The organism is Polynucleobacter sp. JS-Polo-80-F4 (genome assembly GCF_018881965.1).
Lineage (GTDB): Bacteria > Pseudomonadota > Gammaproteobacteria > Burkholderiales > Burkholderiaceae > Polynucleobacter.
Window position 1 is genome coordinate 421532 of record NZ_JACVPI010000001.1, and the last position, 57671, is coordinate 479202.

A 57671-nucleotide genomic window follows, 5' to 3' on the forward strand; every position below is an offset into this window, starting at 1 on the left:
CCCAAACTTTGACTCACACACACGCCAAAATTGAAGTAATAAGTCGGCATCCCCTAGTGCGCGATGTCTGGCACTAACCTGTAAGCCATGTGTACTGATAATGGTATCAAGATTGTGGCGCGGCTGATCCGGGAATAGCAAGCGAGATAGCTTTACGGTGCATAAAACTTTAGGCTTAAAGTCAATACCAACCCTCTTAAAGGAGGCCTTGATAAAACCATAATCAAAGCGAGCGTTGTGAGCGACAAATATTTTTCCCTCAAGCTCTTTCTTTAAATCCTCAGCAAGCTCAGAAAAGCAAGGCTGGCCCTTCACTATTGCTGGCGATATACCGGTCAGTCTTTGGATGTTTTGTGGGATATAGGTTTGTGGATCAATCAACCTCTCCCAAACCTGAAGCTCATTACCGGCTAGGGTTTTAATTCCAATTTCCGTAATGCGATCACGATCGAAATGAGACCCTGTGGTTTCAATATCAACAAAAGCTAAATCGGGATAAGGGCCTATCTGACTCTTCACGCTAGAAACATTAACTCCATTTAGTTTGCTGATGACCCTCTGTTTAAATAATCAGCAAAACTGAAAATAGAGTTTGGGCCACGAGGTGCATCTTCAACTTTTTTGAACGTTGTTTTAATCACTCTCTGAGTTTCCCCTTTTTTCTTTTTTTCTTGCTTGATAGCGGCCTGCTTTTCCATGGGAATGTAAGACCTTCTCTCGGGGGCAGTCTGCACGTCACTAAAACGTGGAATGTAATCCTTGATTGCAGATGCTAGGGTTACATTGGAGATGCAGCTCATCATGTAAGTTTCAAGTGATTGATAAAGCTCTTTAGCAATGTCCGATACCTCCACTTTTCTCTTCTTAATTTGGTTCATTGCTAAAACAATATCTTTGATCGTGATAATTCCAGGATCTTTTGAAAGCTGATATCCGCCCGCCCGACCTTTCACTGCAACAACAAGACCCGATTCTCTTAGTGGACGCAATAACAGCTCGATACGACTGATCGAAATGCGCTGTCTTTTAGCTATCTCTGGAGCAGGGACAAGCTGCCCATTAATTGAATGGCTGGCAATATCAACGAGCGTATTAAGAGCTACTCTGACTGCTTTAGTAACTTCCATGGGTGCTTTCGGCATAAAAGTTGGATTGGAGCTAGTATGAAACTGATCCCAAAAATGTGCTGCAGCGCATTAATTAACCCTATCTTACTTATGGTTGAACCAATTAGACTCCAGCACCCCCTAACCCATCGGCTACTACGCTTTCTGGCCTGTATGCTGGCTGGCGGAATCATTTCTCAAGCCATTGCTTGCATCGCAGCCTATTTATTCATTAATGATTCTCAAGCGGCAGGTATGGTGGCGCACATAGTAGTGCAGCAACTTTCATACTATTTTTTAGGATGCGCGTTTGCAATCTTGAGTATTGCCAATATCCTCATTAAAAGGGATGCGTCCTCACTTAAAAAAATCCGCCTTCCTTTATTAATACTGATGATCGCAGTCGCAGTAGTGAGCTTTCTTTTAATACCCCGCATGGATTACTTACGAGAAACAGCGCTAATAGATGGCATGCCGGTCATGCTCTCACCATTTGCCAACTACTTTCAGGTGTTGAATATCTTAGTCATACTGCTGCTACTAACGCAGATCATTTCTAGCGCCCTTGTTGCATGGCGCCTGATTGACTCAGAATCATCCTAAGTGGGCTCGAACGGCAGCAATCAAGGGTATCTGCTGCTCCGGCCTTAGAAACTGTCCAAGCTCTACACGAAGCTTAGATTGACTTATGTGAAAGACTTTAGATCCTTCCAATGGCAATTCAATCTTGGCCCACTGCGTATTAAATTCATACACAGTCTCCTTATACCCAATAAATTTTTTGACTAAAAGAGATTTATCTTGAATCTCAATCGTTTCACAATCTAACGCATGTCTACAGTAGATGAAAAATCCGAGCGTTACCGCACTGAGCTCTAAAGCTGTAAAAATGGGAATGACCCATACCCCGGCCAAAAAGAATCCTGTAGCAACTATCACCGAAAGGCAAACCAGGACAATGTAGAACTTGAGCAGCTGCTTAGGGGTGAGCGCGCAGTTTCTGCGCATTTGCCAGCGCTTCATTTTGATGCAGTTCTGTAAATAGCTAGCGAGAGCTTATTGGCTTTTACTACGCTCTTGGGATTTTGCTAACTGGTCAGCGCTTCTCTGCTGAAAATCAACCATGGAGTGGTATCCCATTTGATAGCAAGGGCAATGCTTACCCAGGATCCAGCGAGCAAGCTTGATACGAAGTTTTTGGATCATGTTTATCTCTTATAAGTGAACCTCAAATGTAAACCGAAATGACATTTATTGCTGGGCCCAGAACAAAAGAGGGGGTTTTGAGATGCGGGTGTCATCAGCAGAAATTACTCAAATCCATTACATTGATTACATGACTAATTCAGACTCCTCCCCTAGAAAAATACCGTTATTCCCACTGGGAACCGTACTATTTCCGGACGGCGTAATCGCCCTCAAGATCTTTGAGGCACGCTACCTCGATATGATTAAGACGTGCTTACGTGAAAAGACAGAATTTGGCGTAGTGAGCATCATGAAGGATCAGAATTCCGAAGAAGATTCACCCCCAACCTTTTCTCAAATCGGAACTCTAGCCCAAATTGAAGATTTTGATCCGGTTCAGCCCGCTTTGTATATGACCAAATCATTTGGAACGCAGCGCTTTAAGCTTCTTCATAGCCAACAAGAACCCAATGGCTTATGGATTGGTGAAGTTGAGCTTCTAGCGAATGATCCCGTTACTCCCATCCCCGAAGAACACCAAAAGATAGTGCAATTATTGAATGAAATTATTTCAGTCATTCAAAGCGAGGATCTATTAGGTGAGTCCCCATTTAAGAAGCCTTTCAAGATAGATGACTGCGGCTGGGTTTCTAATCGCCTTGCAGAACTCTTGCCCATCTCTTTGGCCCAGAAAAACCATTTGCTCGCTCAAACTAATCCCAGAATCAGACTTGATCTGGTTACAGAAATTATCGAAGATGATGGCTTAAGCAATCTGATGCTGCATTAAATCCATGCTTGATGAGCTTATTCGTAAAACGATTCGAGAGATGGTGGGTGGCAGCGGGCCTCCGATTGCCTTTCTAGCGCCAGCAGGCGATCGCGGTCTCTTCGGCCCGGAATCTATTGCCTGGAAAGTACATGCTGACTTTATCTCAATGATGATTGGCGGTATCAGCTCACTAATCTTGCAAGCCCTGCATCCACAAGCTTTAGCGGGAGTATGGGATCACTCTAGCTTTAGAGAGGATCTTAAAGGCAGACTCGGTAGAACGGCATTCTTCATTGCTGCTACTACTTATGGTTCAACTGAGATGGCAAATAACATCATTGAAAAGGTTAACCAGATTCATGCAAAGATTCGTGGCTTTGATGAGTCAGGAAAACCATATTCAGCTACAGACCCTCATTTACTGGCTTGGGTTCATCTCACAGAAACACATAGCTTTATGCAGGCTTTCGAAGATTATCGAAAAGAGACATTAACTCAGCAGGATAAGGATCAATACTTTGCAGAAATGAAATTGCTTGGCGCAAGAATGGGCGCCCATCATTTGCCTAGCACCTACGCTAAAACAGATGACGCGATCCAAAGCTATCTTCCTGAGCTTTATTTTGGAGAACGTGCGAAAAGTATCCTTGATTTACTAGAACACTTTCCGAGTAAGCTCGCCGCAAAGCCCTTTATTAAACTGATTACTCGCGCCGGCTATCTGAATCTTCCAGATTGGGTTTACCCCTTTATCAATAGGCCAACACCCAGCCTGTTTGAGCGCTTAGCAGTGAAGAAAAGTGTCGATTTAATTGCAATACCGATTCGCGAGGCCCTTAAAGATGGGGTGGCCGCCCACTCACTCCGTAGAGTTTATGGATGATTTATTTGGAAAGACACCATGATTACTAGTTACCTTATATCCGGCATGGTTGGCATCATGCTTTTCTTTACCGTAGTAGTAGCTCCGACTGTTTTTAAGGTGCTCCCTGTCGAATGGTCCAGTAAGTATGTTCGGAACTTTTTTCCGAAATACTATGCCTGCCTGGGTTTGATTACTACTGCATGCATTTTCACAGTGCCTGATGGAGTCGGCAAGATCTTGCTAGCGATCTGCGCGATGCTCTTTGCCTTTACTTTGTCCTACTTGACTGGAAAAATTAATGAGGCTAAAGATCAAGGCCAAAGTCGTCGTTTTCATCTACTGCACGGCGCAAGCGTTGTTATTAATTTATTTCAGCTGATTACTTTTATTTACCTATTAATCAAACTCTCATGAATGGATAGGCGGCTAAGGCGTGGGTTTAATCTTGTTTGGATCTGACTCTTCAGTCTTATCTTGCTTGATGGGTAAATTCAAACTAGGGGCGGCCATTTTTTCGCCATCCCAAACTTGACCACACCAACACTCACCTGCATCATTAATGATGCATACACCTGAGCCGCAGCAACGTTTGTCTGGGGTCTTCATAAATTAGCCTAATCAAGAAATTGAAATTAAGACTATTCTAGGGTTTTTATGAAACTAGCGCTTGATCCTGCAATTGGTAAATGATGCAAAGCACTTTATTTGAAGCCCCCTTTAACAATCCTGCTGTGAGCATTTTGTCAAAGGATGGGAGCGCTCACTATTACCCCAAGGTCTTTGCCGAACAAGACTGCCTAAGATGGATGAGCCAACTTCAATCCTCCCTCAGCTGGAAACCAGAACAACTCATGATGTTTGGAAAATTGGTGACTACTAGACGTAAGGTTGCTTGGGTTGGCGATCCTCAATGTAGCTACACGTATTCTGGGGTGCAAAAGTTTCCACAAGCATGGACATCTGACCTCATTCTCATAAAAAAACATCTAGAAGAAATATCACAAGCCGAGTTCAATTCTTGCCTACTAAATCTTTACTATGATGGAGATGATGGCATGGGCTGGCATAGTGACGACGAAAAGGAGCTTGACCCCCGATCGCCAATTGCATCCCTCAGTCTTGGAGCGAAGCGCAAGTTTGCCTTTCGCAATAAAAAAGATAAAGAGACCATGTCTCTTTTTTTAGAGAGCGGTAGCGCCCTCATAATGCATGCACCTACTCAAGAATACTGGCAGCATGCGTTGCTGAAAACTAAAACTGCGTCGGATATCCGTATGAATTTAACGTTCAGAAAAATCAATACTCGCGATGAATGAGCCTAAACCAAAAGTTACTGTGGCCATCATTGGCGCAGGTATAGCAGGGCTGAGTTGCGCCTCCAGCTTGCAAAAGCTTGGCTTTGAAGTTCGGGTATATGAAAAGAGTCGTGGACCAAGCGGTCGTATGAGCACTCGTCATGGTGAAGGCTGGTCTGCAGATCATGGGGCTCAATATTTCACAGCAAGAGATCGGGCGTTTATTGAAGAACTCAATACATGGATTAAGGCAGGTGTAGCAGCTGCTTGGCATCCGCGTCTATCTGTATATGACAGCGGTCAATGGCAAGAGAGCGGCTCCAAGGAGAAACGCTATGTAGGTGTACCCGCCATGAATTCCCCCGGTCAATATTTAGCCAAAAACTTATCGATTGAGTGCAATCAGACCATTGATAAGATTTACCGAAAAGATGGGAAATGGCATCTTCGCAGCCTAGAGAATGGTGAAATGATCCAATCATTTGATTACTTAGTACTGGCAATCCCTGCACCTCAGAGCTACGCTCTTACTAAATTAGTAGATCACTCTATTGAAACAATTTGCTCCGACATAAAGATGCAAGGCTGTTGGACGGTGATGGCGCGACTCTCAAATAAAGCTGATATGCATTTTGATGCCGCCTTCATTAACAATGAAATCATTAGCTGGATCTCTCGTAATAATTCCAAGCCTGGACGTACAGGTCAAGAAACCTGGACAATTCATGCCAACCCCCAATGGAGCCAGCAATGGATTGAGTTAGATAAAGATGAGGCTGGCCAGCTTATTCTGGATTCTGCAAAACAGCTTGGACTCAATTGTCATAATGCTGAAATTTCTATCCATCGCTGGCGTTATGCAAGTGGAGCAATCAACACGGAACTAGGATTCATTCTGAATGATGAGAGCAAGCTCTGTCTGTGCGGAGATTGGCTCCATAGTGGCAGAGTTGAGGGGGCATGGTTAAGTGGCTATAAATTGGCAAGCGCAATCGATATTTCAGTTGCAGCATAAATCCCAGGAAGCTCTATCAACATTAAGAAGTTAGACCGTATGCAACACATAAAATCAACTGGACTGGACTCATGAATTTCATCAACATCTTGATCACTGCAGTATTGAGTATTGCATTGAGCCTTTTTTCTCTTACGGCAAATGCCAATTTAGCAAGCGACTTAAATGATGGGCAGCATGTGCTCCTCATGCGACATGCAGATGCTCCTGGCTACGGCGATCCTAAGGGCTATCAACTAGATAAATGCCCTACCCAAAGAAATCTCGGTGACTATGGCAAGAAACAAGCTGTCGCCATAGGCGATTGGCTAAAAAATCAGGGCATTACTTCCGCAAACGTGATTAGCAGTCAGTGGTGTCGTTGCACAGATACGGCCAAGCTACTGAATATAGGGCCAGTTCAGATCTCACCAGCCCTTGGATCATTCTTCGATGACATGAGTCTTGAAAAGCAGCAAACAAAAGAGTTGGAGAAGCTCATTCAATCCAATCTCAATAGCAATAACAAGGCGCCGCTGATTCTAGTAACTCATCACGTCAACATACAAGCCTACACAGGCAAAGTAGTCAACGTAGGGGATATGGTTTTAGTAAAGGTCAATAAGAATGGGCAGCGCTTATCTCACCAGATATATCCCAGCCCATAAACCTAGTACGGGGATCGCTTAGAACCGTTGTTATCACCGCCCTCTTGTAGATGCCCAGTTTTCACAAAGATCGTGCAGCCCTCTTTACTAAACGGTTGATGCAAGCTCATATGAGGGCTTCTAATCCAAGAGCCCGCCGGATAGCGCCCGTGCTCATCTTCAAATACGCCATCCACCACAAATATTTCCTCACCACCATAATGCTTATGGGGATTGAAATACGTTTGAGGCGCCCAACGAACTAAGGTTGAGCCACTACCCTGCTGCATGAGTGGCATCACATGAAGGCCCGGAACCATGCCTTGGTACCAAGGAGCGGTTTTGGTATCAATGACCTCTCGCACCACTTGATCCGAGCCAAGATGTCGCAGTTTCACAAAAAGGGTACAGCCAGTCTTGCTAAATGGCGCATGGGAAGATCCCGGAGGATTCATGAGATAGGTGCCGGCAGGATAATCAGCAACCTCATCACTAAATACCCCATCTAAAACGAAGATCTCTTCACCGAATTCATGTGTATGAGTTTTAAATTGGGTTCCAGGTTGATAGCGCACGATAGAGGTCGCCTTTGCCACCTCATCACCGATACGATCAAGCATGCGTCGCTCAACCCCTGGCTCTGGACTGGCGACCCAAGGCAAGTCATGGTGGTTGAGGACAACCCGCTGGCTGTAATCAGCATTGATGTTCATTTATTACATTTCAGAATGAAAAAGATGCCTAAGCATATCAAGCTAATGGGATGAATGCTTAAAAAGAGAAAAGTGGACGGACACCCATTCACACGAACTGCGCTACAGTCTGTTTAATACACTAGACTTCTTTAACGGTTTAAAAGGGTTTTATGAGCTTACTTCCCAATCCATTTAATGCGCTCGTCATCGGGGCATCGGGCACCATTGGATCGCATTTTGTGAAACTTCTAGAGAGTCATCCGTCTTGCTCCAAGGTCATTGGCATTCATCGTAATTCTCCCAATGCAATTGACTACCATCATCCCGAGACTATTGAAGCTTCTGCAAATAGTCTGGCTGAGTTAGGCTCGTTTCAACTCATCATCAATACTATTGGCGTATTGCACTCAGAACAATGGATGCCTGAAAAGAAATTAGATGATTTAAATCAGGATCAGCTCAGCAAAATGTTTGACACCAACACAATTGGCCCCGCCTTAACCATAAAGCACTTCTCTAAACTTTTAGATCCAAAGCACAGTGTGATGGCAACGCTGTCTGCCAAGGTAGGCAGCATTGAGGACAATCGTCTAGGTGGTTGGTATAGCTATAGAGCCTCTAAAGCCGCGCTCAATATGATCATCAAAACAGCATCCATCGAATTTGCAAGAACAAAACCTAATGTTGCGTTGATTGCACTCCATCCCGGCACTGTAAATTCTGGATTATCACAACCTTTTCGTGGTCAGCAAATCGGCAGAGATCCTCAAGAGGCAGTAAACGATATGTTTAATGTGCTTGCCAACTTAGAGAGGGAAGATTCGGGCAGCTTTTTAACTTACTCAGGTGAAAAGCTACCCTGGTAGAAGCAAAGCGGAATAGCCTTATCTAGCCCTCGTTATTCAAGCTGAATATTCAGGCGCTTGTTTAGAGCCTTAAAGCGCGCAATCTCCGCTTTCATAAATGCAGCCATAGCTTCAGGCCCTTTATTGGCAACCTCAAGTGATTGAGCTGACATTTTTTCCTTAACTTCTGGCGTGCTCATCGCCTCGGATACGGCCTTCGCGAACTTGTTAGCAATTGGTTTTGGCACTGCCGATGAAAGGGCGACACCATAAAAAACCTCGAAGTTAGCTGCAGGCAATCGCAACTCATCCAAACCTGGAACATCCGGAAGAAAGCGGGAGCGAGTTGGAGATGTAACGGCAAGGGCCCGTAATTTACCAGCCTTGATTTGAGGTCCTGCTGCTGCAATTGTTTCTAATCCAAAATCTGCATCACCACGAATTAAAGACAAGATAGCATCACTACTGCCTTTATATGGAATAGGCTCAACATCAATTTGTGCGGCACCAGCAAAAATCTCAGTAGCCAAATGGGGTGTTGTTCCTGGCCCATAACTTGTGTATCTCAGAGATTTAGGTTTCGCCTTAGCCTGCGCAATCAAATCGGTCAGCTTCATGTAGGGCTTATCTGCTGAAGTAACGACCACTAGAGGCGTTGTTACTGATAAATTAATTGGGTAAACATCCTTTTCAACATCGTAAGGAAGATTGGATCGCAGTGCGGGCAACACCACAAAGCTGCTGCTTGCTGATACAAGTACCGTATAGCCATCTGCAGGTGCACGCAACGCAGCCATCACACCAATCACAGTTGATCCGCCTGGTTTATTTTCAACAATAGCTGGCTGACCCAGCTTAGATGGCAAAGCTTCTGAAAGAACGCGGCCTAAGATGTCAGTTGCTCCGCCCGGAGGAAATGGAACAATCAAATTGAGTGGCTTACTTGGCCACGATTGCGCTTGAGCTATTGCACCCATAGCTAGCAGCATTACGCCTACACAGCCATATCTTAGATTTTTCATTAAAGTCATTTTCAATCTCTTTAAAAGTTTAGTTCCAGGAATAATTTTCTGTAGAAGATTTTTCACTCAGATCCCAGAATATTCCGCCCATCATTTGCAAGCCTTCAGCAGCCGTTGATTTAAGCATATGCTCATTTGGAGCATGTTGATTACAAGCCGGGTATGAGTGCGGCACCCAAATAGTTGGCAAACCTAAGATGTCTGCAAACACATCATTTGGCAAAGATCCTGCTAAATTTGGCAATACAGTGACTTGCTTATCAGTCGTCTTTTCTATAGAAGACTTCACCCAACTCACCCAAGGATTTTTTAAATCTAGCCTTGTAGCTGGTGTATACGCCTTTATCTCAAGCACGACATCATCAAACCCCACTGCCCTCAAATGTTCGCGCACATGCTCTAGTAAATTTTTCCAATCAGTACCAACAACAAATCGTAATTGGCAATGTGCAATTGCTTGCGATGGTATGGCATTAATTGGACGCTCCGATTGGCCTGCACCTATTGCAAGAATTTCTAGAGTATTACTTGCTATAAGTCGCTCGGCAGGAGTGAGTTCTGCCTGCCCCCAACCCAAGTCTATTTCGGGATCATCCTGCCCCTTGCCAATAAGTACTGACTGCAAAGCCTCTTTTATATGCGGCTCCAAAGCGGGGGCTTTGAGACTATCCAATAAGATGCGGCCGCGTGCATCAACCATACTAGATAGTGCATGCACCAAACGAGTAGCGGGATTTACTAGTACCCCACCCCAATTGCCAGAGTGATAGGCCTTATCTCGTGACTTTACAAGCAAGCTAAAGTTAACTAAACCTCTAGACCCTAAGAATATTGTTGGCGTTTCTGCATGCACACGAGGACCATCACTTGCAATCATTAAGTCAGCCTTAAGCAACTCCTTGTGGCCCTCACAAAATTCAGCCAAACCAGGACTGCCAGCCTCTTCACCCATCTCCATTAAGACGGTGACGTTGTAGCCAAGCTTGCCATCTCGAGCTTCTAGGACTTTTTCTAATCCGAAAAGGGTAACCGTATGCTGCCCCTTGTTATCAGCCGAACCACGCCCGTACCAGCGACCACCATCAACAGATAGCACCCAAGGGTTCAACCCTTCTTGCCAGCGCGAATCTTGCCCGTTGACCACATCACCGTGAGCATAAATTAATAGCGTTGGTAAATTCGCATCTTCAATTAACCTAGAAACCAAGATGGGTGCAGCCCCAGAAATCGGATTATCAAATATCTCAGAAGTGAATCCCATCCGACCTAAATAAGGAGCAATTTCATCCTGTAAGTAAGCCCAAAGCGCTTGAGGAGCAACTGATAGGTCGCCCTCAGTTTTATAGGCAATACGGGTAGCCAAGACTTTTTGCAATTCTCCCTGATCAAACCAATTTTGGAGGGAGGATAGGAAATGTTCTCTATTCATGATTAATAACTATAAAGATTTCTAAACCCAAGTAGGCGCTATAAAACCTCAACACCTTTCCAAAAGGCAATATATCCAGCAATATTATTTGCATCTGATTTAGGCTCAGGGTAGTACCATGCGGCATCTTTATTTGATTGACCGTTGACCTCTACATCGTAGTAGCTCGCAGTGCCTTTCCAGGAACATACGGTATGTTTTTCTGACTTCTTAAAAAACTGCATATTTAAGCTAGTGGCTGGAAAGTAATGATTACCCTCTACCACAATAGTTGCGCTTGAATCAGCCAAAACTTCGTTATTCCAAATAGCTTTCATACCATCTCCTTGTGAGGATTTAGCATAAAGCAAATATTGACTTTATGCTGTATAAAGATTGACGACTTTAATGCTTATTCCGTCATCAAAAAATTCATGCAAATTCCCACTACTTCAGCAGATACCGCCACAATTGATCATGACTTTATTCCTGAGATCGAGTTGGGTTTGCTGGCTGAGAATGCCTCTATTTCTCCAAAGTTTTTATACGACCCCTTAGGGTCACACCTCTTTACTGCCATTACCTTATTGCCAGAGTACTACCCAACCAATACTGAAAAAAATATTTTTACCCAATATCAAGATGAGATTTCAGAAGCGGTCGGTATTGGGGGCACCCTAATCGATTTAGGCGCTGGAAATTGTCAAAAAGCAGAATCTTTTTTTGATACCCTAAAACCCTCGAACTATCTGGCGATTGATTTTTCAGTTGAGTATTTGCAAGATGCTTTGAATAAGCTCGCGGGAAAATATCCGGATATTCTGATGCAATGTATTGGCATGGATTTTTCAAAGGAACTCATCATTCCAGACTCCATTGCAAAGACTAAGAGAACTTTCTTTTATCCAGGCTCTAGCCTGGGAAATTTCCTGCAATCAGAGGCACTGGAGTTACTGAGCCAAATCAAGAATCAAGCCAATGATGGGGGCTTGTTAATTGGCGTTGACTTGATGAAAGCAGATTCCGTTCTGATGGCTGCATACGATGACCCTCTAAAGGTAACGGCCGCTTTCAATCTGAATATTCTCAGATCAATCAACTCGCATCTGGGCTCTGATTTCAGGGTGGATCAATTCAGGCACAAGGTCAAAGTGAATCATGCGGATAATAGGGTTGAGCTTTATCTAGAGGCGCTCGAGAACGTGACGGTCTCTTGGCCAGGGAAATTAAGGACATTCAAAAAAGGTGAATTGATTCACACAGAGAATTCACACAAGTACACTATTGAATCTATCAAGCAATTGCTGATTAACGCAGGTTTTGAATCATCCCAAATCTGGACTGACCCCAAAAACTATTTCGCAGTGATTTATGCAAAATAATCCTTCATACCAAGCGCCCTCTCCAGATGCACTACTAGAGCAATTTCATAGCTCCAGAAAGTATTCTGTAGATTTGATTGCAAATCTGAGCGCAGAAGACTGTCAAGCACAGTCTATGGAAGACGCAAGCCCAGCTAAATGGCATTTGGCACACGTCACCTGGTTTTATGAAGTAATGGTACTTAGGGCCTTTGAAAAAAACTTCTCCTATTGGAATCCTGAATTTGCTGTTTTATTTAATAGCTATTACAACGGTGTTGGGGATAAGCACCCACGCAGTAAGCGTGGCCTATTAACGCGGCCCTCTCTCCAGCAAGTGCTCGAATGGCGCAAGAATATTGAAGAGCGAGTACAGGCTCTCTTAAAAGATAACCACTCTGAAGAGCTGCTATGGCTAATTCAGCTTGGAATCAACCATGAACAACAACATCAAGAGTTGCTATTAACAGATATTCACCATCTTTTTTCCAACAACTCACTTTGGCCAGCCTATACCTCTCAGAACAACACGATCCCTTCAGTAGAGCAACCATTTCAATGGATCGAAGGAATTAGCGGCATAGTTCAAACTGGCTATCAAGGTAGTGGGTTTCATTTTGATAACGAGGGTCCACAACATTCTGCCCTCAATCAAACGCATTCGATAGGAAATCGACTCGTCAATAATTCTGAGTGGCTTAAATTCATTGATGATGGTGGCTACGATAATTTTCAATGGTGGTTAGATGCTGGTTGGGCATGGCTGAAAGCGGAAAAAATTTCTGCTCCACTGTATTGGAATAAAGATAGCCAAGGGAATTTATTGCGCTCCTCGCTCAATGGCAATACGCCATTAGATCCACAAGCACCAGTATCGAATATCAGCTATTTTGAGGCGGATGCCTTCACGCGCTGGGCCAGCCAAAAGCTTACCGGCTTTGCTGGAGCACGTCTGCCCACCGAGAATGAATGGGAGGCATTCGCTCGATCTCATTCTGTGACTAACGATCTATTTGGCAAAGTATGGCAGTGGACTAGCAGCAACTACAACCCCTATCCCGGCTATCAGCCCTGGGGTGGTATTGCAGGTGAATACAACGGTAAATTTATGGTCAATCAGATGGTGCTCAAAGGTAGCTCAGCTTATACACCTGAGGGTCATTCAAGAATTACTTATCGTAATTTTTTCCCAACAGATGCACGCTGGCAAATGACGGGCTTAAGGCTTGCTAAAGATGGCATTTGATTTTGATACCCTGACCAATCGCCTAGAAAGCGATTCCATTCGCTGGGATAGCGCCTTAGATAAAGGGGTTCTGCCTTTATGGGTAGCGGATATGGACTTTAAATCCCCGCCCTGCGTGATTGATGCCCTCAACGAGAGAGTGCAACAGGGAATTTACGGCTATACCCATACTCCCCATCAAATGAACAGGATGATCGCGGACTATTTGCAAGAACAATATCAATGGTCTGTAGATCCCGATTGGATTGTGATTCTACCTAGCGTGGTCTCAGGTCTTTACACAGCCGTGCAGCAACTCACTAATATAGGCGATGGCGTACTCGTTCCTAACCCCGTATACCATCACTTACGCCTTGCCTGTACTACTGCGAATAGATCCACCCAAGATATGCCGCTTGTATTACGGGAAGGTCGCTGGGTATTACCGAACGATCAATTACCAGAGATTGTTAACGCCAAGACAAAATTAGCCTTGTTGTGCAACCCTCAGAATCCAGGGTCAACCGTATTTACAAGAGATGAGCTAAAAGAATTTGGCAATTTTTGCACTCAAAATCATTTATGGATTTGCTCAGATGAAATTCATGCGGGTCTTGTTCTAGCCGAAGATAGAAAACATATCCCGCTTGCAAGCATTAGCAAAGAAATCTCGGAGAAGACTGTCACCTTAATGTCCTTAAATAAGACCTTTAACTTCCCTGGGGTCGGCCTTGCTTGGGCTATTGCAGAAAACCCAGTCTTACGCAAAGCAATACAGGTTGGTCTTCATCAAACCATTGCTCCACCATCTTTATTTGCCTATACAGCAACAATGGCAGCAATCAAGGAAGGTGAGCCTTGGAGAAAAGCGTTAATTGAATACTTGAGAAAAAATCGAGATTTGATTCAAGAAAGAATTGGTAGCGTTGCTGGATTAAGCTTAGACCGAATGGAAGGTAGCTATTTAGCCTGGATTGATTGCACTGCACTTCAAAACCAAAACCCCCATCAACTCCTTCTGGATGCTGGCTTAGCCACTTCTCCAGGCAGTCAATTTGGCAAAGAACAATTTGTCAGGCTTAATTTTGGAACACAAAGAAGTCGATTAAATGATGCCTTAGATATTATTCAAAAGACCTGCTCATAAAAACTGATGAAACCTACTATCAAAATTGATTTTGTATCCGATATCGCCTGCCCTTGGTGTGCTGTAGGTCTTGGGAATCTGAACCAAGCAATGGAAGAGCTAAAGGATAAGGTAGATTTTGAATTACATTTTCGCCCCTTCGAACTCAATCCAAACATGCCTCTGGGTGGTCAAGATGCTATTGAGCATCTCACGGAAAAGTATGGGCTTTCAGTGGAACAGGTCAAAGCTAATCAAGCCAATATTCGAGCTAAAGCATTAGAGGCTGGATTTGAATTTCATCCAGAGGGCCGCAAGCGGGTCTACAACACCTTTGACTCTCATCGCCTTCTGTATTGGGCAGCCAAAGAATATGACTTGAAAAAGCAAGCTGCATTAAAAGCAGAATTACTTAAAACCTACTTCTGCCTTGCGGCTAATTTAGATGATCATAAAAATCTATTAGACGCAGTAACTCGTGCTGACTTAGACCCTCAAAGGGCGCAAGCAATTCTGGATGGAGATGCATTTAGCAGCGAAGTCAGGGCGGAAGAAAATACCTATACAAACGCAGGTATCAGTTCTGTTCCTTCCATCATTCTGAATGAGCAATACCTTCTGCAAGGGGCACAGCCTCCTGAGTCATTCATTGATGCATTTGAGCAACTCATTCAGAAAACTTGAAAATAATCTATCTGGGATAAATCACTTGTCCTGCTGAATGACTGCCTTGCTATGCTGCTCTTTATCAGCCACATCGGCATGCAAGTAAATTTGGACTTAACGACTTAGGAATTTCTCCCTAAGTCGTTAATTTCATTGATGACCCTATCAAGCCTGAGTATGACTCAGGCTTGCCTTGGATTTATTTCTTAAGTGTCGATAAAAACTGTTTTATTGCTTTATTTTGCACTTCATTTTCATTGGGCGTTGCTCCCGCTCCTGATAAATGACCCATAGGCATTACATCATTAATCGCGACATATTTAACATTCGGAATATATTTTGCAGATTCTTTAGCATCAGACTCTGGGTTTAATAAGTCTCCAGTACCCGCGAGAATCAGCGTCTTTGCTTTAATGGATTTCAAAGCAGCGATCGTATCGCCGTTGAAACCTTTGGTTTGCCCAATATCATGGCGGTCGTATGCGCGTGATTGCCAAATCCAATCGTTTGCATCCATACGTTTCCAAGAGGCGTCTTGAAGCTTATTTAAGAAGTTGATTTCTGCCTCAGGGGTATTGAATTGCTGATTCTGGTAAGCAGGTGTTCTGACAATCACGCCACTCAACCATCCCGCCCATAAACGCATTCCCTTTTCAACAGGCTTGTCATATTTACCGCCCTGGTAAGCTGGGTCAGTCATGATGCTCTGTCTGAGCATCTCAAGCACTCCTGTAGTCCAGGCATGTGTTTTTGCTAACGGAATAATTGGCACAATCGACTGCATAGCATTGGGATAAGAAACAGCCCATTGCAAAGCTTGCATGCCGCCCATAGAGGCTCCAACTACTGTTACTAGCTTGGTAATTCCAAAATGCTCCGTGACTAAGCGGTACTGACTGTTGACCATATCCCGAATGTTGAATTCAGGAAAACTAATATTGGGCTGCGTTTGACTGTTCGAAGGCGAGGTTGTCAATCCATTGCCAATAGCATCAGTAGAAATAATAAAGTACTTGTCAGTATCCAGCGCTTTTCCTGGACCAATAAGGTAATCAATCCGATGGTGATTACCACCAATCGCCGTCACCATCAAAATTGCGTTTGATTTATCTGCATTTAAAGTTCCCTGTGTTGTATAGGATATTTTGAAATTCTCGATTGTTGATCCATTTTCAAGGGGAAAGTTTCCCTCTGAATAAGATTGATGAACCGGCTCAGTATCTTTATGGGCAAATACACTGGTAGAGCAAAATGTCAGCGCTAAACACACGCCAAGAAAATGTAATTTGATCTTCATAAGTCTCCTTTTTGTTATGGGAAGATCTTACATTAGGGTCAACATACCTGCAGACTCACACACTAAGGATGCCCCAAAAGACAAAACCCCCACCATTTCTGATGAGGGTTTGCTTTTCTGGTGGGCCCACCAGGACTTGAACCTGGGACCAAAGGATTATGAGAGCAGACACCCATGATAGAGCCATATAAATAGGGGTCTTAGAGTGGCCAACATTGGTGTGTAAGCAAATTTGTAATCTCACAAATAAAAAATGGCCCAAAGTATTATCTTTAGGCCATTCATTTGCTAGCTTTAATTCTATTTATGACCGCCTAATATCGATGCAAACTGAAATAGGGATTGTGAGACCGAGCTATTTGTGGGGTTAGATGTGGGAGACCCCGCACCAGAACCGTTATCTCGATTTAGAGACCACATTGAGAGCTCAGCCACTCTTGAATCAGTCGCCGCATAGCTCGCCAATTGCTGCGCATCCGCAAGAGTAAATACTTCACTCACAATGTCATTTACACCAATCAGCGCAGTAGCACCAATCTTAGTAGATTGCATACCTAAGTTATTGAGCTGCGTTTCGGTGGCTTTAATTGCGTCAATTGCATTTTGACCCATTTTTCCACCATTATCGACCGTTGTGCCATAGTCCATCGTCATGATGTTCACGATATCAATACGCACCCCATCTGCCTTAGCCTGCTTTAGTAAGTTCAATCCATTGTCCACCAAGCCCTGAGGTAATACAGGTACGGTGTAGATCACTTCCAAACCAGGATTAGCAGCCTCTAATGCTTTTAAGGCTTGGTCACGGAGCTTATTAGCCGCAACGTTATCGATTGCAGCGCCCTCAATATCAAAGTCCAGCGACTTTACACCGTAGCGATCAATCACTGATTGATATTCAGCTTGCAGTTGGGCGGCGGAAGTAGCTACTAAAGCAGGATCGATTCCAGCGGCTCCTCCGAATGAGATAGTCACCTTTACTAACGCAGCTTGAAGGCCCTTAACATCAGCAAGCACGCTATTTCCATTAGGGAAAGAATCATTAGCGATGCTATCTATTCCAGCCCACCCAACACCGCCTTTACCATTACTTTGGACAAAAGCCATCGTGAGCGCTTTCAGACCTGCAGTGGCAGCCATTTGCACAATATTTTCCCCAGGGTTTAATGTCATATCAACATAGGGTGAAAAGACCGGTCCAGCTGGCGGAGCAGTTAATGTAGTTGTAGTCAGGCTCGTCGTATTTGGAGATACACCTTTTGCATTAACGGCTTCAACAGAGAACTTATAAGTCGTGCCGGCCTTTAATCCATTAATTGCAATAGCCGTATCGGTTGTTGTTGCAACTTGCACGCCATTCTGAAAAATGATGTAGCTAGTTGGTAAACCACCACCACTTGCCCACGATAAACCAACGGCAGTATTAGTCTCCCCAGTAAGAGTCAAGTTGATGGGTGCATTAGGGGCCGTAATTTTCGTAGGCCCAATTAGCGTCCAAGGTTGACCAGAACTAGAGCCGCCATTGTGAGTGGATGGATCATCACCACTGACCCACCAGTTTGCCTTATAGGTATTACCGTTATACGTAACTAATTGACCAGCGGTATAAATTGCTGTTGCAGAATAAATCAGCGGATCTACGGTGCTTGTTACCGGCGGTGTCACTACAGGAGGAGTCACAACAGGTGGCGTTACCACTGGTGGAGTTACCACCGGTGGGGTTACTACGGGTGGCGTTACTACAGGCGGGGTTGTAGATGCACCTGAAACAATCGTCCAGGGCTGACCTGTATTTGTTGCTCCATTATTTTTAGTTGGGTCTTGGCCCTTGGTCCAGTAATTAGCTTTGTAGATAACGCCGTTTAGGGTTACAGTTTGACCGGCGGTATATACGCCCGTTGATGAATAAGCGGGATTGACCGGAGCCCCGGAAATAATCGTCCAAGGCTCTCCAGAACTAGAGGTGCCATTGTGTTGAGAGGGGTCAGTCCCGCTAACCCAATAATTTGCCTGATAAGTGATTCCGTTCACGGTAACGGTCGCACCGGCCGTATAAACAGCGGTTGGTGAATATGTTGCAGATGTTGTAGCCATTTGGTACTCCTTGCATAAGAATCGTATAGTTCGTTAATGTTTACTTCAGTAATTGGTTAGGATGTGGGTTTCATTGCACACCTCCCTTTCCCAGTAGCCCAGCACTAGCTAATAGCCTTAAGCGTGATGAGCGCCATTCAGAAATGCAGCGAATTTTTTCCTGCTGAGCTTCTGCCAAGGCAGTTTGTGTTGAGAGTAATTCCAAAATATCAGCAGCCCCGAGGCTGTATCTCTTGACCGAGGATTGAACGGCAGAGTTGGCAGACTGCAATAACTTTTCAGAAGCATCCAAATTAACAATGGATGAACTTGTGTCTGAATACGACTTCACAATTTCCATCAGAATTTGATGTTCGACCTCTTCCATCTCGGCCCCAGCTTTCTCGGCCTGGGCTTGAGCGCCTCGAATTTTATAAGTTCTACTAAAACCCTCAAATAATGGGATATTGATAACAAATCCAACTGAAGTCGTATTTGAATTAACCGCTTGCAAGCCTTGATTGGGGTAACCGTTTTTATAAAAATTCCCTGAAAAATCGATAGTTGGCAAACCTTCCGAGCGAGCGGTAGTAATTTTTTCTTGAGCAGATCCCCATTTAGCCTTTGCCGCCTTAATGGCTGGATGTTCTTTTTGCGCAGCCTGTAACCACTCGTCCAAATCTTTTTGGGTTTGTTTATGAGTTTGCTCTTGCGGCTCCTGCAATGTTATTTTGGTTTGTGCACTTAAACCCATGGCAAAAATGAGGCTCGCCAGAGTCTTACGATATTCACCTTGAGCTCGGTTGCTAGCAAGTTGCGCTTTTGAAAGGGCTGTTTGAGCTTGTAGAGTATCGCTCTTAGCAGATACTCCTTGATTCTCGCGCCGGATTGTGGCGTCCAATGCAGCCTGTGCATATTGCACAGATAACTCTTTACTTTTAACAGTAGCCTGTGAAGTTAAGGTGTCAAAATAATTACCAATAATGGTAGACATAGCTTTCTGCATACTAGCGTCATGAGCAGCAAGCGCTGATTGCAGCAATAAATTTGCTGATGCGCGATTTGCCCCCCTGCCGCCGAAGTCAAATAAGCGCCAATTCAGATTGGCGTAGGCACTCTGTCCATTCGTAATACTGTTGGCATATGTCGCTTGAGGGTAATTGACTTGGGTTTGCTGCGGACTCAGTGATGCATTTAATGTTGGCAAATAAGCGGCTCGCGATTCACCCACCGAACCTGTCTGAATTTTGATATTTGCCCAAGCTTGCTTAATCTGCGGGTTATTACATAAACCTAAGTCGATAACTTCACTTAAAGCCAAGGGCTGATTTAAATCTACCGGCGCAGGGCACACAATCGGAGATTGATCGGGTAAAAAAGGGCCTTTTACCAGCACTGGAGGAGCGGCCCCTAATGGATCAATCCATATATCAGGAACTCCGGCATCTTGTGAGGCTTGCGCAACGCTAAACAGAAAGGGCCAAAGCAGGTGAATTAGCTTAGCGTTCATGCAAGCTCTCCCGACCATGGGCAATTAAAGGAGAGAGGACATACTCGATGATCCGACGCTCGCCTGTTTTAATTTCAACATTAGCAGTCATGCCTGGGGTTAATGGCATATCTTTGCCATCCACCACTATGCTTGGCTTATCAATACTGACCTTAACGGCGTAAAGCAGCCCCTTGGAGCCCTCTTTATTAGTTTGCGGGTCTTTATTCGAAACCGATCCAGAACCATTGCTTGAAAAATCAATTGCATCTCTCGATACATGACTCACTATTGCAGGAACGGTACCGTACTTGGTGTACTCGTATGCATCAATTTTGACTTGTGCTTTTTGGCCATCTCGCAAGAAACCAATATCTTTATTTTCAATATAGGCTTCTAATTCAACGCTCTTACTGTCCGGCACTAAAACCATAATTGTTTGCGCTGCTGGCACCACGCCACCAATGGTGTGAACTCCCAATTGTTGAATAGTGCCATCAACAGGGGCAACTATTCGCAACTGCTCACTATGAGCTGCGGCTTTATTTACTTCTTGTGCTGCACCAGACCAAATACGAGTGGCTTGATAAAGCTCATCTTGCAGAGTTTTACGAGTCTCTGAAGTAAGGGATGCTAATTGTGTCTTAGCATCATCTAGCTGCCCCAAAATCTCTATACGTGCTTGCTCTTTTTCTAAATAAGCATGCTCCGAAACATCGCGATCCTTAGCCAATTCAGCATAGTTATTAGCACGACGTGTAGCTAGGGGTAGAGCAGCGCTGTATCGCTTCACTTGAGATGCAATTCGTGCTCTCTTAGCAGAATATTCACCCCACTGATCATTCATATGGCTTACTGCGCCTTGATAGTGTGTCTCATCTACCCCCTGAATCGGAGCCAATACTGGAGGAGTATTTGTTTGAATGGCACTCAGCAGCGCTTTGGATCGCTCCATTTGCAAGAGCGCTAATTGGCGATCTCCCTCTGCTTTATTGCGATCACTATCTGCACCTCTTGCATCTAACTCAATAAGAAGATCACCCGCTTTAACATGCTGCCCCTCTTCAACAAAGAGCCCTATCACTTTCGCTGTTTCTACAGATGCAATAGTTTTTGTATAACCCCCAGCAATGATTTTTCCTTGACCATTGACAATAATGTCGACCTTTCCAAAGATTGCCCACAATAGAATCAAAAAAATAAAACCAATCAGAAGGCGCGCAACCCAGCGTCCTGCTGGAGAGACTGGCGTAGCCTGCAAAGAAAGCGCTGCTGGTAAGAACTCTGCTTCATGCGCTTTGAGATCCGGAAGATCCAACTGCTTACGTCGCTCCCACCAAAAAAGAAAGGTTTCACGATAGCGACCAAGTAAATCTTTGATTGCTTCTGTTCGATGGCGCAAGCTCATGATTTGCCTCCATCTTGCAGATGATGTAGATGATGGTAGATGCCTGCATGATTTTCTAATAGCTCTTGATGTGAACCTATTTCAACAATTTGACCCTTATCCATCACGATGATGCGATTAGCATCGCGTACGGCTGATAAACGATGCGCAATTATCAGAACCGTACGATCCTGACAAATAGAGCGCATATTGTCTTGAATAATTTTTTCTGATTCATAGTCAAGCGCACTGGTTGCCTCATCAAAAATCAAGATGCGAGGATTGGTGATTAGGGCCCGAGCAATCGCAATACGTTGCCGCTGCCCACCAGATAAACCTGTGCCATGCTCACCAATCATGGTGTCATACCCTTCGGGGAGCTCGCAGATAAACTCGTGTGCACCTGCTAACGTCGCAGCGGCTACGATAGCCTCAAAAGGTAAGCTAGGATTACTTAAGGCAATATTGTCTCTAACGGAACGATTAAAAAGAGTATTTTCCTGAAGGACAACACCGATTTGTTGACGCAAGGAAGCGGTATCTATGATGGCAATATTTTGACCATCTACCAAGACTTTTCCTCGATCGGGTACATACAAGCGCTGCGCCAATTTTGTGAGGGTACTTTTACCCGAACCAGAGCGGCCAACAATGCCAATGACTTCCCCCGGGGATACTGATAAATTCACATTCCTGAGAACTTCTACTCCATCCGCCCGATAACGGAAAGAAACACCTTCAAAACTAATAGCTCCTTGTAGGCGAGAAAGGCGAGTTTTCTGACCATCTATCTCCGTATGCGTATTAAGAATATCTCCCAAACGGCTCATAGAGATGCCCACCTGCTGGAAGTCATTCCATAACTGAGCTAATCGCAAGATTGGACTAGAAACTTGGGTAGCAAGCATATTAAATGCGATTAATTCACCCACCGTCAATTTGTTGTCAATGACAAGGCCTGCGCCTATCCACATGATGAGTGCGGTAACAACCTTGCTAATAAGGCCAACAGCTCCACTTGCCACAGTCGAAACGTTAGTGACTGATAGACCTGCACTGACATAACCCGCCAATTGCTGATCCCATTTTTGAACCCAGCGTGGCTCAACTGCCATTGATTTAACCGTATCAATGCCACTAATAGTTTCTACTAAAAAAGATTGGTTTTCTGCCCCTTTGTTAAATTTCTCATTTAATCGATCACGAATGATTGGAGTACAGAAAAGTGAAATAACCACATACAGGGGAATGGATATTAGGACTATTAGGGTCAGTAAAGGGCTGTACCAGAACATGACTGCCAGAAAGATAAACGAAAAGAGAATATCCAAAACTACAGTCATGGCATTGCCAGTTAAAAACGAGCGTATGTTTTCTAATTCTCGAATACGAGCGACAGAGTCGCCAACCCTACGCGATTGAAAATAAGCAATGGGTAGGTTCAGGAGATGACGAAACAGTCTGGCACCCAATTCCACATCGATCTTAGAGCTGGTATGCGCAAAGACCCAGGTTCGAATGCCATTGAGAGCAGCCTCAAATACCATGGAACAAATTAAGCCTATAGCAATGACATTGAGTGTTTTCATTGCATGGTTGACCAAAACCTTATCCATCACGACCTGGAAAAACATTGGAGTAATCAGGGCAACGAGCTGTAATGCAAGTGAAATGATCAGAATTTCACCCAATAATTTCCGATACTTCACTATCGCCGGGATAAACCAAGTGAAATCAAAGCGCGCCATCGCCCCAGCAAAGCTAGCCTTGCTCGTAAAAAATATGAATTCACCAGTCCACAGAGAAAAGAATTCATCCAAAGTGATTAGTAACGGCGCCTGCCCTGGATGCTGAATCAGCAGCTTTTCTTCAAGGAGCTTTGCAACGATGAAATATTCACCCTCTTTATTAATGGCAACAGCTGGCAAAGGGGCTTTATTCATCCGACTAACATCCTGCTTAACAAGCTTCGCAGTCATACCGAGATCACGAGCAGCCAACAGTATTTGCTGATTTGTCAGCTTGGCGCCAAAATCATGCGTGATTTTGGAGGCATCAGCCGAGATGCCATGCAATGCAGCCATCGAAAGAATGGCCCAAAGACCAGAATCTATCTTTGCCTCAGCATTGACATTGGAGTCCGCATTAGGATTAGTATCAGATTCTTTACTTATTTTGATGTTCATTTTTTGTTACCGGCAGTACTGCATATACATTTGAGTTAACTGCATTTGGCTACCTCTCTGCGACTGCTCCATTCGATCAACCGCTGCCAGATCAGCCGCTTTACCACCATCAATATATGGAACAGGCCACGCGGATGCTCTGGCCAAACTTGTTTGCAAGTTCGATTGACTGTATTGAATCTTTTGAGCTAGGTTTTTGTAAATCTCATCCTTTGTTTGAGCATTTACATACCCAAAAATGCCCATTGCTGCTAAACCTACGATAATTTTTTTCAATTCTCGCTCCGGTCATACTGTTTCTATGTAAGAATATTACTCACACTTTTCGTCAAAATTAGCGTATTTTTATTCGGTAATGAATTTACTAAAAACCCATATAAGTAAAGGCTTATCAACCTATATATCGAATTCATTCGGTATTAATTTCTGAATGTTTTGTAATTTGCCGATAGAATTACTTAAATCCATTCAGATCTAAAATTTATGAGCAATTCTGATTACTACCTTACTAACGAATCCAAGCAAGATCGCAGCCAGGTACGCGTCGAGAAAATACTTGATGCAGTTGAGGATTTAATGGTCCAGACTCCATCGAAAAAGATCGACGTCCAGTCGATAGCCAAAAAGGCTTTTGTCTCAGTTGGAGCGATATATCACCACTTCCCTTCTGTTGATAGTATCTTTGCAAGTTTGTTAATACGAAAAGTTCGCCGAAGACTAAATTCATTAATTACATTACTAGAAGGTCTAGGGCCTGAAGTGACCCTAGATATGGCTGCTGACAATATGATTGACCAAACATTTGCTGAGTGGAATCAAAAGCCAATAGCAGCTAAAAAAGAGACTCTGTCCTTGTACTATCAAAATGCAAGCAAACCAGAGTTCTTTTCCTCCTATTCTAAGGTTTTGTATCCGTACATTAGAGCCTTTATTCAGCGCAACACTTCCGGAACCATACGCGATATTTCTGAAGAGGAGTGGCCGTTCCTTAACCGAACATCTCTAACCGCAATAATCACCCCTTTTTTGGAAGAAAATCCCATTGCCGGCACCCAGGCTCACAAGACTATAGTTAAAGACATTGTGCTGCGCATCTATTCAAAGTAGTTCCTGATGTCATGAAGAGGCCAGATCGAACACAATAAGATTGAGTCTTCGGCTGTGTATTTTTACTTGAAACTACTCCAACAGGCCGAGCTGTTTAGAGATCAATTTGGTAGCTTGAACCATCTCAAAAGCAGTTGTATTAGCTGGACTCAAGTCATTACCCGAGTCTATGGCTTCTTTTTACACTACAGAGTGTTGCAACCCACGGCTTTCAAATGTCAATTAATAGCCGAAAGCAGCCCTTGAACACTTACAAACCAAGGGCAACAAATAGTTCATTGCTCCAAGCTAGAGCCGTATATCTACTGGGGTTTACTGGTGACATGTGCTGTACACCAACTACACAGAAAGAAAAACGACTTAGGAATTTCTCCCTAAGTCGTTGATATTGCTGGTGGGCCCACCAGGACTTGAACCTGGGACCAAAGGATTATGAGAGCAGAAGCCCATGATAGACCGTTATAAACAGGGGGTCTGCGGGTGGTCAGTGTCGGTGTGTAAGCAAATGTGTAAGTAAATTCATGGATTTAAAGGAAGCACTCTCTCACTCTTTAGTTTTCAAAACCACAGGAGTTTTGGAGCAACCATCCAGCACTTCGTTGCACCAAAGGACTTTTTAAAGTAATAAGCATTACTTAAAGTAACGCTCAAAAAAGCCACCCGAAGGTGGCTAAAGTCAGGAGACAGAAATGGTTGCTGAAGTTAATCGACTTGCACATTACCTTCTTTAATCACTTTTGCATAACGTATACGGTCACTTTCAATTCTGGCTTTAAACGCTGTTGGTGCGAGCGGCATTGGTGTGGCGCCCTGCTGAATCAGTGTTTGCCTTGTATCTTGTTCTGAGATCACTGCTTTGATATCTGCAGCAATCTTATCTACGAGTGCCGAAGGGGTTCCTGCAGGTGCAGCGATTCCAATCCATGAAGCAGCATCAAAGCCAGGAACACCAGACTCAGCAATGGTTGGTAACTCAGGCATTGCCGGTGACCGCACTAATGAGCTTGCACCTAAAGCTTTGAGCTTGCCAGACTTTACAGAACCGATAGATTCAAGAACGGTAGAAAAATACATATTGACGTGCCCTGCCATTACATCAGCAGCTGCTGGACCACCACCCTTGTAAGGTACGTGCATCATGTCTAAGCCAGTCGCTTTTTCAAACATCTCACCCGCGAGATGTGGGCCACTACCGCTACCTGAACTTGCATAGGTAACCGCCCCAGGATTGGCTTTTGCAAATGCAATGAATTCTTTTACGTTATTAGCTTTCAAGCTTGGGGTAACCAAGAGAAAGTATGGCAATTCTGCAATCATGCTCACTGGTACAAATGCCTTGTCTGGGTCGTACGGCATTTTTTTGTAGAGAGATGGATTGATTGAGAAAGTGCCGATATTGCCGATGAGTAGGGTATAACCGTCTGGCTTTGCACGAGATACATACTCGGATCCGACCATGCCAGACGCGCCAGCCTTGTTATCAATAATGACGGACTGCCCCCAGCGGGTTGATAGCTTTTGCGCAATCAGTCTTGCACCGGCATCGGTTCCTCCGCCCGGAGGAAACGGCACAACAATCGTTACCGGTCTATCAGGAAAAGATGTTGTTTGCGCATGGCTCACTAATGCCAATATACCAATTGACGCGATGCCTAAATATTTTACTAGCCTACCGAATTGATGCATCACTGTCTCCATTGCTTTAATTAATCTAGTTCGTTAATCTAATTTGATATTGTTATCTTTGATGACTTTTGCAGAGCGCTGAACTTCTTGTTGCAACCAGCGTGAAAACTCTTGAGGTGTTGTTGGCGCTGAATCCGCTCCTGCAGTCTTTAAGGCTTCTTTAATTTCTGGTGTTTTGAGAATCTTCAGAATCTGCAAATTGAGCTTTTCAATGATTGGCGCTGGCGTTCCAGCTGGCGCTAAGATGCCTTGCCAGCTACCAGTTAAAAATCCAGGAAGTGTTTCAGCAACAGTTGGTGTACCTGGCAAAGTTTCCAATCTCTTAGGGCTTGATACAGCAATTAACTTAATCAAACCACTTTTGACATGAGGATAGGTTGCTGTCATGCCATTGAAGGTCACATCTACTTGACCAGCACCCAAGTCAGTAATAGCTTGAGCGCCGCCCTTGTATGGAATGTAAGCCCAATCAATGCCCGCTTGTTTGGCAAAGATCACTCCAGCGAGATGATTTGCGCTACCACTACCTGCAGCAGATGCGAAATTGAGTTTGCCTGGGTTCTTCTTGGCAAAAGTAATTAACTCAGCAGTCGTATTAAAGGATGTTTTATTACTAGCAACCAATAAATGTGGAGAGTAGGCAACCATGGTTACCGGCGCAAAATCCTTAAGCACATTAAATGGGAGACTGGTATATAGCGTCTGACTTATAGCTAGCGTACCCACATCCATCAGTAATAAGGTGTAACCATCTGGGGTTGCATGAGCAACCATTTCAGCACCAAGATTACCGCTAGCACCTGGTTTGTTTTCAACGACAATGACCTGTCCCCAAGCATCTCCTAATTTTTGCCCAATGAGGCGGGCTAGTACATCCGATGTTCCACCAGCAGAAAATGGGACGATGATTTTGATGGGTTTAGTCGGAAAATTAATTGCCGTGGTCTGAGCATTGGCGCTAAGACAAGTAAATGCAATTAAAAGGAATGCGAGCAGTTTAAATTTCATGGGAAGATCTCTTCTTAGTTACTTGCCATTGACTAACTTAGGTACAGAGCTCTGATCTTTTAATGCCTCAGGCAATAAGTTGCTTGGGAAATCCTGGTAGCAGATTGGACGTAAGAATCTCCACATAGCTTCCGTTCCTACTGAAGTTGTTCTACTGTCAGATGTTGCCGGGAATGGCCCACCATGTACCATGGCATGACAAACTTCAACACCTGTTGGGTAACCATTAAACAGAATGCGCCCTACTTTACGCTCAAGAATACTCAAGAGCTTTTTCACAAAGGCAGTGTTATCGCCTTGATCCATCAATACCGTAGCAGTGAGCTGACCTTCAAGACTGTTTGTTAACTCCAAAATTTCTTCATCCGTTTTACAGCGAATAATCAAAGAGGATGATCCGAATACTTCATCGCGTAATGCATGGTCTTTTAGAAATGCTTGAGCAGAAGTAGAAAATAAGCGAGCTCGACATTGGTTGGGTCCGCTACTACCTTGCGCCTGCGCTAGTAGGTCTACATTGGCATTGACTGATAGTTTTTCAACTCCAGACTCAAATGCCTGGTGAATTCCTGGCGTCAACATCGTTGTTGGGGTTGCCGCTCTCACGAGGTCAACCACTTTTCTAACGAAACCATCCAATTCTGGAACTTCTTTGACAATTAGTAGACCCGGATTAGTACAAAACTGGCCCGAGCCCATCAACATCGAGTTCACAAAACCTGTTGCAATACTTTCGGCACGATTCTTAAGGGCCTCTGGCAGGAGATATACCGGATTAATACTGCTCATCTCTGCATACACTGGAATTGGCTCGGGGCGTGCGGCAGCAATCTTCATCAAAGCAACACCGCCAGAGCGTGAACCTGTAAATCCAACTGCTTTGATTCTAGTGTCGGCAACCAATGCTGAACCAATATCGGCACCTGAACCAAACAATAAAGAGAAAGTACCTTTTGGCAGGCCAGAAGAGTCCACGGCTGCCTGGATAGCTTTACCAACCAATTCTGAAGTGCCTGGATGTGCAGAGTGGCCTTTGACAACTACTGGACAACCTGCAGCTAACGCAGAAGCGGTGTCTCCACCTGCTACAGAAAATGCTAATGGGAAATTGCTTGCACCAAATACTGCAACAGGACCTAACGGGATATGACGTAAACGCAGATCAGAACGTGGCAATGGTGTGCGCTCTGGCATAGCGGTGTCAATCTTCACACCTAACCAGCGGCCTGCCCTCACCTCTTCAGCAAAGAGCTTAAGCTGATTCATGGTGCGACCTAACTCCCCCTCAAGTCGTGCTTTTGGTAAGCCTGACTCTAAGCCAGCACGCTCAACAATAGCGGGACCATTGGCGGCCAAGTTGGCAGCGATCTGCTCTAAAAACTTAGCGCGAGTCTCTAAATCTATTTCACGATAAACGTCAAAAGCTTCTTCTGCTAAAGCGCAAGCGCGTTCTACCTCTTGTGCACTACCGCCCAAATAGGCTGGCTCTAGATTTTCATCAGTAGCAGGATTAATTCCGTAGATTGCTTTTTTAGAACCTTTAACCAGTTCTTGCCCAATAATCATGTTGCCTGCGATTGTCATCTTGCTCTCTCTATTAATACCGTTAAATATTTTTAATATGTTTGGCTCTTAGCGAACCATGCATGGCATCTTGTTATTAAATTTCCAGTTTGGAATGAGGTATTGCATCGCGATAGCATCATCACGTGCGCCCAATGCCTTTTCCTTGTAGAGGCGATGGGCTTTTTCAACCTCTTGCATATCGAGCTCTATGCCTAAACCAGGTGTTTTAGGAACCTGAATATGGCCACCTTTAATTTGGAATGGCTCTTTTGTTAAACGTTGACCGTCTTGCCAAATCCAATGGGTATCTATTGCAGTAATCTTGCCTGGTGCTGCAGCTGCAACGTGGGTAAACATCGCCAATGAGATATCAAAGTGATTGTTTGAGTGTGAACCCCAAGTTAGACCCCACTCATGACACATCTGAGCAACTCGCACTGAACCAGCCATAGTCCAAAAATGCGGATCCGCCAATGGAATATCGACTGATTGCAATTGGATTGCATGCTGCATCTCACGCCAATCGGTAGCCACCATGTTTGTAGCTGTAGGCAGGCCAGTGGCGCGACGGAACTCAGCCATCACTTCGCGGCCTGAAAACACACCCTCAGCACCACAAGGATCCTCTGCGTACGCTAATACACCATGCATATCACGCATTAAGCGAATAGCATCTTTTAACAACCACCCACCATTTGGGTCTAGGGTGATACGTGCATCAGGAAAACGTTTAGCTAAAGCTGTAACCGCCTCGACTTCTGCTTCACCTGCCAATACGCCACCCTTTAACTTAAAGTCCTTGAAGCCATACTTATCGTATGCAGCCTCAGCTAAGCGCACGACTCCTTCGGTTGTCATGGCCGCTTCATTACGCAACCTGAACCAAGCATCGTCAGAATCTTTTTCAGATCGGTATTCCAAATTCGTTTTCGCTTTGTCGCCCAAGAAGAAGAGGTACCCAAGCATCTCCACTGAATCACGTTGCTGACCTTCACCCAACAACTCCGCAACGGGAACACCCAAATGTTTGCCCAGCAAATCTAAAAACGCCGCTTCTAGGGCTGTAACTACGTGCACAGTTGTGCGAAGATCAAAAGTTTGCAAGCCACGGCCGCCTGCATCTAACGTAGCGAACTTATCTCTTACGGCATTTAATGCTGATTTATATGCGCCAATAGGAGATCCCATAAGGATCTCAGCACTCTTGTTCAGAGTATCTTCAATCTTTTGACCACCCGGCACTTCGCCAACGCCTATATTCCCAGAACTATCTTTGAGAATAACGATATTGCGGGTGAAGTAAGGTCCATGAGCACCGCTCAAGTTCATGAGCATGCTGTCTTCACCAGCAACAGGGATTACTCTTACCTCAACAATCTTTGGCGTTTCAGCATTGCTCATATTTTTATAGTGATTCAATTAGTTTGCAGTGATTTGACGAGATTCGATGAGCTTTTTCCAGCGCGCACTCTCTTGTGCCTGATATTGCGAAAACTGCTCTGGAGTGTTCGCAACAACCTCATAACCCAGGTCAACAAAGTTCTTTTTGACTTGCGGATCATTTAGAGCAGCAATTACAGACTTGTAGATTTTTTCTTTCACATCTGCAGGCAAACCTTTAGGAGCTGCAACGGCCTGCCAACCATAGGCCACAACTTCTTTGTATCCCAATTCGGCAAAAGTAGGTACATTTGGTAGGACTGGCGAACGCTTTGTGCCAGCAATAGCAAGTGGACGCAGCTTGCCCGCATTAATGTATTGAATTACTGAGTTCACATTCGCAAACAATGCATCTAATTGACCTCCAATGGCATCAGTAATTGCAGGGCCACCACCTTTGTAAGGAACGTGTACTCCCGTTGTATTGGTTTGTTGCCAAAAAATTTCAGTTCCCAAGTGATCAGAAGATCCACTTCCAGAGCTTCCAAAAGAAAGTTTTCCTGGATTTGCTTTTGCTGCTGCAACTAAGTCTGCCAATGATTTATATGGTGAATTAGCGGGAACCACCAGCACATTCGGTGACTGCAACCCTACGGTAATGTAATCAAAATCGGTGGTAGCATTGTAGGGAACGCTTGGGTATAAGTGTGGCGCAATTACTAACGGACCCAAGGAAGTTACAAGCAAGGTATTTCCATCAGGAGCAGCGCGCTTTACAAAGCCAGCACCAACCGTACCGGTTGCACCAGGCTTATTGTCAATGATGACGCTTTGACCTAATGAAGCCTGCATCTTAGGGGCAATAGCTCTAGCCATTTGATCTGTTGATCCGCCTGGTGGGAATGGAATCACCAAGGTGATGGTTCTATCAGGCCATGCCGCTAATGTATTTAAACAAAAGACTGCAGATATAAGAATGAGTACTGCCTTTAGTTGGTTTTTCATACTAACTCCTTATTCTGGCTGAATACCAGCATCTTTAATAATTTGACCCCAACGCTTTAATTCTGCGTTTTGGAAGACCGATAGTCCCTCAGGGCTGCTTACGGAAACTTCCATCCCATTGTCTTCAACAAATTTTTTGACGGATGGTTTTTTCATTGCCGATGTAAACAGTTCATTGATACGCTTAATCGTAACTGTGTCCATGCCTGCTGGCCCATACAATGCGTTCCAATGTGAGAACTCATAGCCAGGAACTCCGGCAGAAGAAATTGTTGGCAGTTTAGGAACCAGCGGAGATTTGGTTAGACTACTAACACCTAAGGCCTTGAGCTTGTCATTCTTTACTTGCGGCAGACTCGTTGTTAAATCCACAATCATCAGATCTACTTGTCCACCAACCAAATCCATCACCGCTAGGGGATTTGATTTGTAGGGCACATAAACCATTTCCGTTCCTGACATCTTTTCAAATAACTCAACTGCCACACGGGCTGAAGAACTGCCTGCACCAAAAGTTAATTTGCCAGGTTCTTTTTTTGCAAGCGCAATGAGTTCATTAACTGAATTGGCTTTTAAAGAGGGATTGGTGACCAATAACATATAGCCTTGAACAAGCTTAGTAATTGGACTGAAGTCCTTGATTGGATCATAAGGAAGCTTCTTGATTAAGTGCGGGTTCGCTGCTTGAGTTGTGTTGGTTGTAACAAACAAGGTGTATCCATCCGGCTTAGCATTGGCAACATATTGAGCCGCAATACCACCAAATGCACCTGCTTTACTGTCCACAATGACCGCTTGACCAGTTTCTTTGGTAATTTCAGCGCCAATGGCTCGCGCCAATCCATCGCTAGTGCTGCCTGGGGTGGAGCCGATGATGATCGTAATAGGCTTATTTGGATAAGACTCTGCCTGAGCTAGTCCACAAATTAAAAATAGGGTCAATAAGAATATTGCTTTCATTTGAATATGCGCCCTTATGTAGTAAGACTCATTTCAGGTCGCTTGCCAGATAAAGCTTGCGCAAGACTATCAAGAACCATATTGCCCATCGCAGTACGCGTCTCCCAAGTTGCGCTAGCTCTGTGCGCTTGCATTACTACCGAATCATTCTGCAGTAAGACCTCAGGTACATTGGGCTCATCTACAAATACATCAAGACCGGCACCAGCAATTGTCCCTGCCTTAACGGCCTTAACCAAATCCACCTCGTTCACTAATTTGCCGCGGGCGATATTAATTAAGAATCCATCCTTTCCTAATGCTTCCAGAACTTTTAAATTCACAATACCTTCAGCTTTATCTGCTGCAGCACAAAGAATCAAAGCGTCACTTTGATGAGCAAGCTCTATCAAATCTGGCACAAAGCCATAAGACAAGTCATCCATTTTCTTGAGATCGGTATATTGAATTGGACAGCCAAATGCAGCAGCTCGTATTGCAACAGCACGCCCTACTCGGCCCATTCCAACGATGCCTACACGCATACCACTAAAGCGACGTGATAAGGCTATTGCAGTTGGGGATGGAAACTTCACCCAATTCCCTTCGCGTACAAAGCGATCGCCCGCACAAATTCCACGACAGCTTGCAAGCAAAAGACCAATTGCTAAATCAGCAACATCCTCAGTTAATGCGCCAAAGGTTGCAGTGACATGAATGCCACGACTCTTTGCATATGACATATCAACTGCATCAGTCCCCACGCCATTAACAGCAACTACCTTCAGATTTGGCAGCCTTTCCATAAGGGCCTTACTAATTCCAGTATGGCCACCACTCACGACACCTTGCACATTTGCAGCATGCTTGGCTAGAAAAGCCTCTTTCTCATCAATCTCAAAATACTTATGAACCTCATAGAGCTCATTGAGTTTTTGGCTGACTGATGGGATCAAAATAGGACTGAGTTGTAAAACAGTTGGCTTCATCTTCATTCCTTAACCACGACCAACAAATGGCATAGCACTTGCCATAACGGTCATATTGAGCACATTGGCTGAAAGCGGTAATGCCGCGATGTAGCGCACTGCGTCCGCCACATGCTTTACATCCATCATCGGCTCTGGCGCTAGTTCGCCATTTGCCTGAAGGACACCTTTAGTCATACGAGCAGACAATTCCGTTAGGGCATTCCCAATATCAATCTGGCTGGCTACGATATTGAACTTTCTGCCATCTAAAGCTATGCCTTTTGTGATTCCACTTACAGCGTGCTTACTTGCCGTATAAGGAGTTGTGTAGAGCCTAGGGGTGTGGGCGGAAATGGAACCGTTATTAATGATTCTGCCGCCCTGTGGGTTTTGCTTTTTCATCAAACCAAACTCAGCCCGCGCACAGAGAAAGACGCCAGTGACATTGGTATCAATGGCGTTTTGCCATTTCTCCAAAGGAAGCTCATCAATCGTGACCGCAGGGGCGTTAACTCCTGCGTTATTGAAAGCCACGTCGAGACGGCCGTATTTATTTTCGATTTCAGCAAAGAGGTTTTCAACACTAACTGGATCGCGCACATCTACAGAGACTGGATAGGCTTCCTGCCCCATCTCTTTTGCCAATTGCGCAACCTCCTGTAGGGGCTCCAACCTTCTTCCAGCTAAGACAACCTTGAAACCATCTGCTAATAAACCCAAAGCAACTGCTTTTCCGATTCCGCTGCCAGCACCTGTTACCAGAGCAATTTTTGCGTTTGACATATTTAATACTCCAGTTTATTGAGGGCCCATTTTTTTAATCAGCGCTGCCAACTCTTCCACTTCGCTTGGCTTGAGATCAACCAATGGTGCACGTACTGGACCGGCATCATGTCCAACAATTTTTGCACCCGCTTTAATAATGCTCACTGCGTATCCAGGATCACGGTTACGAATCTTTAGGTAAGGCATAAAGAATTCTTTTAACAAATGGTGTTGCGTAGCCATATCGTCTTTAGCCACAGCATGGTAGAAATCCATTGCAGTTTTAGGAATGAAATTAAATACTGCGGATGAGTAAACCGGTGTCCCCAATGCCTTATAGGCTGCCGCATATACTTCTGCAGTTGGAAGACCCCCCAAATATGAGAAGCGATCACCCATTCTCAAAAAGATTGAGGACATGATTTCGATGTTGCCAACACCATCTTTAAAGCCGATAAGATTGGGGCAACGATCTGCAAGAATTGCTAGTGATTCTGGAGTTAATTTAGTGACATTTCGGTTGTAGACAATGACGCCAAATTTGACGCTCTTACAAACAGCCTCTACGTGCGCAATCAAACCTTCTTGGCCTGTTTCCATTAAGTAATGTGGCAATAACAATATGCCGTGGGCACCTTGGCGCTCAGCTTCTTGCGCACATTCAATTGCAAAGCGAGTTGAACCCCCAGCGCCAGCAATGATTGGCACCTTACCTTTGCAGGTTTGTACCGCGGTTTTAATAATCTCTGGATACTCTTTTCCATCTAAGGAAAAGAACTCCCCTGTTCCGCCAGCTGCAAACAGTGCACTAGCCCCATACGGCGCCAACCATTCCAAACGCTCTGCATATCCCTTTGGATTGAAATTACCTTGCTGGTCAAAATCCGTTACTGGAAATGACAACAAGCCATCAGAAACGATTGTTTTTAGGTCTTGGGGGTTCATGCATCTTCCTTAACTAAGAGGTTTTGTGATTAATGGTAGCGCTACCAAATAAAGTGAAATGTTAGCGGTACCAATTAGACTTGTCAAACTGTTTAATACTAGGGGTTTTTACTTAAATCTAGGCGGTATCGCGCTCAATGATGGAGAAGCCAACATTGACTATTGGGTCTGCAATCGTTTTACCCTCGGCTCTATCCATGAGGTATTGAGCAGCAATCTCACCAATCTTTCCGCCGTTAATACGAACGGTAGACAAAGCAGGTAGCATATCCGCCACAAAGGGCACATCTCCAAAGCCCATTAATGCAATTTGGTTTGGCACATTAATCTTTTGCGCCCTAGATTCTGTTAACGCACCTAATGCCAATAAGTCAGAACTGCAAAACACCGCATCAGACTTAGGTGCTTTACTTAAGATCTCAGCCATGGCCTGGCGTCCACTACGAATGGAGCGCTCAGAACCAACGTTAACGATAAAAGGCTTAGGCAATCCAGCTTCAATTGCGGCAGCAATAAATGCAACCGTCCTGCGATCCGCCCTTTCATCGCCAGCTCGTATTACAGCAAGCTGTTTTCTACCCTTTTCAATAAAGTACTTAGCGACCGCTAAGCCAATATCTGAATGGGAGAAGCCGATTAGCATGTCGATTGGAGTAGGTGTTAAATCCCAAGTTTCTACTACCGGTATTCCAGCAGCCATTAAGCGCGTACGCCCTTTGCCTGGCTGCATAACACCCGTTAAAAATATACCATCTGGACGCCGACCTATAACTGAATCCAATAGAAGCTCTTCGCGATCTGCCGAGTATGCGGATTGTCCCAGCATCAATTGATAGCCGGCATCAAATAAAGTGTTATTTAAGGCCTCAATCGTTTCGTTGAATACCGAAATTACCGTACTTGGAACTACAGCGGCAATGAGCTTACTCCTAGAGGAGGCTAAGCCACCTGCCATGCGATTGGGAACATAACCAGTGCGTGCTACAGCATCCTCTACCTTTTTTAGTAACTCAGGAGAGACCTGCTCGGGCTTATTGATTGCTCTAGATGCAGTGATGGGTGAAACCCCCGCCAAACGCGCCACATCATGCAACGTAATTGCACCGCTACCGCGGCGGCTTCGCTTATTAGATTCAATATCACTCATAAAGGTACTTGCATCTCGAATTTGATAGCGCTATCATTTCTGTCATAATCTCACAAAATTACATTTGACGCCAATTTCTTAGGACTTAGTGATGATACCGCTGACAATCAGCATGAACGAGCGCGATAACGTGGCAATTGTTGCCAATGATGGTGGTTTAGCTGCAGGAACCACTCTGTCATCCGGCCTTACCTTAAAAGAGCATGTTCCCCAGGGTCACAAGGTGGCTTTAGTGGATTTAGGAATTAATGCCCCTGTCATTCGCTACGGCATTCCGATTGGATATGCTGCTCAAGCCATCCCTGCTGGAAGTTGGGTCAGCGAGATGCTTTTGAAAATGCCCGATGCGCGTGAACTGGATAACTTACCTATCGCAACTGTTAAGCCTGCGCCTCAAGCGCCGCTAGAAGGTTATACCTTTGAAGGCTATCGAAACGCAGACGGATCGGTTGGTACAAGAAACATTTTGGCAATCACTACTACCGTTCAATGTGTGTCGGGCGTAGTTGATTACGCAGTTCAGCGAATTAAGGCAGAACTACTTCCAAAATATCCTAATGTGGATGATGTAGTCGGCATTGAACATACTTACGGTTGTGGTGTGGCAATTGATGCAGAGGGGGCTGATATTCCGATTCGCACTTTACGTAATATCAGCCTTAATCCTAACTTTGGTGGTGAAGTCATGGTGGTGAGCTTGGGCTGTGAAAAGCTCCAACCTAATCGCCTACTTCCTCCAGGCAGCATTCCCATTAAAGATCAGCGCGGCAGCGATGAAGCGCTTGATGTGGTTTGCCTACAAGACGATGAGCATGTTGGCTTCATGTCTATGATTGACTCCATCATGGATTCTGCGAAAGTGCATTTAGAAAAACTAAATGCGCGCAGGCGTGAGACCGTTCCAGCTAGTGAACTCGTGGTTGGTGTTCAATGTGGAGGAAGCGATGCCTTCTCAGGCGTAACAGCCAACCCAGCAGTGGGCTTTTGTACTGATCTTTTGGTGCGGGCCGGTGCTAGCGTGATGTTCTCTGAAGTTACTGAAGTCAGAGATGGCATTGACCAATTGACTTCCAGAGCAACTACACCAGAGGTTGCTCAAGCAATGATTGATGAAATGGCTTGGTATGACGCATACCTAAAACGAGGTAAGGTAGATAGAAGCGCTAATACAACTCCTGGCAATAAAAAAGGTGGCTTATCGAATATCGTAGAAAAAGCGATGGGTTCAATCATTAAATCAGGAACATCTCCGATCTCTGGCGTGCTTTCTCCTGGCAATAAGCTCAAGCAAAAAGGCTTAATCTTTGCAGCTACTCCAGCGAGTGATTTCATCTGCGGAACATTGCAGTTAGCAGCCGGAATGAATCTACATGTCTTTACAACCGGACGCGGTACACCCTACGGATTGGCTGCAGTTCCCGTAATCAAAGTGGCCACTAGAACTGATCTAGCCCGTCGTTGGAGTGACCTCATGGACATTAATGCAGGAAAAATTGCTGATGGCACTGCAACTATTGAAGATATTGGTTGGGAGATGTTCCACTTGATGCTAGAAGTCGCTAGCGGCCGCAAAAAAACCTTTGCAGAGCAATGGAAGTTGCACAACGCCATTTCCTTATTTAACCCTGCCCCAGTCACCTAACTTATTGATGCTACCCACTAAACCTTATTTAACACAGGCGCATGTCCAGAAGATTTTGGATGCCGCAAATCAATACGCTATTCAAAATAGGCATGTTGTCGCAATCGCTGTATGTGATGATGGAGGTCATCTTCTTGGACTAATTAGACGGGATGGATGCCAGCCCGTATCCTCATATTTTGCTCAAGAAAAAGCACGTACTGCTGCTATGGGTAAGCGAGAGACTAAAGCCTATGAAGACATGATTAATAAAGGACGGCATGCCTTCTTATCCGCGCCTCATATAACCATGATGCTAGAGGGCGGGGTCAATATCGTAGTGGATGGACATACAATTGGCGCTGTTGGTGTTTCTGGCGTAAAGAATGGAGAAGACGGAAATACTGCAAGAGCAGGAATTGCCGCAATATTAAATTAATAAGTAGTTCATTGCTCCACTGGCAGACCCCATATCCAAAACCACCGCTAGAGAAAATGTGCAGTAATTGCCTACACACTTAGTGGCATAAAAAGAAAAACGACTTAGGAATTTCTTCCTAAGTCGTTGATATTACTGGTGGGCCCACCAGGACTTGAACCTGGGACCAAAGGATTATGAGTCCTCTGCTCTAACCAACTGAGCTATGGGCCCGTTAGTCTTGGATCAATCTTCCTCGAGGAAGGTCTTGAGTTTGTCGCTACGGCTTGGATGACGCATCTTGCGCAGAGCTTTAGCTTCAATCTGACGAATACGCTCACGAGTAACGTCAAACTGTTTACCTACTTCTTCGAGAGTGTGATCAGTGCTCATCTCAACACCGAAGCGCATACGCAATACTTTTGCCTCACGCGGTGTCAATGAATCGAGAACGTCTTTCACTACATCGCGCATAGAGTCATGCAACGCAGCTTCTGCTGGAGCTAATGTATTTCCATCCTCAATAAAGTCACCCAAATGAGAATCTTCGTCGTCACCAATTGGTGTCTCCATGGAGATAGGCTCTTTAGCGATCTTCATGATCTTACGAATCTTATCCTCAGGAATCTCCATCTTCAGCGCCAAAGTTGCAGCATCTGGCTCATGACCAGTTTCTTGCAAAATCTGACGGCTGATACGGTTCATCTTGTTGATTGTCTCAATCATGTGAACGGGGATACGGATCGTACGTGCCTGGTCAGCGATAGAGCGAGTGATCGCCTGACGAATCCACCATGTTGCATAGGTAGAGAACTTATAGCCACGACGGTATTCAAACTTATCTACCGCTTTCATCAAACCGATATTGCCCTCTTGAATCAAGTCCAAGAACTGCAAGCCACGGTTGGTGTATTTCTTAGCAATCGAGATTACCAAACGTAAGTTGGCGACTGTCATCTCACGTTTCGCTTCACGGGCACGCTTCTCACCAGCGATCATCTGCTTGTTTACTTCTTTTAACTCTGGAAGTGGAATAACAACATTCTTCTGAATATCGATCAACTTCTGTTGCAATTCTTGAATAGCTGGCACGTTACGTTGCAAGAGCGCGCTGTAAGGCTTGTTCTCTTTAAGCAACTTTTCAGTCCAAGTTAAATTCATAGACATCTTAGGGAAGTCTTTTAATACTTCACCACGATTGACGCCTACTTTATCTACCAACAAGCTCACAATGCCACGCTCGAGTTTCCAAACTTGATCCACTTGTGAGCGCATGGTGTCGCATAATTTCTCAACACTCTTCGCTGTTAAGCGGAAGCCAAGTAATTCAGCACGAATCGCATCTTGCGCTTTAACGTACGCAGGGCAGTTGTAGCCATCTTTATCGAAGGCACGACGCATCTTGTCGGCTTGTGTGCGAACGATCGCAAACTTCTCTAAAGAAATCTGCTTTAACTCTTCTAATTGCTTAGCATTCGCCGTTGCAGCACCACCGCCGCCACCGCCGCCCTCGTCTTCGCCACCCTCTTCATCGCCTTCTTCGGCATCTGGGTCAATCTCTGGCTCTTCAGGTCCAAGCTTAATATCTTCTGCATTAGGATCAACCAAGCCATCGACAAACTGGTCAATCTCCATCTCACCACTTGTGATCTTATCTACGTTACTCAGAATTTCAGCAATCGTCACTGGGCAAGCAGCCAAGGCCATAACCATGTCTTTGAGGCCAGCTTCAATCTTCTTGGCAATAACAATCTCGCCTTCGCGAGTCAATAAATCTACAGTACCCATCTCACGCATATACATACGTACTGGATCAGTTGTGCGTCCGAACTCTGAATCAACTGTAGATAAAGCAGCTTCCGCCTTTTCTTCAGCCTCTTCTTCGGAAGCAGCAGCTTCTGTGTTGTCAGACAGAATGAGAGTTTCAGCATCGGGGGCTTGTTCGTAAACAGTAATGCCAATGTCATTGAGCAAGCTGATCAAAGTCTCTAATGCATCCGCATCAGATAACTCGTCAGACATCACGTCATTCATCTCGCCATGGGTTAAGTAACCCTTGGACATACCCATCTTGATCAATGTCTTCAAGCGCGCACGACGTAATTCTTGTTGCTCTTCAGTGCCTAACTGCTGTGCTGCAAATTCTTTTAAGAGCGCCTTCTCTTTAGCCTTACGTTCACGGGCTTTTTGGCGATCAGTCAAAACTGGCTCAGCATTTTCTGCAGGAGCATCCGCTTTTGCCTTACGGCCGCGCTTCTTTTCTTCTTCAATTACTGGAACTTCAACTTCAGCAACTTTGGCTTTTTTACCCTTAGTCTCTTTTGTTTCTTTTATTTCTTTAACTTCCTTCGCCGCTTTAACTGGTTCAGCCTTAGGCGCAGGCGCAGCCTTACCTTTTTTTACTGACTCAACTTTGACTTCTGCTTTTGCAACTTTTGCGGGGGCTTTAGCAATTGGCTTTGCTGGTACTTTTGCTAATACCTTTGCCGCTGGCTTTGCAACCGCTTTTGTTGGTTTTGCTGGAGCTTTAGCTACCGCCTTAGGGGCCGGCTTTGCAGCAGCCTTTACTGGCTTAGCTGGAGTTTTAGCTTTAGCGACTGGTTTTGCTGGTGCCTTTGCTTTAGCAACTGGCTTTGCAGCAGCCTTTACTGGCTTAGCTGGCGTTTTAGCTTTTGGAGCTGGCTTAGCAGGAGTCTTCGCTTTAGCAACTGGCTTTGCAGCAGCTTTTACTGGTTTAGCGGGAGTTTTTGCTTTGGCTGCCGGCTTTGCAGCAGCTTTTGCTGGTTTGGCTGGAGTTTTAGCTTTTGGAGCTGGTTTTTTGGTCTTGGTATTTGGCATTTATTAGCGCTTACTCACATTACTGTTATTGATATCGACTGATGAAACACAGCCCCGTAGTAACTCACTTACTCACTTACCCCAAATTTCATCAAAATAAAGCGCAAGTGGCTGAATTAAATCGGTTTTTTCTTGGGAACAGAGGATTATAGTCGATTGCGACTTTTTTTACCCCGTACTACCTAAAAATATGGGGTAATTTCAGAGGATTTCTAGGGGTGTTTAAGGAAATTCTTAGGAGAATTTCAGCTTTTCGCCCAATTCTCGATAACGGGCTTTATCTTGGTCTGAAGCGGTGCTTCCGGCGATCTTTTGGGCAATTTCAGTCATTTCTTGCTTGAGATGGGTTAATTCCAGCTTTTTAAATGCCCCATCAAGATCAGCAGCCGCGCCATCTAGATCTAAGTCAGAACCCATCACCCGATTTCGCAGAACTTCATACAAAGGCGCCAACTCGCTGCGAGAGAGTTGATCTTGAAACATCGCAAATGCACCCGCACCTGCAATCGCTGGTTTATTGCCTTCACCAGGAATCAATTCAACCAAATCACACTGCGATAAAAGATCTTTCATCAAAGCGTGAGCTTTTTCAGATCTTTGCTCAGCTGCTTTTAGTGCAAGTCCGCGCTTATTAACATCCAATGCTTTTCCTAAATGCGGAAACTGAATAATGACGCGCAGCATTTGCTCCGCCAAATCGGTTGGTGCTTTAGGTGGCTCGATATTTTGAGTGGCAACCCGTTTTGCAGATCCTTTGGATGCCTGCCAAGGTGCGCCTTGACGATTTCCATTATTGGAAAAATTATTTTGGCTATTTGGGCTGCCTTGATTGCCTTGTCCACCTTGATAGCGTGCTTGCGCTGGCTGATAAGCGGCTTGACGAACGGGTGCAGGCGCTACTGTTAGACCGCAAAATGCCTCCAGTTCGGCTGGAGTGGTATTGGTACGAATCGCTAACTCACGCAAGATTTGCGTACGTAGCGCAATCGGCGGCATCGACAGCAAGAGTGGCTTAGCCGCATGATGTGTATGGGCTCTACCTTCCGGGGTAGTTTGCTCATGGTCTTCACTAACAACTTTAAAGAAGAAGCTAGAGATCGACATTGCCTCTTTAATCACCTTCTCAAAAGCAGGCGCACCATAGGCGCGAACATAACTATCGGGGTCATGTTCTGTTGGTAAAAATAAGAAACGAATTTCTTTATCGTCCGACATCAAAGGTAAGCAAGCCTCTAGTGCGCGCTGTGCCGCACGTTGACCAGCAGAATCACCATCAAATGAGAACACCACTTTGTCAGTTTGACGCAATAACATGCGCACATGGTTTGCAGTACAAGCTGTACCCAATGTTGCAACCGCGTTCGGAAATCCTAATTGCGCCAAGGCAACAACGTCCATGTAACCCTCGCAGACGAGAACATATTCTTGCGCGCGAATCGCTTGTCTTGCTTCAAATAAACCATAAAGCGTATTGCCTTTGGAAAACAATGGCGTCTCTGGAGAATTTAAATACTTTGGCTCACCTTGATCCAAGATCCGCCCACCAAAACCAATTGTTTGACCCTTGGGATTGCGAATCGGAAACATGATGCGATCACGGAAACGATCGTAGCGCTTGATTGGCACTCCTTCAGACTGCTCACCTTGAATCAGTAAACCACCTTCCACCAAGGTCTTTGCGATTTCATCATTCACGTAGGTGCCAAACACCGCTTCTAGGCCCTGCCAACCATCAGGCGCATAACCCAAGGCATAACGCTTGGCAATTTCACCAGTAAGACCACGGCCTTTTAAATACTCTACCGCTCTTGTGTTGCCTTTGAGTTGCTGGCGATACCAATCTGCAGCCGAACTCATGACCTCACTCAAAGCCATCGCTTGCTGCTGCCTTGCTACATCATTTGCAGTGCGCTCTTCACGGGGCACATCTAATCCTGCAGAGCGCGCCAAGTCTTCAATCGCATCCACATAACCTAAGCCAGAGTATTCCATTAAGAAACTAATAGCAGAGCCATGCGCACCACAACCAAAGCAGTGATAAAACTGTTTAGTAGGTGACACCGAAAATGAAGGGGACTTCTCTGAATGGAAGGGGCACAAACCCTGAAAGTTCGCGCCCGCTTTTTTTAACTTAACGTGCTGCCCAACCACATCAACGATATCAACCCGATTTAAAAGATCGGCAATGAAGGATTGTGGAATGAGTGCCATGTGGCCAGTATGAAAGGATTTTTCTTTCTTGGATAGCTACTGTACTGACTTACTTCGCCAACGCAGCTTTTACCAAGCCAGAAACTTTACCCATATCTGCCTTGCCAGCCAGCTGACCTTTTAGTACGCCAATAACCTTGCCCATATCCTGTGGACCTGCAGCGCCAGTAGACGCAACAGCAGCAGCTACTGCAGCCTCAACTTCAGCGTCGGATAACTGTGCAGGCAAGTAGGCTTGCAAAATCACCATCTCGGCAGCTTCAATGGCAACTAAATCATCGCGATTGGCTTTTTCAAACTGAGAGATCGAATCTTTACGTTGCTTAATCATTTTCTCAACTGTAGCAATCACACCAGCATCATCCACCACAATGCGCTCATCTACTTCGCGTTGCTTGATGGCAGCCAACAAAAGACGAATTGTTCCCAGGCGCTCAACTTCTTTAGCGCGCATAGCGTTTTTCATATCTTCGGTAATTTGATCTTTTAGAGTCATGACTTAATCCTGATGTTGAATATATCTAGCTTTGTAGCCGTGTTTAGCAATTCAAAAAGCAAAAACCCGCTGCGTTTCACCGTCAGCGGGTTTCAAAGCCTCTCGGTGAGGAGAGCTTTTAAATTCTTAGTAAAGCTTCTTAGGCAACATTTGGCTGCGGATACGCTTGTAATGGCGCTTAGCAGCTGCAGCCTTCTTACGCTTACGCTCAGCCGTTGGCTTCTCGTAAAACTCGCGTGCACGCAAGTCTGTCAAAAGGCCATTCTTTTCAATGGTGCGCTTGAAACGGCGCAATGCCACTTCAAATGGTTCGTTTTCGCGGAGGCGGACTGTAGTCATACTTATTTAACTCGTATATGCTCGATAGATATCGAAAAATTAACTGAATTGCGATTCTAGCACGGCTAAGCAAAAAAATGATTGTTTTAGGAATAGAAACTTCTTGTGACGAGACCGGGGTGGCTTTATACAACACCACGCCTTGGGAAGAGGGTAAACCGGCCTTCCAGGGCATACTGGGCCAGGGCTTGCACTCTCAGATCGCCATGCACCGGGACTATGGGGGCGTTGTCCCTGAATTAGCCTCCCGCGACCATATTCGCCGGGTTTTACCCCTCCTAGACCAATCTTTAGCCCAATCTGGCCTCAAATTAGCCGATATTGATGCCGTGGCATTCACCCAGGGCCCCGGACTGGCTGGCGCCCTCCTAGTGGGCAGTGCTTTTGCTAAATCTCTCGCCCAAGGCCTAAATTTGCCCTCCATTGGGGTTCACCACCTCGAAGGACACCTGCTTTCCCCGCTTCTGGGCCAAACAGCTCCTCAATTCCCATTTATTGCCCTTTTGGTGTCTGGTGGCCACACCCAGCTCATGAAAGTCTCCGGCATTGGTCAATATGAGTTGCTTGGCGAAACCCTGGATGACGCAGCAGGAGAGGCCTTTGATAAGACCGCCAAATTACTCGGCCTGGACTACCCAGGCGGTGCAGCTATTTCTAAATTAGCGGAGCAAGGTCGTCCGGGTATTTTTGATTTACCTAAACCGATGATGCATTCTGGTGATTTAGATTTTTCCTTCTCCGGCCTAAAGACCGCAGTCCTCAATCAAACCAAAAAGTTTGCCGAGAAAAATATTGCTGATGCCAATGAGATTGCGCAGTTTCATGTGGACCTTGCTAGAAGCTTTGTTGATTCCATCGTCGCAGTTCTTGTCAGCAAATCTGAAAAAGCGCTCAAGCAAACTGGCTGCAAACATTTAGTACTTGCAGGCGGCGTTGGTGCCAATTTACAACTGCGTGCCGCACTCAATGAAAAAGCAAAGCGCAATGGTTTTGAAGTGCATTACCCACCACTGGAACTTTGCACCGATAACGGCGTAATGATTGCTTTTGCTGGGGCGCTACGTTTGATCGAAAAAAATAATGGCTCCACAACTTCTGGAGCCTTTGACATCAAACCCCGCTGGGATTTGCAAAGCAATAATCTGAAATAAATATATTGCTTATCTGTACTTGCCTATTTCTTGTGACTAATGCGGGCAAATGCACTGTGATTGTGAATTGACTCAAAGTTCTCAGCCTCAACCACAAAAGAGCGAATACGTTGATCTGCCTTGAGATTGCCGGCTACATCACGAACTAAGTCTTCTACGAATTTAGGGTTGCTATAAGAATGCTCAGTCACCCATTTTTCATCAGGGCGCTTTAGCAAACCCCATAGCTCGCTCGATGCTTCGCTCTCTGCAGCAGATACTAAATCCTCTACCGTCATTTTGGTATCGGTATCAAGCACTACTGACATGGTGACATGCGAGCGCTGGTTGTGTGCACCAAAATCTGAAATCTCTTTTGAGCAAGGACACAAACTCATTACCGGAACTTGCGCACGCAAACCCAATTCAACATCAGCACTACCTGCTGCGTTTTGCTTAGCGCTTGCCATCCAAGTTACTTCGTAATCCATCAAGCTTTCTACACCGGAGACCGGGGCAGCTTTTTTAACAAAGTGGGTATAAGTAAATTGGACATGCCCTTCTTTAGCATCAAGCAATGGCAACATCTCACGCACCATTGCCACTACTGAAGTGCTGTCGACAGCAATATCCTGTTTTTGTAGCAAGGCCATGAAGCGCGACATATGAGTGCCCTTTACATGCGCAGGCAATGCAACATCCATCTCAAAAAGACCTACCGATGGAAAATTACCCGTCTTGCTACGAATAGTGAGTGGATGACGAACACCGCGGATACCTACCTGCTCTATTGGCAAGGCGCGCTCATCCCGAGTCGATTGCACATCAGGCATTGCGCTTGGCTTTAAAAAGGCGGGGTTCATGTCATTCATGGCTCTATTTTCAGGCAAAACCGGCTTATTTGCCTAAAAGTGCTGAATTTGCAGTCAATATTGCAGGAAAACGTTGTTTGATGGAGTTGGCAATACCCTCTACATCCAAGCCACACTTGGTCATTAACAAACTGTAGTCCCCATGCTCAATGAATTCATCTGGAAGACCTAATTGCAAGAGGGGTTTATTAATACCCAGATTTGATAACGCCTCTAAGCAAGCACTTCCTGCCCCGCCGGCAATAGCACCATCCTCAATCGTCACAAAATAATCATGATCAGCGGCTAGCGATTGAATTAAATCAACATCGAGCGGCTTCACAAAACGCATATTGGCAACTGTTGCATCAATACCCTCAGCCACTTCGAGTGCGGGGTAGAGCAAAGTACCAAATGCCAAGATCGCCACTCGTTGACCAGCGGGCGCCGTTGATTTGCGACGAAGCTCGCCCTTACCCATTGGCAGAGTTCGCAATTCTTTTGATGGGATAGCCCCAACACCTGCACCACGTGGATAGCGCACTGCACTTGGATGGGGTTGATGGAAAGCAGTTGTTAATAAATCGCGACACTCTGCTTCATCTGCTGGTGTCATCACCAACATGTTTGGTATGCATCGTAAAAATGGAATGTCATATGCACCAGCATGCGTAGCGCCATCGGCGCCAACAAGACCGGCGCGGTCTAATGCAAAGAGAACCGGCAAATCTTGTAATGCCACATCATGAATCAGTTGGTCATAAGCGCGCTGCAAGAAAGTAGAGTAAATCGCCACTACCGGCTTCATACCTTCGCAAGCCATGCCAGCTGCAAAAGTGACGGCATGCTGCTCAGCAATACCGACGTCGTAGTAACGCTTAGGGAAATTCTTTTCAAACTCTACCAAGCCCGAACCTTCACGCATTGCTGGCGTAATACCAACCAATAAAGGATCTGCGTGCGCCATGTCGCACAACCACTCACCAAATACTTGAGTAAAGGTTTTCTTACTGGCAACGGCTTTTTTGACGCCCTCTTCGGGATTAAATTTACTTGGGCCGTGGTACAGCACAGGATCCGCCTCAGCCAACTCATAGCCCTGACCTTTTTTAGTCACTACGTGCAAGAACTGTGGACCACGACCTTCTAAGGCCAAGCGACGCACGTTCTGCAACATTGGGATAAGAGCATCTAAATCATGACCATCAATCGGACCAAAATAATTAAAGCCAAACTCTTGGAAGATCGTTGATGGAGAAACCATGCCTTTGGCGTGATCTTCAAGGCGCTTAGCGAACTCACGTAAGGGTGGCGCAATTGATAAAACACTATCAATGCCTTTTTTAGTTGCGGAATAAATGTTGCCACTGAGCAATCTAGCCAGGTGACGGTTCAGCGCGCCCACAGCTGGAGAGATTGACATGTCGTTATCGTTCAATATCACGACGAGGGGCAAGTCGTCATACACGCCGGCATTATTCATGGCTTCAAAAGCCATCCCACCAGTCATAGCGCTATCACCAATGACTGCTACGGCAACATGTCGCTCGCCTTTAGTTTGAAAAGCGCGCGCCATACCCATAGCGGCAGAAATGCTCGTTGATGAGTGGCCGGTACCAAAAGCATCAAACTCACTTTCGGAGCGATGCGGAAAACCTGATAAACCTTGATATTGACGCAAGGTATTCATGCGTTCACGACGACCAGTCAAAATCTTGTGTGGATAGCTTTGGTGGCCTACATCCCAAACGATGCGATCGTCTGGTGTACCAAATACGTAATGCAAAGCAATCGACAGCTCCACCGTTCCCAAGTTTGACGACAGATGTCCGCCTGTTTTGGAAACAGAGTCCAAAACAAACTCACGCAACTCATCAGCTAAAGCGGGCAGCTCTTCGCGTGACAGTTTTTTGAGATCGTCGGGGGAGTTTATGGAATGTAAAGTCATTGAATCTAAATAATCTGTACTAATGCATTTCTCTGAATTGCTCTTGCGTTTCTATTGCCTCATTCTTACTTGCCGCGATTGACAACTAAGAGAGCCAAATCTTTTAAAGCCTGTGCAGGTGCACCAAAACCATCTAAGCTAGCTATTGCCATCTCTTGCAACTCTTTAGCCTGCTTCTGAGCATAGTCTAAACCCATCAAGGTCACATAGGTCGGCTTATTCGCAGCAGCGTCTTTACCAGCGGTCTTACCCAAGGTTTGACTATCAGCAGTGGCATCCAGCACATCATCCACAATCTGAAATGCCAATCCCAAGGACTTTGAATAATTTTGTAGATTCACCATTTGGGAAGGATTGAGGGAAACAGCAATGCCGCCCAACTCTACGGCGCATGACAACAAAGCACCAGTTTTCATGGCATGCATTTGCTTTAATCCTGGCAAATCTAGTTTTTTGCCAACGCTCTCTAAATCAATTGCTTGACCACCCGCCATGCCGCGCGAACCAGAGGCAGCAGCTAAGGCAGAAATCATCTTGAGGCGCGCTTGCGCATCACAGTTTGTATTAGTAAGAATTTCAAAGGAGCGAGTTTGTAATGCATCCCCAACTAATAATGCCGTGGCCTCATCAAAAGCCTTATGCACCGTAGGGCGACCACGACGTAAGTCGTCATCATCCATGCAAGGCAAATCATCATGCACTAATGAGTAAGCATGAATACATTCAATGGATACGGCCGCCGCATCCAATGCCTCGCCACTTTCTTTGCAATCACCCAGTTCACCGGCAGCGTAAACCAGTAGCGGACGTATACGCTTACCACCACCCTGCGCCGCATAACGCATTGCCTCATGCAAACGATGGGGAGTGGTTTGCGCAGAATCGAGCAAGCGATCTAAGGCTCGCTCAGTCCGCTCGGAGTGAGAAGTAATCCACTCCTGAAATTGAAAAGCAGTACTCAATTAAGCCTCGAACACTCGAACTTGTTGTTCAACCTGAGCCAGCATTCCTTGGCAGTGCTTCAGCAATGCAGCGCCACGTTGATAGGCAAGCAAGGTTTCTTCTAGAGAAAATTTGCCAGATTCCATATCGGAAATAAGCTTCTCAAGCTCTTTTACGGCCTGTTCATAGCGTAAATCGGGGTCGATTTGGATCTCAAGACCTGGTTTCTGACTCTCTGACTTCTTGGCTGGCATAAGCTGGTTTCCTTCATATTTCCAAGGCGGATAGCCCTACATATTAAAGCGAGAAACCCCTTGGATGGGTATAATCCATCCCTTCCTTTCCAATATCGATCCGTCGATGGTTGGATTGGTTATTCCGCTTAGCTTCGGCTGACGTTTTCGGGGGTGGGGAGAATGACTAATCTGGCTACCGCGCAGAAGCTTGCGCCGTCCAATCTACAACTGCCGGTTTCGGCATATTTTGACGCTGAGTTATATCAGCGGGAAATTGAACTGCTTTTTAAGCAGGGGCCTGGCTATGTTGGTCACGAACTCATGGTGCCTGAAATGGGCTCCTATCAAACTTTAAGCGCAGAAAATGAAGGTCGCATTCTTGTTCGCAACGAATCCGGCGCAGAACTTCTTTCAAATGTTTGCCGTCATCGCCAAGCACTCATGCTCAATGGCAAAGGCAAGACCGACAATATTGTTTGCCCATTGCATCGCTGGACCTATGACTTAGGCGGCAACTTATTAGGCGCTCCACACTTTGAAGATAAGCCTTGCTTAAATCTAGGTAAATCCCCTTTACAAAATTGGCAAGGCCTCCTATTTGAAGGTCCACGTGATGTGCGCAATGACCTCGCCAAACTAGGCGTTGCTGATGACCTCAAATTTGATGGTTATGTGCTCGATCATGTTGAAGTACATGAGTGCAACTACAACTGGAAAACATTCATCGAGGTGTATCTCGAGGATTATCACGTTGTGCCATTTCATCCAGGCTTAGGTAAGTTTGTTTCTTGTGAAGACCTGCACTGGGAATTTGGTGACTGGCATAGCGTACAAACGGTTGGCATTCATAAGGATTTGCAAACCCCAGGCTCACCAACCTACCGCAACTGGCATGAGGCAGTGCTTCGTCAATTTGACGGCAAAGCCCCGCGCCACGGGGCTATTTGGCTAACCTATTACCCCAATGTGATGGTGGAGTGGTATCCGGGCGTGTTATGCGTCTCTACACTGCACCCAATGGGGCCTGGCAAAACACGCAACATCGTTGAGTTCTACTACCCAGAAGAAATCGCTTTATTTGAACGTGAGTTTGTTGAAGCAGAACGTGCTGCTTATATGGAAACCTGCATCGAAGATGATGAAATCGCTGAACGCATGGATCAAGGGCGCGCAGCTCTTCTAGCTCGCGGTGTAAATGAAGTGGGTCCGTATCAAAGTCCCATGGAAGATGGCATGCAACATTTTCACGAATGGTATCGCCGCGTCATGAACTTTGAAGGCGCATAATCAAGCAAGGTTTTACACGTTTAGCTAGCAATCCTCACCACTACTAATAGGAAGCATCATGAGCCCTCTAATCTCAGCAAACCAGTTAGAAGAAATTATCAATAGTGGCGAGAATGTATTGCTCTGTGATTGCCGCTTTGATTTAGTGGATCCACTGATTGGCAAAAAGTCTTACGAAGAAAGTCATATTCCTGGCGCCATCTATGTTGACCTTGATAAAGATCTATCAGGGGCAAAAACTGGCGGTAATGGTCGTCACCCCCTTCCCAACCCAGAAGCCTGGGCACAAACCAAGACCCGCCTAGGTATCAGCCCAAACACTTTAGTAGTCGCCTACGACAAACAAGGCTCCGTATATGCCAGCCGCTTATGGTGGATGCTCAAGGCCACCGGGCATGCCAATGTTCAGGTGTTGGATGGTGGCTTGGATGCTTGGAATGGTCCAATGGGTAGCATTCCTAGGGCGCCGACTCCCTGCAAGCAAGCTGTTGGGGTGATGCCTTATGCTGGCCTGGTATTGGTTGATGAAGTTGTTGGCAACTTACAAAGCCAGAAAAACAAAATTATTGATGCACGTACTGAAGATCGTTTTCATGGTCAAAATGAAACGCTAGATCCAGTTGGTGGACACATTCCTGGAGCAATGAATCGCTTCTTTAAAAACAATCTCAATGCGACTGCATTTAAAACGCCAGAACAATTGTTCAAAGAGTTCTCAGAATTTCTTGGCCCTATCAAGGCTTCTGAAATCATTCATCAATGTGGGTCCGGTGTCACTGCTTGCCACAATCTTTTAGCAATGGAGCTTGCTGGATTTAAAGGCTCACGTCTTTATGCGGGTAGCTGGAGTGAGTGGTGTGCAGACTCCAATAGGCCCTTGGAACTATAGACCTATTGAAATGCATTAATGTAGTAAAGATAGCAGGATCACAAACCCTACGCCACAAGCAATCAATAGTGTTTGACGCAAAGACTCCACCCAGTGTGGGCGACGATGCATTTGCGGAATGAGATCACTTACCGCAATATAAATAAAACTACTAGACGCTATCACTAACAAATAAGGCATCGCTGCATGTGCGCGCTCTAGGAAGAAATAAGCAAGCACACCACCAACTACTGCCGATAAACCACAAATAAAGTTGTATAGCAAAGCGCGTGCGCGTGAAAAGCCCGCATTGAGCAGCACAATGAAATCGCCGATCTCTTGTGGAATCTCGTGGGCAATGATCGCGATAGCGGTAAAGATGCCTACCTGATAGTCAGCCATGAAGGCTGCAGCAATCAAGATGCCATCAACAAAATTGTGAATACCATCGCCAACTAAAATCATCCAACCACTACGCCCAGCATTTTCAGCATCATGACCATGGTGGTGGTGATGCCCATCGCCTTCATGATGGTGATCGTGACGTAATAAAGCGATTTTCTCGAGCAGGAAGAATCCTAACAACCCAGCAAGCAAGGTAGCAAACAAGTATTGGGGGTTTGCGCCCTCCATGCTAAATGCCTCAGGCAATGAGTGGAGCAAAGCGGTTGCCAATAAAATACCGACAGACAAACTGACCATGTTGTTGACCATCTTCGACAACATCGCCAAAGAACAACTTGCTGCAACCAGAACGCTAGCAGTGCCTGCTAAGGCGGTGACCAAGAGAATGGTTTGTAAAACAGTCATCGCGATTACACCACTCCCGTTTTCTTAAACCAAGCAGTACATTTTTCCCAGCCGTCTTTGGCAGGACCTTCGCGATAAGTGGCGCGATAGTCTGCATGGAAAGCGTGCGGAGCATCTGGATACACCTCGAATTGACATGCTTTAGCTGCTGGATTTTTGGGGGCTGCTTGCGCCAGAGCAGCGCGCATCTGATCAACACTCTCCAGCGAGATACCGGTATCTGCTGCGCCATATAAACCAAGAACTGGGGCTTTTAAATCCATAGCAATGTCTACCGGATGACGTGGACTGCCTTCTGTCTTTTCGCCAATAAGGCGGCCATACCAGGCTACGCCTGCGCGCACTTGTGGCAAGGTTGCTGAGAGCCAAGTAATGCGGCCACCCCAACAAAAACCAGTTACGCCAACTCGTTTCAGGTCGCCACCGTTTTTACCAGCCCACACCAAGGCTGCCTGTAAATCATTCAAAACCTGCGCGTCTGGAGTCTTAGCCACAATATTTTGCTGAATCTCTGCAATTGTTCCGTAAGTATTAGGATCACCTGCGCGAGCAAAGAATTCTGGTGCAATCGCCAGATAGCCTAGTTTGGCAAAACGTCTTGTGACATCGGCAATATATTCGTGCACGCCAAAGATTTCGCTTGTGACAATAATGATAGGCAAGGAGCCTTTGGCTTTTTCAGGACGAGAGACGTATGCCGGCATCTGAAAACTGCCTACCGGAATCATCTGCTCACCAGCTTTGAGACCTTTGAAATCTGTTTCAATGGCAGCGGCTATAACAGGCTCAGACGCCGCCACAAATCCAACTCCAATTGCGGTCGCACCCAGTGCCGATGTCTTCATGAAATTGCGTCGACTATTTTGAATATCTTTGCTCATTGCCTAATCTCCTAGCTTTTTTCTCTCTTGAATACTTAATGGGCTTCTTCCCAATTATCGCCAATCCCAATACTAACCACCAAAGGCACCTTGAGATCAGCAACATGGCACATTAAATCCGGTAACTTTGCCTTTAGCAGCTCAATTTCATCCATGGGCACATCAAATACCAATTCATCGTGGACTTGGAGCAACATTTTGGTTTTTAACTGCTCTTTTTCTAGCCAATCTTCCACAGCAATCATCGCCAACTTAATTAAGTCTGCTGCAGTGCCTTGCATAGGAGCATTAATGGCCGCACGTTCGGCACCTTGGCGACGGGGGCCATTCGACCCCTTGATTTCTGGCAACCAAAGGCGTCGCCCGAAGACAGTTTCTACGTAACCATTTTCACGCGCCTCAAGACGAGTGCGCTCCATGTACTGAGCAACCCCTGGATAACGATCAAAGTATTTGGCAATATAGTTTTGCGCAGCTGAACGCTCAATACCCAAGTTACCAGCTAAACCAAAAGCACTCATGCCGTAAATAAGGCCGAAGTTAATCACTTTGGCATAACGACGTTGCTCAGAATTAACATCATCCAAAGGAATGCCAAAGATCTCTGCCGCAGTAGCCTGGTGAACGTCCTTGCCTTCTCTAAATGCGGTTAATAGGTTTTCATCTTCAGCGATATGCGCCATGATGCGCAACTCAATTTGCGAGTAATCCGCAGATAACAACTTACAACCTTCTGCCGGAATAAAAGCCTCCCGAATACGACGACCCTCTTCGGTACGTACTGGAATATTTTGTATGTTTGGATCGCTTGACGCCAGGCGACCAGTAACTGCGGTAGCTTGAGAAAAGTTCGTATGAACGCGCCCAGTCTTAGGGTCCGCCATACGAGGAAGCTTCTCAATATAGGTAGACATGAGCTTTGCCAAGCTACGGTAGTCGAGGATACGTGCTGGCAGCGGATAGTCTTCAGCCAACTTCTGCAACACCTCCTCATCGGTAGATGGCGCGCCCGATGGCGTCTTTTTAATAACCGGGAGTTCAAGTTGTCCAAATAAAATTTCTGCGATTTGCTTTGGCGACTGAATATTAAAAGGCTGACCTGCTAACTTATGAATCTCACCCTCCAACTCAAGCAGACGCTTACCCACCTGCTGCCCTTGCTTTGCCAATAGCGTGGAATCAATCCGAATGCCGTTACGCTCCATGATGCCGAGCACTCTCATCGCCGGCATCTCAACGTTTTCATAAATGTAGAGCAGTCCAGGACTTTCTTGAATCTGCGGCCATAACTCGAGATGTAGGCGCAAAGTAATGTCAGCATCCTCGGCCGCATAGTCTGTTGCAATCTGGAGATCCACCTGGTCAAAGCCAATTTGATGAACCCCTTTGCCGCAGACCTCTTCGTAGCGAATCGTCTTCATGCCTAGATGGCGCTCAGCCAAGCTATCCATATTGTGTGGCATGTGTGATTCAAGCACATACGATTCGAGCAAGGTATCGAATGCAACGCCTTTTAAAGTGATGTCGTAGTTTGCAAAGATATGGGCGTCGTACTTTAAGTTTTGCCCTACCTTTAAATGTGTTTCACTTTCTAACCAGGGTTTCATGCGCGTAAGCACTAGATTTCGATCAAGCTGTGCTTCACCATTGCGGTGAGCAACTGGAATATAACAAGCCTCCCCAGGTTTTACTGATAAAGAAATACCAACGAGTTCTGCCGCAAGCGCATCAAGACTAGTTGTCTCTGTATCTACTGCTGTTAATTCAGAAGACTCAATTTTCTTCAACCATTTTTCTAAACCAGCCTCATCCACTACGCATTCGTAGTGACGCTCGATCGCATCATGGGAGTCCCGAGTTTCTTGTGATAAATCTTTAGTTGGCGAGCTAGCAATCACGCGCGCCTTTTTTCCTTCCTCCGCATGATTTGCAGAGGAGTCGATTGGACTACCCGCTAAATCAAATGAAGGTGCCTCAGAACCCTTATTTTCTGGGCTTGAGAGCTGCTTTTCTACATCACGCAACCAAGTCTTAAAGGCGTAACGATCGAACAGCTCGCGTAGCAATGGTGCATCTTCAGATTTCGCATGCAAATCATCCAAGCTCGGTAAATGGGGTGATAAATCGCAATCCGTTTTTACCGTAATCAGTTGACGTGCTTGCGGCAACCAAGGAAGAGTAGCGCGTAAGTTTTCACCAACGACACCTTTCACTTGATCGGCATTTGCCATTAAGTTATCTAGATTGCTAAATTCTGCCAACCATTTGTTTGCTGTCTTTGGGCCTGCCTTCGGAACCCCTGGCACGTTATCAACGGTATCGCCGATGATGGATAAATAATCCACAATCAATTCTGGGGGGACGCCAAACTTTTCCTTTACACCTTCAATGTCTAACTTTTCATTCGTCATCGTATTGATCAGAGTGACTGAAGGATTTACTAATTGCGCTAAATCTTTATCGCCTGTAGAGATAATCGTTTCCCAGCCCGCTTGTGTTGCTTGGCAGGACAAGGTTCCAATCACGTCGTCCGCCTCGACGCCAGAAACCATTAATACCGGCCAACCTAATGCTTTGACCATGGCATGAATAGGCTCGATCTGCTTAACGAGATCTTCAGGCATAGGGGAGCGATGGGCTTTGTACTCTGAGTACATTTCGTCGCGGAAAGTCTTGCCTTTGGCGTCAAAAACACAGGCTATATGGTCAGCCTTGAGCTCAGAGCGGGCTCGGCGCATCATATTGACCATCCCATAGATAGCCCCAGTGGGCTCTCCAGCCCCATTTCTGAGGTCTGGCATGGCATGAAAGGCGCGATATAGGTAGCTAGAGCCGTCTACCAACAAGAGTCTATGTTTAGTCATACTGCAATCGTACAATCTAGTTGTGAATTGCCTACAGGTCTGGTTAAGGAACCGTCCGAGAGTAGGCTTAAAAAGGTGAAAAAATGCATTATTTAACTAACTTAATTAGCCACTCATTGAGTCAAAGTCTAGCCCTAACGAGCTTTTTAGTGGCTTTTGGACTTTTTGGCCTAACTTCAGCCCACGCTCAGAATAACAGCCAGGCACTAAGTCCCTCCGAATTAAACCGCATTAATAATCAACCGCTCGCCCCAACAGTCAGCCCTACTGGCGCCCTCAATTCCCCAGAAATGCGTAAACCGAACTATCAGTACAAAGACAAAAATGGTACGACGATTACTGAATACAAAGATGCCAACTCACCGACACAGGTCGATGTAAAAACACCTTTCACTAGCTATGAAATGGCGCCACCAACATCAGTCATGCCTGGGCCTCCAAAAGATACTGATCTCATTAGCGTTCCCAGCATTAGCATTCCACTTAGATAATTTTTAAAGCAATTTAGTTTATGGCCGTATTTACTCCGATTGAGCTTGAAGATATTTCCCAATGGATCACTCAAGACTTTGACATCGGCCAAGCTAATGCAATTCGCGGCATTCATGGCGGGATTGAGAACTCTAACTTTTTCTTAGACACCATCAAAGATGACAAGAAACAGGAATATGTTTTAACCATCTTTGAAAGATTGTCAGCTGCGCAACTCCCTTTCTATCTAGAGCTCATGCGCCACCTGGCAAACAAAGGCGTACCTGTACCTAAGCCCATTGAAAATAAGCAGGGACAAATCTTATTTACCCTGAAAGGCAAGCCAGCCGCCATTGTCACTAAATTACCCGGCCTTTCTAGACTTCAACCAGAAGCCAATCATTGCGCACTTGTTGGCGAAATGCTGGCCAAAATGCATTTGGCTGGAAAAGATTTTCCTAAGTCGCAAGAAAATCTTCGCAGCCTTGCTTGGTGGCAAAAAACCATTCCCCAAGTACTAACGCATTTAAATACATCGCAGAAAGAACTCATTACCCATGAACTCAAAACTCAAGAAGAGTTCTTTTCCTCGGGCACTTATGATGGCTTGCCGCAAGGCGCTAGCCATTGCGATCTGTTTCGTGACAATGTGCTATTCGACCCAAAAGGAACAGATGCATCTGAAGATCATTTAGGCGGTTTCTTCGACTTCTACTTTGCCGGCACTGATAAATGGTTATTTGATATTGCTGTGACTGCAAACGATTGGTGTCTTGCTGATAACAAACAGGATTTAGATCCTGTTCGCCTGGATGCATTTCTGAAAGCCTATCAAACAGTTCGTCCACTGACCAAGGAAGAGCAAGCCAGCTGGCCCCTCATGTTGCGTGCGGCAGCCCTGCGCTTCTGGGTCTCTAGGCTATGGGATTTCTATCTGCCACGGGATGCTCAGATGCTAACCCCTCATGACCCTACACACTTTGAACGCATTCTTTTAAGTCGTCGCTCACTATGAAACTCAATTCTGTAGCACCAAAAGAAGGTTACACCTGGATTAGGCAAGGTATTTGGCTTTTCAAGCAAAATCCTTTGGGCTTTTTGATGCTGGTCTTCATGTATGTGTTTGCTGCTCAATTAGCAGTCATCATTCCAGTTATCGGTGTTTTTGCTGTGCTCCTTCTGACGCCAACCCTTTCCGTTGGTTTTATGACTGCCTGTCGCCAGGCTATTCAAAAAGAGCGCATTAGACCAATAGTCTATTTAGTAGCACTTCGGTCCAGCCCTGTTGTTCGTA

57 protein-coding genes and 1 tRNA gene (2 of these 58 running past the window's edge) are annotated in these 57671 nt (G+C 45.4%); 21 read left to right on the top strand and 37 right to left on the bottom strand.

Annotation, left to right across the window (positions count from 1 at the left end; translation table 11 throughout):
* Positions 1–519, bottom strand: partial view of an exonuclease domain-containing protein gene (locus tag ICN20_RS02100; RefSeq protein WP_216237887.1) — the 5' end (the start) only. Its footprint begins 882 nt before the window's first position; the window shows 519 of its 1401 coding nt (coding positions 1–519); it begins with the start codon at positions 517–519; its stop codon lies beyond the left edge, outside the window.
* 20 nt (positions 520–539) lie between these two features.
* The gene (locus ICN20_RS02105; protein WP_216237888.1) at positions 540–1127 is read right to left on the bottom strand and encodes an Rrf2 family transcriptional regulator; all 588 of its coding nucleotides are present in this window, start codon (positions 1125–1127) and stop codon (positions 540–542) included.
* Between the two features lie 90 nt (positions 1128–1217).
* Here ICN20_RS02105 and ICN20_RS02110 point away from each other — a divergent pair, with 90 nt between their 5' ends.
* Positions 1218–1709 carry a DUF4149 domain-containing protein gene (locus ICN20_RS02110; RefSeq protein ID WP_216237889.1) on the top strand — a complete coding sequence of 164 codons (492 nt, stop codon included), beginning with the start codon at positions 1218–1220 and terminating at the stop codon, positions 1707–1709.
* On the opposite strand, the gene ICN20_RS02115 is transcribed toward ICN20_RS02110, so the two are convergent.
* Positions 1701–2129, bottom strand: a complete 429-nt coding sequence (locus tag ICN20_RS02115; RefSeq protein WP_216237890.1) for a DUF2244 domain-containing protein — start codon at positions 2127–2129, stop codon at positions 1701–1703. The two genes, ICN20_RS02110 and ICN20_RS02115, sit on opposite strands and share 9 nt — an antisense overlap.
* Before the next feature lie 33 nt (positions 2130–2162).
* Entirely contained in the window at positions 2163–2312 is a 150-nt protein-coding gene (locus ICN20_RS02120; protein WP_215391478.1) for a hypothetical protein, read from the bottom strand.
* Between the two features lie 130 nt (positions 2313–2442).
* Between ICN20_RS02120 and ICN20_RS02125 the strand changes: the two genes are divergently transcribed.
* The 3 genes from ICN20_RS02125 to ICN20_RS02135 are packed head-to-tail and all read left to right on the top strand — an operon-like array spanning position 2443 to position 4345.
* Positions 2443–3084: an LON peptidase substrate-binding domain-containing protein gene (locus ICN20_RS02125; RefSeq protein ID WP_216237891.1), complete on the top strand. Its 642-nt coding sequence runs from the start codon at positions 2443–2445 to the stop codon at positions 3082–3084.
* Positions 3085–3088: 4 nt separating this feature from the next.
* Positions 3089–3949, top strand: a complete 861-nt coding sequence (locus ICN20_RS02130; protein ID WP_216237892.1) for an oxygenase MpaB family protein — start codon at positions 3089–3091, stop codon at positions 3947–3949.
* A gap of 18 nt (positions 3950–3967) precedes the next feature.
* A complete protein-coding gene (locus tag ICN20_RS02135; RefSeq protein WP_216237893.1) occupies positions 3968–4345 on the top strand; it encodes a DUF4149 domain-containing protein in 378 nt (125 codons plus the stop codon).
* 12 nt (positions 4346–4357) lie between these two features.
* Here ICN20_RS02135 and ICN20_RS02140 read toward each other — a convergent pair whose 3' ends face one another.
* Positions 4358–4537 carry a hypothetical protein gene (locus tag ICN20_RS02140; protein WP_216237894.1) on the bottom strand — a complete coding sequence of 60 codons (180 nt, stop codon included), beginning with the start codon at positions 4535–4537 and terminating at the stop codon, positions 4358–4360.
* Positions 4538–4620: 83 nt separating this feature from the next.
* Here ICN20_RS02140 and ICN20_RS02145 point away from each other — a divergent pair, with 83 nt between their 5' ends.
* The 3 genes from ICN20_RS02145 to ICN20_RS02155 all read left to right on the top strand — a co-directional run bounded on the left by ICN20_RS02145 (position 4621) and on the right by ICN20_RS02155 (position 6888).
* A complete protein-coding gene (locus tag ICN20_RS02145; RefSeq protein WP_255534724.1) occupies positions 4621–5247 on the top strand; it encodes an alpha-ketoglutarate-dependent dioxygenase AlkB in 627 nt (208 codons plus the stop codon).
* Entirely contained in the window at positions 5240–6241 is a 1002-nt protein-coding gene (locus ICN20_RS02150) for an NAD(P)/FAD-dependent oxidoreductase (protein WP_216237896.1), read from the top strand. Before ICN20_RS02145 ends, ICN20_RS02150 begins: the two co-directional genes overlap by 8 nt.
* A 71-nt stretch (positions 6242–6312) precedes the next feature.
* Positions 6313–6888 (top strand): histidine phosphatase family protein, encoded by a 576-nt coding sequence (locus ICN20_RS02155; protein ID WP_216237897.1) that lies wholly within the window; start codon positions 6313–6315, stop codon positions 6886–6888.
* Positions 6889–6890: 2 nt separating this feature from the next.
* Here the strand turns inward: ICN20_RS02155 and ICN20_RS02160 are convergent, their stop codons facing one another.
* Positions 6891–7580: a cupin domain-containing protein gene (locus ICN20_RS02160; protein ID WP_216237898.1), complete on the bottom strand. Its 690-nt coding sequence runs from the start codon at positions 7578–7580 to the stop codon at positions 6891–6893.
* Between the two features lie 152 nt (positions 7581–7732).
* On the opposite strand from ICN20_RS02160, the gene ICN20_RS02165 reads away from it, so the two are divergent.
* A complete protein-coding gene (locus ICN20_RS02165) occupies positions 7733–8428 on the top strand; it encodes an SDR family NAD(P)-dependent oxidoreductase (RefSeq protein WP_216237899.1) in 696 nt (231 codons plus the stop codon).
* Between the two features lie 32 nt (positions 8429–8460).
* Here the strand turns inward: ICN20_RS02165 and ICN20_RS02170 are convergent, their stop codons facing one another.
* Genes ICN20_RS02170 through ICN20_RS02180 form a run of 3 tightly spaced genes read right to left on the bottom strand, consistent with a single transcriptional unit; the run spans position 8461 to position 11175 of the window.
* Positions 8461–9438 (bottom strand): tripartite tricarboxylate transporter substrate binding protein, encoded by a 978-nt coding sequence (locus ICN20_RS02170; RefSeq protein WP_216237900.1) that lies wholly within the window; start codon positions 9436–9438, stop codon positions 8461–8463.
* Positions 9439–9457: 19 nt separating this feature from the next.
* Complete coding sequence (locus ICN20_RS02175; protein WP_216237901.1) at positions 9458–10858, bottom strand: M20 family metallopeptidase; 1401 nt, start codon at positions 10856–10858, stop codon at positions 9458–9460.
* 38 nt (positions 10859–10896) lie between these two features.
* Positions 10897–11175, bottom strand: a complete 279-nt coding sequence (locus ICN20_RS02180; RefSeq protein WP_216237902.1) for a DUF427 domain-containing protein — start codon at positions 11173–11175, stop codon at positions 10897–10899.
* 96 nt (positions 11176–11271) lie between these two features.
* Between ICN20_RS02180 and egtD the strand changes: the two genes are divergently transcribed.
* The 4 genes from egtD to ICN20_RS02200 are packed head-to-tail and all read left to right on the top strand — an operon-like array spanning position 11272 to position 15233.
* Positions 11272–12219 (top strand): L-histidine N(alpha)-methyltransferase, encoded by a 948-nt coding sequence (gene egtD, locus ICN20_RS02185; protein ID WP_216237903.1) that lies wholly within the window; start codon positions 11272–11274, stop codon positions 12217–12219.
* Positions 12209–13444, top strand: a complete 1236-nt coding sequence (egtB, locus tag ICN20_RS02190; protein ID WP_216237904.1) for an ergothioneine biosynthesis protein EgtB — start codon at positions 12209–12211, stop codon at positions 13442–13444. The genes egtD and egtB overlap by 11 nt, the downstream gene beginning before the upstream one ends.
* On the top strand, positions 13434–14570 hold the full coding sequence (locus tag ICN20_RS02195; protein ID WP_216237905.1) for a MalY/PatB family protein: 1137 nt from the start codon (positions 13434–13436) through the stop codon (positions 14568–14570). Before egtB ends, ICN20_RS02195 begins: the two co-directional genes overlap by 11 nt.
* A gap of 6 nt (positions 14571–14576) precedes the next feature.
* Positions 14577–15233 (top strand): DsbA family oxidoreductase, encoded by a 657-nt coding sequence (locus tag ICN20_RS02200; protein WP_216237906.1) that lies wholly within the window; start codon positions 14577–14579, stop codon positions 15231–15233.
* Positions 15234–15414: 181 nt separating this feature from the next.
* On the opposite strand, the gene ICN20_RS02205 is transcribed toward ICN20_RS02200, so the two are convergent.
* The 6 genes from ICN20_RS02205 to ICN20_RS02230 form a co-directional block, all read right to left on the bottom strand.
* Positions 15415–16512, bottom strand: a complete 1098-nt coding sequence (locus ICN20_RS02205; RefSeq protein ID WP_216237907.1) for an alpha/beta fold hydrolase — start codon at positions 16510–16512, stop codon at positions 15415–15417.
* Positions 16513–16812: 300 nt separating this feature from the next.
* Complete coding sequence (locus tag ICN20_RS02210) at positions 16813–18606, bottom strand: carbohydrate-binding protein (RefSeq protein WP_216237908.1); 1794 nt, start codon at positions 18604–18606, stop codon at positions 16813–16815.
* A 70-nt stretch (positions 18607–18676) separates the two neighbouring features.
* Positions 18677–20095, bottom strand: a complete 1419-nt coding sequence (locus ICN20_RS02215) for a TolC family protein (RefSeq protein WP_216237909.1) — start codon at positions 20093–20095, stop codon at positions 18677–18679.
* Positions 20085–21482, bottom strand: a complete 1398-nt coding sequence (locus ICN20_RS02220; RefSeq protein WP_216237910.1) for an HlyD family type I secretion periplasmic adaptor subunit — start codon at positions 21480–21482, stop codon at positions 20085–20087. Before ICN20_RS02220 ends, ICN20_RS02215 begins: the two co-directional genes overlap by 11 nt.
* Positions 21479–23647, bottom strand: coding sequence for a type I secretion system permease/ATPase (locus tag ICN20_RS02225; RefSeq protein WP_216237911.1), 2169 nt, complete (start codon positions 23645–23647; stop codon positions 21479–21481). Before ICN20_RS02225 ends, ICN20_RS02220 begins: the two co-directional genes overlap by 4 nt.
* Positions 23648–23653: 6 nt before the next feature.
* Complete coding sequence (locus ICN20_RS02230; RefSeq protein WP_216237912.1) at positions 23654–23923, bottom strand: hypothetical protein; 270 nt, start codon at positions 23921–23923, stop codon at positions 23654–23656.
* A gap of 207 nt (positions 23924–24130) precedes the next feature.
* On the opposite strand from ICN20_RS02230, the gene ICN20_RS02235 reads away from it, so the two are divergent.
* A complete protein-coding gene (locus ICN20_RS02235) occupies positions 24131–24754 on the top strand; it encodes a TetR/AcrR family transcriptional regulator (RefSeq protein WP_216237913.1) in 624 nt (207 codons plus the stop codon).
* A 702-nt stretch (positions 24755–25456) separates the two neighbouring features.
* On the opposite strand, the gene ICN20_RS02240 is transcribed toward ICN20_RS02235, so the two are convergent.
* The 10 genes from ICN20_RS02240 to ICN20_RS02285 all read right to left on the bottom strand — a co-directional run bounded on the left by ICN20_RS02240 (position 25457) and on the right by ICN20_RS02285 (position 36166).
* Positions 25457–26377 (bottom strand): Bug family tripartite tricarboxylate transporter substrate binding protein, encoded by a 921-nt coding sequence (locus ICN20_RS02240; protein ID WP_370624519.1) that lies wholly within the window; start codon positions 26375–26377, stop codon positions 25457–25459.
* A gap of 96 nt (positions 26378–26473) precedes the next feature.
* A complete protein-coding gene (locus ICN20_RS02245; RefSeq protein ID WP_216237915.1) occupies positions 26474–27448 on the bottom strand; it encodes a tripartite tricarboxylate transporter substrate binding protein in 975 nt (324 codons plus the stop codon).
* An 18-nt stretch (positions 27449–27466) separates the two neighbouring features.
* On the bottom strand, positions 27467–29032 hold the full coding sequence (locus tag ICN20_RS02250; protein ID WP_216237916.1) for an aldehyde dehydrogenase (NADP(+)): 1566 nt from the start codon (positions 29030–29032) through the stop codon (positions 27467–27469).
* Positions 29033–29080: 48 nt separating this feature from the next.
* Positions 29081–30415: a glucarate dehydratase gene (gudD, locus tag ICN20_RS02255; protein WP_370624520.1), complete on the bottom strand. Its 1335-nt coding sequence runs from the start codon at positions 30413–30415 to the stop codon at positions 29081–29083.
* 18 nt (positions 30416–30433) lie between these two features.
* A complete protein-coding gene (locus ICN20_RS02260) occupies positions 30434–31399 on the bottom strand; it encodes a tripartite tricarboxylate transporter substrate binding protein (protein WP_216237918.1) in 966 nt (321 codons plus the stop codon).
* 9 nt (positions 31400–31408) lie between these two features.
* Positions 31409–32359 (bottom strand): tripartite tricarboxylate transporter substrate binding protein, encoded by a 951-nt coding sequence (locus tag ICN20_RS02265; RefSeq protein ID WP_216237919.1) that lies wholly within the window; start codon positions 32357–32359, stop codon positions 31409–31411.
* 14 nt (positions 32360–32373) lie between these two features.
* A complete protein-coding gene (locus ICN20_RS02270; protein WP_216237920.1) occupies positions 32374–33327 on the bottom strand; it encodes a 2-hydroxyacid dehydrogenase in 954 nt (317 codons plus the stop codon).
* Positions 33328–33336: 9 nt separating this feature from the next.
* Positions 33337–34092, bottom strand: coding sequence for an SDR family oxidoreductase (locus tag ICN20_RS02275; protein WP_216237921.1), 756 nt, complete (start codon positions 34090–34092; stop codon positions 33337–33339).
* A 15-nt stretch (positions 34093–34107) separates the two neighbouring features.
* Positions 34108–35019 (bottom strand): 5-dehydro-4-deoxyglucarate dehydratase, encoded by a 912-nt coding sequence (gene kdgD, locus ICN20_RS02280; protein WP_216237922.1) that lies wholly within the window; start codon positions 35017–35019, stop codon positions 34108–34110.
* Between the two features lie 118 nt (positions 35020–35137).
* Complete coding sequence (locus tag ICN20_RS02285) at positions 35138–36166, bottom strand: LacI family DNA-binding transcriptional regulator (protein WP_216237923.1); 1029 nt, start codon at positions 36164–36166, stop codon at positions 35138–35140.
* 91 nt (positions 36167–36257) lie between these two features.
* Between ICN20_RS02285 and garD the strand changes: the two genes are divergently transcribed.
* Both garD and ICN20_RS02295 read left to right on the top strand, forming a co-directional pair.
* Positions 36258–37808, top strand: a complete 1551-nt coding sequence (gene garD / locus ICN20_RS02290; protein ID WP_216237924.1) for a galactarate dehydratase — start codon at positions 36258–36260, stop codon at positions 37806–37808.
* Positions 37809–37815: 7 nt separating this feature from the next.
* Positions 37816–38226, top strand: coding sequence for a heme-binding protein (locus ICN20_RS02295; RefSeq protein ID WP_216237925.1), 411 nt, complete (start codon positions 37816–37818; stop codon positions 38224–38226).
* Between the two features lie 136 nt (positions 38227–38362).
* Here the strand turns inward: ICN20_RS02295 and ICN20_RS02300 are convergent.
* The 5 genes from ICN20_RS02300 to rpsU all read right to left on the bottom strand — a co-directional run bounded on the left by ICN20_RS02300 (position 38363) and on the right by rpsU (position 44089).
* Positions 38363–38439, bottom strand: a tRNA-Ile gene (locus tag ICN20_RS02300).
* Between the two features lie 12 nt (positions 38440–38451).
* Entirely contained in the window at positions 38452–41043 is a 2592-nt protein-coding gene (rpoD, locus tag ICN20_RS02305) for an RNA polymerase sigma factor RpoD (protein WP_216237926.1), read from the bottom strand.
* A 234-nt stretch (positions 41044–41277) separates the two neighbouring features.
* Positions 41278–43254 carry a DNA primase gene (gene dnaG / locus ICN20_RS02310; RefSeq protein ID WP_216237927.1) on the bottom strand — a complete coding sequence of 659 codons (1977 nt, stop codon included), beginning with the start codon at positions 43252–43254 and terminating at the stop codon, positions 41278–41280.
* Between the two features lie 49 nt (positions 43255–43303).
* A complete protein-coding gene (locus tag ICN20_RS02315; protein ID WP_216237928.1) occupies positions 43304–43750 on the bottom strand; it encodes a GatB/YqeY domain-containing protein in 447 nt (148 codons plus the stop codon).
* Between the two features lie 126 nt (positions 43751–43876).
* Positions 43877–44089, bottom strand: a complete 213-nt coding sequence (gene rpsU / locus ICN20_RS02320; RefSeq protein WP_011903537.1) for a 30S ribosomal protein S21 — start codon at positions 44087–44089, stop codon at positions 43877–43879.
* A 77-nt stretch (positions 44090–44166) separates the two neighbouring features.
* Here rpsU and tsaD point away from each other — a divergent pair, with 77 nt between their 5' ends.
* On the top strand, positions 44167–45240 hold the full coding sequence (gene tsaD / locus ICN20_RS02325; RefSeq protein ID WP_216237929.1) for a tRNA (adenosine(37)-N6)-threonylcarbamoyltransferase complex transferase subunit TsaD: 1074 nt from the start codon (positions 44167–44169) through the stop codon (positions 45238–45240).
* A 23-nt stretch (positions 45241–45263) separates the two neighbouring features.
* Here the strand turns inward: tsaD and folE2 are convergent, their stop codons facing one another.
* The 4 genes from folE2 to xseB all read right to left on the bottom strand — a co-directional run bounded on the left by folE2 (position 45264) and on the right by xseB (position 49214).
* Positions 45264–46091 carry a GTP cyclohydrolase FolE2 gene (gene folE2, locus ICN20_RS02330; RefSeq protein ID WP_216237930.1) on the bottom strand — a complete coding sequence of 276 codons (828 nt, stop codon included), beginning with the start codon at positions 46089–46091 and terminating at the stop codon, positions 45264–45266.
* A gap of 25 nt (positions 46092–46116) precedes the next feature.
* Positions 46117–48018, bottom strand: coding sequence for a 1-deoxy-D-xylulose-5-phosphate synthase (gene dxs, locus ICN20_RS02335; RefSeq protein WP_216237931.1), 1902 nt, complete (start codon positions 48016–48018; stop codon positions 46117–46119).
* A gap of 65 nt (positions 48019–48083) precedes the next feature.
* Positions 48084–48980: a polyprenyl synthetase family protein gene (locus tag ICN20_RS02340; RefSeq protein ID WP_216237932.1), complete on the bottom strand. Its 897-nt coding sequence runs from the start codon at positions 48978–48980 to the stop codon at positions 48084–48086.
* On the bottom strand, positions 48981–49214 hold the full coding sequence (gene xseB, locus ICN20_RS02345; RefSeq protein WP_216237933.1) for an exodeoxyribonuclease VII small subunit: 234 nt from the start codon (positions 49212–49214) through the stop codon (positions 48981–48983).
* A gap of 162 nt (positions 49215–49376) precedes the next feature.
* Between xseB and ICN20_RS02350 the strand changes: the two genes are divergently transcribed.
* Positions 49377–50483, top strand: a complete 1107-nt coding sequence (locus tag ICN20_RS02350; RefSeq protein ID WP_216237934.1) for an SRPBCC family protein — start codon at positions 49377–49379, stop codon at positions 50481–50483.
* 58 nt (positions 50484–50541) lie between these two features.
* Positions 50542–51372 (top strand): sulfurtransferase, encoded by an 831-nt coding sequence (locus tag ICN20_RS02355; protein ID WP_216237935.1) that lies wholly within the window; start codon positions 50542–50544, stop codon positions 51370–51372.
* Between the two features lie 15 nt (positions 51373–51387).
* Here the strand turns inward: ICN20_RS02355 and ICN20_RS02360 are convergent, their stop codons facing one another.
* The 3 genes from ICN20_RS02360 to polA are packed head-to-tail and all read right to left on the bottom strand — an operon-like array spanning position 51388 to position 55906.
* Positions 51388–52161 carry a ZIP family metal transporter gene (locus ICN20_RS02360; RefSeq protein ID WP_216237936.1) on the bottom strand — a complete coding sequence of 258 codons (774 nt, stop codon included), beginning with the start codon at positions 52159–52161 and terminating at the stop codon, positions 51388–51390.
* Between the two features lie 5 nt (positions 52162–52166).
* Positions 52167–53042 (bottom strand): dienelactone hydrolase family protein, encoded by an 876-nt coding sequence (locus tag ICN20_RS02365; RefSeq protein WP_216237937.1) that lies wholly within the window; start codon positions 53040–53042, stop codon positions 52167–52169.
* Between the two features lie 35 nt (positions 53043–53077).
* A complete protein-coding gene (gene polA, locus ICN20_RS02370; protein ID WP_216237938.1) occupies positions 53078–55906 on the bottom strand; it encodes a DNA polymerase I in 2829 nt (942 codons plus the stop codon).
* A gap of 83 nt (positions 55907–55989) precedes the next feature.
* Here polA and ICN20_RS02375 point away from each other — a divergent pair, with 83 nt between their 5' ends.
* The 3 genes in view from ICN20_RS02375 to ICN20_RS02385 are tightly spaced (at most 20 nt apart) and all read left to right on the top strand, a layout consistent with a single transcriptional unit that may run on beyond the window.
* Positions 55990–56397, top strand: coding sequence for a hypothetical protein (locus tag ICN20_RS02375; RefSeq protein WP_216237939.1), 408 nt, complete (start codon positions 55990–55992; stop codon positions 56395–56397).
* 20 nt (positions 56398–56417) lie between these two features.
* On the top strand, positions 56418–57392 hold the full coding sequence (locus ICN20_RS02380; protein ID WP_216237940.1) for a homoserine kinase: 975 nt from the start codon (positions 56418–56420) through the stop codon (positions 57390–57392).
* Positions 57389–57671 carry the start of a BPSS1780 family membrane protein gene (locus ICN20_RS02385; RefSeq protein ID WP_216237941.1) on the top strand. Its footprint extends 494 nt past the window's final position, so the window shows 283 of its 777 coding nt (coding positions 1–283); the start codon lies at positions 57389–57391; its stop codon lies off the right edge, out of view. The genes ICN20_RS02380 and ICN20_RS02385 overlap by 4 nt, the downstream gene beginning before the upstream one ends.

Excerpts from the sequence above, each read along its gene's own strand:
- ICN20_RS02105 (WP_216237888.1), bottom strand. The coding sequence starts at position 1,127 with ATGGAAGTTACTAAAGCAGTCAGAGTAGCTCTTAATACGCTCGTTGAT.
- ICN20_RS02110 (WP_216237889.1), top strand. The coding sequence starts at position 1,218 with ATGGTTGAACCAATTAGACTCCAGCACCCCCTAACCCATCGGCTACTA.
- ICN20_RS02115 (WP_216237890.1), bottom strand. The coding sequence starts at position 2,129 with ATGAAGCGCTGGCAAATGCGCAGAAACTGCGCGCTCACCCCTAAGCAG.
- ICN20_RS02120 (WP_215391478.1), bottom strand. The coding sequence starts at position 2,312 with ATGATCCAAAAACTTCGTATCAAGCTTGCTCGCTGGATCCTGGGTAAG.
- ICN20_RS02125 (WP_216237891.1), top strand. The coding sequence starts at position 2,443 with ATGACTAATTCAGACTCCTCCCCTAGAAAAATACCGTTATTCCCACTG.
- ICN20_RS02130 (WP_216237892.1), top strand. The coding sequence starts at position 3,089 with ATGCTTGATGAGCTTATTCGTAAAACGATTCGAGAGATGGTGGGTGGC.
- ICN20_RS02135 (WP_216237893.1), top strand. The coding sequence starts at position 3,968 with ATGATTACTAGTTACCTTATATCCGGCATGGTTGGCATCATGCTTTTC.
- ICN20_RS02140 (WP_216237894.1), bottom strand. The coding sequence starts at position 4,537 with ATGAAGACCCCAGACAAACGTTGCTGCGGCTCAGGTGTATGCATCATT.
- ICN20_RS02145 (WP_255534724.1), top strand. The coding sequence starts at position 4,621 with ATGCAAAGCACTTTATTTGAAGCCCCCTTTAACAATCCTGCTGTGAGC.
- ICN20_RS02150 (WP_216237896.1), top strand. The coding sequence starts at position 5,240 with ATGAATGAGCCTAAACCAAAAGTTACTGTGGCCATCATTGGCGCAGGT.
- ICN20_RS02155 (WP_216237897.1), top strand. The coding sequence starts at position 6,313 with ATGAATTTCATCAACATCTTGATCACTGCAGTATTGAGTATTGCATTG.
- ICN20_RS02160 (WP_216237898.1), bottom strand. The coding sequence starts at position 7,580 with ATGAACATCAATGCTGATTACAGCCAGCGGGTTGTCCTCAACCACCAT.
- ICN20_RS02165 (WP_216237899.1), top strand. The coding sequence starts at position 7,733 with ATGAGCTTACTTCCCAATCCATTTAATGCGCTCGTCATCGGGGCATCG.
- ICN20_RS02170 (WP_216237900.1), bottom strand. The coding sequence starts at position 9,438 with ATGACTTTAATGAAAAATCTAAGATATGGCTGTGTAGGCGTAATGCTG.
- ICN20_RS02175 (WP_216237901.1), bottom strand. The coding sequence starts at position 10,858 with ATGAATAGAGAACATTTCCTATCCTCCCTCCAAAATTGGTTTGATCAG.
- ICN20_RS02180 (WP_216237902.1), bottom strand. The coding sequence starts at position 11,175 with ATGAAAGCTATTTGGAATAACGAAGTTTTGGCTGATTCAAGCGCAACT.
- egtD (WP_216237903.1), top strand. The coding sequence starts at position 11,272 with ATGCAAATTCCCACTACTTCAGCAGATACCGCCACAATTGATCATGAC.
- egtB (WP_216237904.1), top strand. The coding sequence starts at position 12,209 with ATGCAAAATAATCCTTCATACCAAGCGCCCTCTCCAGATGCACTACTA.
- ICN20_RS02195 (WP_216237905.1), top strand. The coding sequence starts at position 13,434 with ATGGCATTTGATTTTGATACCCTGACCAATCGCCTAGAAAGCGATTCC.
- ICN20_RS02200 (WP_216237906.1), top strand. The coding sequence starts at position 14,577 with ATGAAACCTACTATCAAAATTGATTTTGTATCCGATATCGCCTGCCCT.
- ICN20_RS02205 (WP_216237907.1), bottom strand. The coding sequence starts at position 16,512 with ATGAAGATCAAATTACATTTTCTTGGCGTGTGTTTAGCGCTGACATTT.
- ICN20_RS02210 (WP_216237908.1), bottom strand. The coding sequence starts at position 18,606 with ATGGCTACAACATCTGCAACATATTCACCAACCGCTGTTTATACGGCC.
- ICN20_RS02215 (WP_216237909.1), bottom strand. The coding sequence starts at position 20,095 with ATGAACGCTAAGCTAATTCACCTGCTTTGGCCCTTTCTGTTTAGCGTT.
- ICN20_RS02220 (WP_216237910.1), bottom strand. The coding sequence starts at position 21,482 with ATGAGCTTGCGCCATCGAACAGAAGCAATCAAAGATTTACTTGGTCGC.
- ICN20_RS02225 (WP_216237911.1), bottom strand. The coding sequence starts at position 23,647 with ATGAACATCAAAATAAGTAAAGAATCTGATACTAATCCTAATGCGGAC.
- ICN20_RS02235 (WP_216237913.1), top strand. The coding sequence starts at position 24,131 with ATGAGCAATTCTGATTACTACCTTACTAACGAATCCAAGCAAGATCGC.
- ICN20_RS02245 (WP_216237915.1), bottom strand. The coding sequence starts at position 27,448 with ATGAAATTTAAACTGCTCGCATTCCTTTTAATTGCATTTACTTGTCTT.
- ICN20_RS02250 (WP_216237916.1), bottom strand. The coding sequence starts at position 29,032 with ATGACAATCGCAGGCAACATGATTATTGGGCAAGAACTGGTTAAAGGT.
- gudD (WP_370624520.1), bottom strand. The coding sequence starts at position 30,415 with ATGAGCAATGCTGAAACGCCAAAGATTGTTGAGGTAAGAGTAATCCCT.
- ICN20_RS02260 (WP_216237918.1), bottom strand. The coding sequence starts at position 31,399 with ATGAAAAACCAACTAAAGGCAGTACTCATTCTTATATCTGCAGTCTTT.
- ICN20_RS02265 (WP_216237919.1), bottom strand. The coding sequence starts at position 32,359 with ATGAAAGCAATATTCTTATTGACCCTATTTTTAATTTGTGGACTAGCT.
- ICN20_RS02270 (WP_216237920.1), bottom strand. The coding sequence starts at position 33,327 with ATGAAGCCAACTGTTTTACAACTCAGTCCTATTTTGATCCCATCAGTC.
- ICN20_RS02275 (WP_216237921.1), bottom strand. The coding sequence starts at position 34,092 with ATGTCAAACGCAAAAATTGCTCTGGTAACAGGTGCTGGCAGCGGAATC.
- kdgD (WP_216237922.1), bottom strand. The coding sequence starts at position 35,019 with ATGAACCCCCAAGACCTAAAAACAATCGTTTCTGATGGCTTGTTGTCA.
- ICN20_RS02285 (WP_216237923.1), bottom strand. The coding sequence starts at position 36,166 with ATGAGTGATATTGAATCTAATAAGCGAAGCCGCCGCGGTAGCGGTGCA.
- garD (WP_216237924.1), top strand. The coding sequence starts at position 36,258 with ATGATACCGCTGACAATCAGCATGAACGAGCGCGATAACGTGGCAATT.
- ICN20_RS02295 (WP_216237925.1), top strand. The coding sequence starts at position 37,816 with ATGCTACCCACTAAACCTTATTTAACACAGGCGCATGTCCAGAAGATT.
- rpoD (WP_216237926.1), bottom strand. The coding sequence starts at position 41,043 with ATGCCAAATACCAAGACCAAAAAACCAGCTCCAAAAGCTAAAACTCCA.
- dnaG (WP_216237927.1), bottom strand. The coding sequence starts at position 43,254 with ATGGCACTCATTCCACAATCCTTCATTGCCGATCTTTTAAATCGGGTT.
- ICN20_RS02315 (WP_216237928.1), bottom strand. The coding sequence starts at position 43,750 with ATGACTCTAAAAGATCAAATTACCGAAGATATGAAAAACGCTATGCGC.
- rpsU (WP_011903537.1), bottom strand. The coding sequence starts at position 44,089 with ATGACTACAGTCCGCCTCCGCGAAAACGAACCATTTGAAGTGGCATTG.
- tsaD (WP_216237929.1), top strand. The coding sequence starts at position 44,167 with ATGATTGTTTTAGGAATAGAAACTTCTTGTGACGAGACCGGGGTGGCT.
- folE2 (WP_216237930.1), bottom strand. The coding sequence starts at position 46,091 with ATGAATGACATGAACCCCGCCTTTTTAAAGCCAAGCGCAATGCCTGAT.
- dxs (WP_216237931.1), bottom strand. The coding sequence starts at position 48,018 with ATGACTTTACATTCCATAAACTCCCCCGACGATCTCAAAAAACTGTCA.
- xseB (WP_216237933.1), bottom strand. The coding sequence starts at position 49,214 with ATGCCAGCCAAGAAGTCAGAGAGTCAGAAACCAGGTCTTGAGATCCAA.
- ICN20_RS02350 (WP_216237934.1), top strand. The coding sequence starts at position 49,377 with ATGACTAATCTGGCTACCGCGCAGAAGCTTGCGCCGTCCAATCTACAA.
- ICN20_RS02355 (WP_216237935.1), top strand. The coding sequence starts at position 50,542 with ATGAGCCCTCTAATCTCAGCAAACCAGTTAGAAGAAATTATCAATAGT.
- ICN20_RS02360 (WP_216237936.1), bottom strand. The coding sequence starts at position 52,161 with ATGACTGTTTTACAAACCATTCTCTTGGTCACCGCCTTAGCAGGCACT.
- ICN20_RS02365 (WP_216237937.1), bottom strand. The coding sequence starts at position 53,042 with ATGAGCAAAGATATTCAAAATAGTCGACGCAATTTCATGAAGACATCG.
- polA (WP_216237938.1), bottom strand. The coding sequence starts at position 55,906 with ATGACTAAACATAGACTCTTGTTGGTAGACGGCTCTAGCTACCTATAT.
- ICN20_RS02375 (WP_216237939.1), top strand. The coding sequence starts at position 55,990 with ATGCATTATTTAACTAACTTAATTAGCCACTCATTGAGTCAAAGTCTA.
- ICN20_RS02380 (WP_216237940.1), top strand. The coding sequence starts at position 56,418 with ATGGCCGTATTTACTCCGATTGAGCTTGAAGATATTTCCCAATGGATC.